A 57,671-nucleotide genomic window follows, 5' to 3' on the forward strand; every position below is an offset into this window, starting at 1 on the left:
ATGGCCAAAAAACCCGAGGACCGCTTCGCCAGCGCTGGTGATCTGGCCCTGGCTGCTCACGAGGCGCTGTCGGATCCCGACCAGGACCACGCCGCCAACATTTTGCGGCGCAGCCAAGAGGCCACCCTGCCGGTGGGTACGGCGGCCACCCCGACCGAGGCGCCCCCCAGCGCGCCGCCGTCGTCACCCACACCGGCACCGCCGTCGTCGCCGGCGGCGCCGACCGCGGCGGCCCAGCCGTCGGCCGGGCAAAGCGGCCAATCGTGGGGGCCGCCGAGCGGGCCCATCCCGGCAACCGGCCAACCCACCCCGGCCCCCGGGTATTACCAAGCCGCCGGCCCCAACTGGGGGGCCACCCCCTGGCAGCAACCACCCAAACCCAAACGCAACCCCTGGCCCCTCATCGCCGCCGCCATCGCCGCCGTCGTCATCCTCACCGCCGGCGGTGTGGGCATCTGGCTGATCGCCCGGCCCAAACCGGCGCCGCCGCCTCCCGACCCGATACCGGCGCAGCGTCTGAGCGCGCTCCTGTTGAGCCCGTCGGAGATCAACGCGATCATGGGTTCGTCGACCATGGAGCCCGGTAAACCCATCCAGTCGATGGACACCTCGTCGGTGACGCTGTCGTCGCCGGACTGCCAGGGCGCGCTCTACACCAGCCAGGACCCTGTGTACGCGGGGTCGGGCTATACCGGTGTGAGCGGGCTGGTTTCGTCCGAGCCGGGCGACAACTACGACCACTGGGTCAACCAGGCCGTGGTCCTGTTCCCGTCTGCCGAGAAGGCCAAGTCGTTCATGCAGACCGCGGCCGGCAAGTGGAAGGGCTGCGCCGGCAAGACGGTGACCGTGACGAACAAGGGCAAGACGTACAGGTGGACGTTCGCCCAAATCAACGGCGCCCCACCGAAAATGACGGTGCTGGACACCCAGGAAGCCGCCGACGGCTGGGAGTGCCAGCGCGCGATGAGTCAGGCGAACAACGTGATCGTCGACGTCAATGCGTGCGGCTATCACATCAGCGATCAGGGCGGCGAAATCACCGACAAGATCGTCGCGAAGATCGACAACGAGTAGCCGGATCGCCGGCCGGCCGGCACCGCGTCAATGCCGAAGCGGCACCGCGTCTTTCGTGAAGGCTAGTGAAGGTTAAAGGTCCGGCCCCTGGGCGCGCAGATCGTCCACCGCCGACATCGCGCTGCGCAGCTTGGCGAGCCACTCCTCGGTGTGCTCGCCGACCAGCTTGACCGCCCAGGCCAGCGCGTCGGCGCGGGACCGGGCGACACCGGCGTCGACCAGGGTGTCGAGCACTTGGCGCTCCGGCTGCTTCAGGCGCGTCATCACCGGTACCGCGATGTGCGTGAACAGGATTCGCTCCGTGCCGTCTTTGGTGCCGACCTCGACGCCCCAGGAAACCTTGCGCCGGTAGCGATCCTGAGCCTCGTCGGCGATGCGCATCCGCTCGGAGCGGGTCTCCTCGCGGAACCGGGACACCCGGCCTTCGACGCGGGCGTCGCTCTCCTCGCCGTCGGGCTCGGGCAGCTTGCCGATGACCGTGATCTCCTCGCGGTCGACGATGACCGTGGGATCGCCGTCGAACCACTTTTCGGGCAGGCGTCCGGCGAACCATTCCGCGGCGCCGCTGGCATCGGGTTGCTGGGCCTGCTGCCAGCCCCCGGGGCGGCCGTAACGCCGGCCGCCGGTGTGATGTGATTTCATCATTACATAATTACACCGTTGCATGATTAATGGAACCGCGTTCGCTCGCAGCGAACCGAGTCTCGGCTTCCGGGCGACCCGCGCCCGGCGGCGCGCATGCGAAAAACGCTGGCGCGGCGCCGTTATCCGCCGCGGAAAAGCGTTGATATGCATCGTCGGAGGGCGTATTTTTGGGAGCTGAAGCAGGCCCGGAAGCGACCGTGTCGAAGTGCCGGAACAAGGGGTTAGAAACCGGCCGCGTGGACAAAAGTCCAACGCCCCCCAGAGTCGCCCGGGCCTGCCCCTATTCGTGCTACGTAGTTGAGGTCGCGCGGTTGCGCGAGGCGTCGGGGTCACCGCCGCGACGAATCCGGAACAGCTTGACTTCGTTCTTGATGCCCTTGAGGCGGCGCGCCCCGGCGAACGACCCCTCGAAATCGCCGGCATCGCCGAGGGCCTCCCAGACCGAGTCGGCGACCAGCACGGTGCCCGGGCGCGCCACTCCGGTCACCCGGCTGGCGATGTTGACCGGACTGCCGAACCAGTCCCCGGCCCGGCTGACCGCCATCCCCGAGGCGACTCCCGCCCGCAACCGGGGAAAGTCGTTGTCGCTGTCGACGGTGTCGACGAGCTTCAGCACGACATCCAGCAGTGGGTCCGGTTCGGGACAGACGAACATCACCGCGTCGCCGATCGACTTGATGAATCGGACCGGCGGTGCGGTCACGTCACGGGCGAGGTGGCCCAGCCGGCTGGCGAGGTGACCCAGGTCTTCGGCCGGGATCGCCTCGCCGAGCCGGGTGAAACCGACGAGATCGGCGAAAGCGACGGTGACCTGGCGCGCGCCCGGCAGCGGCTTGCCGGCGGCCCGCTCCGCGGCGTTGACCGCCTCGGTTTCCATCGTGTGGCGCAGCTGCATGAACAGCATGTTCTCGACCAGCGGTCCGAGCAGCGGCGCGATCCGGCCGACCAGCGCCTTGGATCCCTTGGCGATTTCCAGCTCGGTGGCTCCGGGCCGCATGATCGCCGACAACGCGGTGAAACGCATGACCTCAGCGGTGCGCGACAGGCCTTCGGCGAGCACCCGGACCACGAGCACCAGCTTGTCGGGATCCAGCCCGAGTTCGAGGAATCGCTGGGTCAACGCGGCGGCCTCGCCGTCGGCGCGCATGTGCACGGCCGCATCGGGATCGTCGACGCGGGCCAGGCCGATGGCGCGCTGCACTCGCTGCAGCAGCTCCAGGTCGATGCCATAGGTTTCGCTGATCTCCCGCGTGGACACGTAGGTGCCGTCGTCGCCGATCAGGTGGCGGCTGGCCAGCAGCAGCGGGGGGTTGGTCGTCCGGATCTCGTCCGCGGTGATGCCCTGCTCGAGCAGCCACTCCACGAGTTCCGCACGCTCTGCGCGCGCTGTGCCCTCGAGCCCGTCGAGCAGATCCTCGTCCACGTGGCCAACGTACAGCGCCTGCGCGATGATGTGCAGCGATGAGCGCACCGCTGCTTCGGGGACTCCCGCCGGTCGTCGACGACCACGCCTCGGTGTTGATCCTGGGCTCGTTTCCGAGCGCCCGATCGCTGTCGGCCGGACAGTATTACGCGAACCCGCGAAATGCGTTCTGGCCGATCGTCGGTGAGCTTTTCGGGATCGACGCCAACGCGGCGTACGACTCGCGGCTGGCCGCGTTGCGATCCCACGGCATAGCCCTCTGGGACGTGCTGCGCGCGTGCCATCGGGTCGGCAGCGCGGACTCGGCGATCGACCCGAAAACCGTGGTAGCCAACGACTTTAGCGAGTTCTTCGCCGATCACCCGGCCATCGCGCGGGTCTACTTCAATGGCGCCAAGGCCGCGGACCTGTACCGCAGGCTGGCCCGACCCGTCGAGGGCGTCCACTATCAGCGGCTGCCGTCGACCAGCCCGGCCCACGCCGTGCGACCCGGCGCCAAGCTGGCCGTCTGGCGGGTGATTTCGGCGCGTTAGACAGCGTCCGGCACCGTCATGACACCGGCGGTCGGCGATGGGCCCACGGCCTCGCCGCCTCGATCTGCGCCGACAGCGACAGCAGCGTCGCCTCGTCGTAGGGCCGGCCGACCAGCTGCACCGCCAACGGCAGCCCGTCGCCGTCGAAGTCCCACGGCACGGCCGCGGCCGGCTGGCCGGTCAGGTTCCAGACCTGTTGATAGGGAACCCGCTGCGACACCGCCATCAACGTCCACACCGCGCCGTGGCGTTGGTAGGCGCCGATGCGCGACGGGCCCGCCGCGTTGCCGGGGGTCACGACGACGTCGGCGTCGTCGAAGATCGACTGGACGCGGTTGGCGAGCGATGCCTCCCGGGTGCGCAGCGCGGCCATCCGCCGGTCGGAGAAGAACGATCCCGCGCGGGCCATGTTTCGGGTTCGCGGCTCGAGCCGGTCCGGGTGGGGCTGAGCGTCCGCGTCGTCGCAAATGCCGCGCAGATAGCGGGGCAGGTAATTCGAGTAGAGCGCGGCCGGATATGCGGGGTCGCGCGTGACGACCTCGTGGCCCAGGTCGCGAAGCAGCGCGCCGGCCTCGTCGACCGCCGCACGCTGTCGCGTCCCCACCCGGGCGGGCAGCGGCGTTGGGACCTTGGTGCTCAACGCGATTCGCAGCCTGCCGGGATGACGCGCCGCGGCGGCCGCGAACTCTCCCTCGGGACCGGGCACCGTCGTCGTCGCGTCCAGGAACAGCGCGGCGTCCATGACCGACCGGGCGAGCGGGCCGTTGACGCTCAGCCCGTACCACGCGTCGTCGTGGGGCTCCAGCGAGATCCGATCGCGTTGCGGCTTCAGCCCGAACAGCCCGCACCACGTCGCGGGGATCCGGATCGAGCCGCCGCCGTCGGATCCCAGCGCCAGCGGAGCCAGCCCGGCGGCTACCGCGGCGGCGCTCCCCCCGCTGCTGCCGCCCGGGGTGCGCCTGGGGTTCCACGGGTTGCGGGTGGTCCCGAACGTCAGCGACTCGGTGTAGGGGAACATCATCAGCTCGGGCACATTGGTCTTGCCGAGGATGACCGCGCCCGCGGCGCGCAGCCGGCGAACCACCTCCGCATCGGAGGTCACGGCCGGACCGTGAGCGCCGGTGCCATACGTCGTCACCTCGCCGGCGACGTCCACGTCGTCCTTGATCGCGACCGGCACACCCAACAGGGGCAGCCGCTCACCAGCATCGAGGCGGTCCTGCGCCGCCGCGGCCTCGTGGCGGGCGGTGTCCGACAACACGACGCGGTAGCAGCGCAGCTGGCTGTCCAGGCGCGCGATGCGTTCCAGGTAAACCTCGAGCAGCTCCGGGGCGGTCAGTTCGCCGTCGGCCAGCATCCGGGCCTGCGCGGCCGCGCCGGCGAAGGCGAGATCGCGAGCGTCCACTGCGGCAGCCTATCCCGCCGTCCCCTGGCCCCGGCATTGACTGTGAAGCGTGGGCTTTGAAAGTGAAGCCTGGGCGCAAATCCGGCCGGAATTCGCCGTGGGCTCATTGCCAAAGCCGTGGGCTCACAGCCAACGCCCTGGACACACAGCCAACGCCTTGGGCACACGCCGCACGAGCGAACCAGTACCGTGGCGGCATGTCCTGCGTATTCTGTGCGATCGTCGCCGGGGAAGCACCGGCCATCCGGATCTACGAAGACGAGGACCATCTCGCGATCCTGGATATCCGCCCGTTCACTCGCGGCCACACCCTGGTGCTGCCCAAACGCCACACCGTCGACCTCACGGACACCCCGGCGCAGACGCTGGCCGAGATGATCGGCATCGGCCAGCGCATCGCCCGCGCGGCGCGCGCGACCGAGCTGGCCGACGCGACAAACATCGCGATCAACGACGGCCCGGCGGCCTTCCAGACGGTGCTGCACATTCATCTGCATGTGCTGCCGCGGCGCAACGGCGACAAGCTCTCGGTCGCCAAGGGGATGCTGCTGCGCCGCGACCCGGACCGGGACGCCACCGGCCGGATCCTGCGCGAGGCCCTGGCCCGGATCGACGCCAGTCAGTAAGACTGGGCGGATGACCAAACCGTTAGAGCAGTTCATGGGCGTGCCGTTATTGCGTCTGCACGACATGCTCTACCGAAAGACCAGCGGCCGGATCGGGCATCGCGTACCGGGCGCGCCACCCAGCCTGCTGCTGCACACGGTCGGCGCCAAAACCGGGCAGCCGCGCACCACCTCGCTGACGTATGCGCGCGTCGGCGACTCGTATCTGATCGTCGCGTCCAACGGCGGCGCCGAGCGCTTCCCGGGCTGGTACCACAACCTGCGCAAGCGCCCGGAGTGTGAAATCAACGTCGGCCCCAAGCGGTTCGGAGTGACCGCACGCCGGCTCACCCCGGACGATCCCGACTACCCACGGCTGTGGGAACTGGTCAACAAGAACAACTCGGATCGCTACGCCAGCTACCAACGCCGGACGTCGCGGGCGATTCCGATCTTCGCGTTGACCCCGCGTCAGTAGACCTGGTAGTGGCACCCCGAGTGCGCCCGGCGGTTTATTCTGCACTAGCGCAGTGACGCCTTTCCGGCGTCCACCGCAAAGCAAAGACAGGTTTGGGCGGCTATGAATCGCTGGACGGGAAGTCCGTGGCGGCGCCTCGGGCTGCCCGCGCGCGTCGGCTGGCTCGTCGTCGGGGGGTATGGCGCCGCGGCGGCGCTGGTCGCGGCCTCGTCGATGTCGGGGTGGAACGACGCGCGCATACCTCGGCCGGTCGACGAAGCGGTGTTGGTGGGGTGCCTCCTGGTCGCGGCGGCCGCAGCCGGCCACGCGGCTCGCGCAGCGGTCGAACGCCGCCGCAGGCTCGGCTGGCTGACGCTGATGACGGGCCTCCTGGGCTGGGCGGCGGGCACGGTTATCTGGGCGGTTTACGAGGTTCGCCCGGAAGTGGAGCACGCCATGCACCCGGCCACGGCCGAGGCCGCGTCGCTCCTCTATCCGATCGGCGCGCTGGCGTCCTTGGCGCTGTTGTCCCATCTCTCCCGCCACAGTCCGCGCCGGGTGGTGCTGGACGGTCTCATCCTGGCGACGTCGTTGTTCGTCATCTCGTGGGCATTCGTCCTCGACAAACAACTGCGGGTGGACACCGGCTCGCGGCTCGCGACGATCACGCAGGTTTTCGCCGACGTCGTTCTGATGACGACCGCGATCCTGATGCTGTCGAGGGCGCGTCCCGGCGACCGGCCGAGCCGAAGCCTGCTGGCCGGCGGAATCGGCACGATCGCCGTCGCCGACATCGCGATGGTGTTCGAGACCGGGATCGGCAGCTATCACGGCGGCACCCTCGCCGACCTGGGCAGGGTGGCCGGACTGGGCATGATGACGCTGGCCGGCCTGGCCAGCGTCACCGAGTCGCCCACGGCGGAACCGCGGAAAAAGACGTTGGCACCCGCGCTGCTGTGGTTGCCTTACCTGCCGCTGCTGCTGGCCGTCGGGGTCGGTTGGCGCTACACGGTGAACCAGGCGGGGCACGGACCGCTGCCCGTCCTGGCGGGAATCCTGGTCGCCGCGGTACTCGCCCGGCAGTTCGTGGTGCTCGTCGAAAACCAGAGTCTGCTTTCCGAAGTCGCGCGGGAGGCCTTTCGCGACAGCCTGACGGGCATCTCCAATCGCGCGCACTTCATCCAGCGAATGGAACAAGCCGTCGCCCGCCAACGACACGACGCGGCGCCGATCGCGGTGTTGTGCCTCGACCTCGACAACTTCAAGTTGGTCAACGACGCCCTGGGCCATCCGGCCGGTGACGAGCTGCTGATCCGGGTCGCCGGGCGGATCACCGCCGCGCTGGGCGAAACGGGCACCGTCGCGCGCCTCGGCGGTGACGAATTCGCGGTGCTGGTCGAGGGTTCCGTCGAGGAATCGCAGGCGGCGGCGCAGCGGGTCCTCGACGCGTTCGCCCCGGCGATCGTGATCGACGGCGTTCCGGTGGCCGTGCGTCCGAGCATCGGGTTCACGGCGGCCACCGCCGCATCCGGCTGCACCGTCGACCAGCTGCTCCGGCACGCCGACCTGGCCATGTACGCCGCGAAACGCGAAGGCGGCCAATGCATCCGGAGCTTTGTTCCCGATCTGCCCTTCCCCTACAGGTTCCCGCAGGTGACCGGCTCACCGGCGGCGGGCGGCGAGCAGGCGCCGTCGTCCACGTTGATCCCCGAAACCGCACCGGCAAAACCGGAGCAAACCACCGATGCGTCGAAAGGCATTCCGCGGAGCCCCACAGCGATCCGGATTGCCTTCGGAATCCTGGCGATCGGTGTGATCGCTTTCGCGACAACGAGCATTCTCAACCCGAGCGCGGGCCACAGCATCTTCTCCAAGTCCTCCTACGCGGCGTTGAACCTGTTGGCGGCAGCGCTGATTGCCGTTCGCGCGTACCGCATCAGGGCCGACCGCTTGGGTTGGGTTCTGATCGCGGCCGGTATGGCATGTTCGGCGATGGGCGACATCGTTTACGACCTCTGGGTGCCCGACGGTCAGTCACCATCGGTGGCCGATCCCGCGTACCTGACGTTTTACCCGCTGGTGTTCGCCGGGCTCATGCTGGTCCTGCGGGAACGCCTGACGCGGGTGCCGACTCCGATCCGGCTGGATGCGCTGGTGTGCGGGCTGACCACCGCCGCGGTGGCCGTGGCGCTGTGGGCGGGACCCATCCACGCGGCCGCGAAACGCGTGCCGGCGACCGTGCTGATCGGTTTGGTCTATCCGTGCGGTGATCTCGTGCTGTTGGCCGTGGCCGCCGGGATGCTGCCGATACTCGGCCGGCGCAACGGGTTTCGCTGCGGTCTGCTGATCGCGGGCTTCATCGGTTTTGCGATCGCGGATACGGCGTATCTCTTCCAGACCTCCGCGGGCTCGTACCGGGTCGGCAGCGCGCTCGACGCGCTGTGGCCCGCTTCGTCCTTACTGGTGGCGATGGCCAGTTGCCCACCCAAATCCGCGGCGGCACCGCTGCCGAGGCGCGGGCTGGGCTCCTACGCCACGCCGGTGGCATGCACGGTCGTGGCGCTGGGGGTCGTCGTCCTGAGTCACCGCTCAGGCCTGGCGGCGACGCTGGCGGCGTTGAGCCTGATCGCGGTCACCGCGCGATTTTCGGTGACCTTCCGGGACGTGAGCATGCTGGCCGAAAGCCACAAGCGCGCGATGACCGACGAGCTGACCGCGCTGCCCAATCGGCGATCACTGGCGACGGCGCTGACCGCGCTGTCCGGCGCCGAATCGGCGGCACCCGCGCCGACGCGGGCGTCGACCCGGGCGACGTCGGCACGTCAAGCGCTTCTGATCGTGAAGCTCTGCGAGTTTCACGAGATCAACGACTCGATCGGCCGCCACTTCGGTGACGAGCTGTTGTGCCACATCGCAAATCGCCTGTCGCGGTGCGTGCGTCGCGAGGACCTGCTCGCCCGCACCGGCGATGACGAGTTCGCAATCCTGATGAGCGAGGGGTCCGACCTCATTGCCGCACGCGCGCAGGCGGGTCGGCTGCTCGAGGCCCTGAGCGAACCGTTCGCACTGGATCCGATCACCATGCAAGTCGACGCCTGCATCGCCATCGCGCTCTGCCCGGACCACTGCGACCATCCACAGGAGCTGCTGAGCCGGGCCGAGACGGCCGTCCCGCAGGCCAAGACCGCCAAAGGCAATATCGCGGTGTATGACACGGCGTTCGAGCTGTACCGCGACAACGACCCCAACGTGATCGAGGAGCTGCGCGCGGCGCTGCTCGACGGCGACGAACTGACGTTGTATTACCAGCCGAAGATCAACGCGAGCGATGGCAGCGTGCACAGCGTCGAGGCGCTGCTGCGCTGGCACCATCCCACCCGCGGATTGCTGCTGCCGGAGGAATTTCTGCCCGCCGCCGAACGCGCCGGGCTGATGCGGAAGGTGGCCAAGCGCACCGTCGGCCGAGCCCTCGAACGGATTGATTCCTGGCGCGCGCAGGGCATGCCGCTGACCGTCGCGGTGAACCTTTCGACGACGAACCTGCTCGACCTCGAGTTGGTCGGCACCATCGAGGGGCTGTTGCGAGCCCACAACCTGCCCGCCGACGCCCTCATCGTCGAGATCACCGAGAGCGCGCTCGTCGACTCGGTGCGATCCCGAAATACGGTGGCCGAGCTGCAGCGCATCGGCGTTCGCATCTCGATCGACGACTACGGCACCGGGTGGTCGTCGCTGGCACGCCTGCAGGATGTCTCGGTCGACGAGCTGAAACTCGATCGGATATTCGTGGCGCGGCTGGCCGAGGACCCGCGGTCGGTGGCCATCGTGCGCTCCACGGTGGCGTTGGCCCGTAGCCTCGGCGCCGAACTCGTCGCCGAGGGGGTCGAAGACGAGATCACGTTGAGCGCGCTGCGGCGCTACGGCTGCACGATCACGCAGGGCTTCGTGCACAGCCCGCCGTTGCCCGCCGATGAGTTACAGCGGTGGATCATCAGCCACGTGCCCGGCTCGGATTCGAAATCCGAAGCGGGAGTGAGCGACTGATCGATCAGAAGAGCTCTTTGGCCAGCAGCTCCAGCGTGGCCACGCGGGCCGGCGCGGTGGCGGGCGCGGTGCCGCGGTGGGCCGAGGCGACCGGGTGCACCATCACCTCGTCGACGCCGAACCGTTCGGCAAGCGCCCGCATCTGCTCGGCGGCCTCCGCGGGCGTGCCCAGCACGGCGCGTTGCAGGCCGCTTTCCACGATGCGCTGCTGCTGCGGCGTCAGCTCCGCGGCCTGGGCCTCCTCGACCAGCGGCACCGGCCCGAGCGGTTCCCCGGTCCGCAGCCTGGCCATCATCTGCAGGTTGGGCAGCATCAAAGCCGTTGCCTCGTCGTGGGTTTCGGAAACCGCGGCATTGACCGTCAAGAATGTCACCGGCTCGGCCGCCAGCTTGCTGGGCACGAAGCGGGATCGGTAGAGCTCGAGCGCCTCCTCGGTGCCCTTGCCGGAGAAGTGGTGGGCGAACACGTACGGCAGCCCCTTGGCCGCGGCCAGGTGCGCCGAGTACATCGACGATCCCAGCAGCCACAGGCGCGGTTCGGTCGCGGCGGCCGGGGTCGCCTTGAGGATGTAATCCCCGGAACGCAGCGGCACCCGCACCCCGCGCGGGCTCATCAGCGCGGCCACGTCGTCGAGGTATTCGGGGAAGTTCTCGATGTCGCGATCGTCCCGCCCGCCGCGCAGCGCATACGACGTCACCGGGTCGGAGCCCGGCGCCCGGCCGATGCCCAGGTCGATCCGGCCCGGGGCGGCGGCTTCCAGCAGCGCGAACTGCTCGGCCACCGCGAGCGGCGCGTGGTTGGGCAGCATCACGCCGCCCGACCCGAGCCGCACCCGCGAGGTCTGCGCGGCGAGATAGGCGATCAGCACCGGCGGGCTGGTGGCCCCCACGGACGGCATGTTGTGGTGTTCGGCGACCCAGTAGCGGGTGAAACCCAGCCGGTCGGCGGCCTGCGCGAGCGCCACGGTGGCCGCCAGCGCGTCGGAGGTCGTCTGGTCGGTGCGCACCGGGACGAGGTCGAGGACGGAGAGTCGCACGATGACGTCAACGCCCGCGGCCGTGGGAACGTTCCCGCGGGCGCCCGGCACCTGCGGCTTTGACTCTGCGGTCAGGGCGGACCCCACCCGCAAAACTCCTCCCTGAGCGCAGAGTCAACGCCGTGGATAGCGGTCAGTAGTCCTTGAGCGTGATCGAGCCGACGACGGCGTCGAACTGCTGCTGCGAGATGGGCGCGCCGCCCGGAACGTTGTCGGTGGCCAGCCACTGGGTGCGTTTGACGTAGCCGTTGAATTCCCTGAAATAGCTGGCGAAGCCGAGGCCGTGGTCGTCGCCGGCGGCCGCGAGCTCGCCGGCCAGGATGTAGGCGCCCAGCAGCGCGACGCTGGTCCCCTGGCCCGACAACGGTGAGCAGCAGTAGGCGGCGTCTCCCACCAGGGCCACCCTGCCGATCGACCAGTGGTCCAGCACGATCTGCGACATCTCGTCGAAGTAGAAATCCGGTGCCGAACGCATGTACTCGAGCAGTTGCGGGCGCACCCAGCCGTCGCCGGCCATCCGTCGTTCCAACTCGGCGAACTGGGCCTCGGTGTCGCGGTAGTCGATGGTCAGCTCGGGGTCCATGAAGCCCAACATGGCCCGCGCCTCGGTGTTGTCGCGAGCGCTGTACACCCCGGCCATCGAGGCGTCCCCGTAATGCCAGACCTGCCAGTGGTCCAGGTTCAGGAAGTTGGGCACCGTGAAGATCGCCGCGAATGTCCCCAGCCGCTTGATGAACCGCTCCTCCGGACCGAAGACCAGCCCGCGCACGTTGGAATGCAGGCCGTCGGCGCCGATGACCAGGTCGAAGCTGCGGTCGGGCGCGCGTTCGAACGTCACGTCGACCGATGCGCCCCGGTTGTCCAAATCCACGATGCTGTCGTCGAACACGTACTCGGTCCCCGATTGGCTTGCCCCGTACAGCAATTCGACCAGGTCGTCGTGCAGCAGCTCGATGTCGGGGTTGTCGATGGGACCACCCGTCGGGGTCGACTTGGTGTCCCGGGACAGCTCGTTGCCGTCCCGGTCGACGACGGAGGCACCCCGGATTCGGGTCTTGCGCTCCTCGGCGGCGGCCAGCAGGCCCATGCGGTCCAGCACGGTCAGCGCCGGGCCGCGCACGTCGATCGCCTGACCGCCCGGGCGCAGGCCCGGATGGCGCTCCACGACGGTGACCGAATGGCCATGGCGGGCAAGCCAATACGCCAACGTCGTGCCGGCGACGCTGGCTCCCGAAACCAGCACCTCAGACATGGGGGATCACTTGATTCCTGCCAGCCTCTTGGCGTCGATGAAGATGTCGTCGAGCATTGAGGGAGTCAGCCTACCGGTGAACATGTTTTGCTGGCTCGGGTGGTAGCAGCCGAGCAGGCGCACGCCCGACGGCAGCTCCGCGACGGCGCCGTGGCCGAATTTCGGCCTGGGCCGCGCGGACGCACCCGACATGCGCAGGGCGACCTGCCAGCCGAATCCGCCCAGGGCGACGATGGCGCGGACGTCGTCGGACACCAGGCCCCATTCGGCGTCGAGCCAGGGCGAGCAGGTGATGCGCTCATCCGGCGTCGGGGCGTTGTCCGGTGGCGCGCACCGCACCGGCGCGGTGATGCGGATCCGGTTGGCGCGCAAGCCATCCGCGGCGTCGACACTGGTCGGTTGGTTGACCAGCCCGGCCCGGTGCAGCGCCGCATAGAGCTGATCGCCGGACCGGTCGCCGGTGAACATCCGTCCGGTCCGGTTGGCGCCGTGCGCGGCGGGCGCCAGGCCGACGATCAGCAGCCGCGGGTGCTCCGATCCCCAGCCCGGCACCGGCCGCCCCCAATACGGCTGGTCGGCGAAGGCCCGCCGCTTGACGATGGCGACCTCCTCGCGCCAACGGACCAGCCGAGGGCAGGCCCGGCACACGCTGATCACGGCGTCGAGCTCCGGTATGGAGCCGGCCCGGGCCGCCAGCGTGACGACCTGGGCGGGATCGGCCGCCACCGGGGTCCGCGGAGTGGCCGGGTCGCCCGGCCAACCGCTGCCGGGCGCGACGGGAGAGCCGAACCGCTGGCCGGTGTTCGGATGGGCGAGCACATGAACATCCTGCATTCACGCGGGGACGGCGGTGAAATTCGGTGGTAGCTGGTATCGGTTTGGCGCTACATTCAGCCGCGATATCCCATGAAAAGCAGCGGCCCGGCGTTACTGATCCTGTTCGCCACGCTGATGGCGACGGCGGGTACCGGCATCTCGATCGTCGCGTTCCCCTGGCTGGCGTTGCAGCACCAGCACAGCGCGCGCGACGCGTCGGTCGTCGCCGCCGCGATGACGCTGCCGCTGGTGGTCTCCACACTGGTCGCCGGCGCGGCGGTCGACTTTTTCGGCCGCCGCCGGGTTTCGCTCGTCTCCGACTCGCTGTCGGGCACCGCGGTGGCCGCCGTCCCGCTGATCGCCTGGTTGTTCGGTGCCGACGCGATCAATCTGGTGATGCTGGCCGTATTGGCCTTTTGCGCGGCCGCTTTCGACCCGGCCGGGACGACCGCGCGCCAGTCGATGCTGCCCGAGGCCGCCGCCCGCGCGGGCTGGTCGCTCGACCGGATCAACAGCGGCTACGAGGCGATTCTCAACCTGGGCTTCATGGTGGGCCCCGGCATCGGCGGCCTGATGATCGCCACGGTCGGCGGCGTCAACACGATGTGGGTCACGGCGGGCTTCTTCGGGTTGTCGATCCTGGCGATCGGGGCGCTGCGGCTCGAGGGCGCCGGCAGGCCGCACCACGCGACCCGGCCCGACGGGTTGGTGTCCGGCATCGCCGAGGGGATGCGATTCGTCTGGAACCTGCGGGTGCTGCGCACCCTCGGGTTGATCGACCTGACCGTCACCGCGCTCTACCTGCCGATGGAAAGCGTGCTGTTCCCAAAGTATTTCGCCGACCGGCACCAGCCCGCGCAGCTGGGCTGGGCGCTGATGGCGCTGGCGATCGGCGGCGTGGCGGGCGCGCTGGGCTACGCCGTGCTGTCGAGGCACACGCGGCGACGCACCGCCCTGCTGACCGCGACCCTCACCTTCGGCGCCGCGACGGCCGGCATCGCGTTCCTGCCGCCGCTGCCGGTGATCCTGGCGCTGTGCGCGCTGACCGGCCTGGTCTACGGTCCGATCCAGCCGATCTACAACTACATGATCCAGACGCGGGCCCCGCATCGCCTGCGCGGCCGCGTGGTCGGGGTGATGACGGGACTGACCTACGCCGCCGGACCGGTGGGCTTGCTGGTGGCGGGTCCGCTGGCCGACGCCGCCGGGCTGCGTGCCACGTTCTTGACGCTGGCGGTGCCCATCCTGGTGCTCGGGCTCGTCGCGTGCGGGCTGCCGTCGCTGCGCGAGCTGGACCGCTCACCGGAGGTCGCAGCGGATTCGCAGCGGTGATTTTCAGTCGCCGAGGATCCTGCGCTTCTGCTGCTCGAATTCCTCATCGGTGAGCAGCCCGCGGTCTTTCAGCGCGGCCAGTCGCTCAAGCCGATCGACCGGATCAGCGGCCGGTTGGGCCTGCGCCGCCTGCATCGCGCCGAACGCCTGCTGTTGCATCTCGGCGCCGCGCCGCATCATCTCTTCGCGGAACGCGGTGGGGTCGGCGATGGCCCGGCGGATGACATCGGTCATCGGCATGCCCATAACCTGACCACCCGCCAGGTCGGGGCGGGCCGAGGTCACGGCGTCAATGGCCGCATCGGCCGCGGCGCCCGGCCGGCGATCGAGTTGCACGCGGCTGTGGTCATTCGGGTCGTAGAGCACCGGCAGCCTCAGGCCCGGGCGCGGCGGGCTCAGCTGTGGTAGCAGCGCCGTGACGGTGGCCTCGAACGGCGCGTCAGCCTCGGGGGTGACCCGCAGCAGCAGCTTCCAGCGAACCTCGGTGTTGCCGACCAGGTTCGGGTTGCCGACGGTGACCGAGACCGCCGACTGCTCGGCGGCCAGGACCTCCGCGAACGCGCGGGTGCCGACTTTGCTGAGATCTCTGCGTCCGAACACCGTTGACCCGACCTTTCGGAGAATCGCTCAACTGTACAGCGCCGACAGGCCCGTAGGATCGGGTCGTGACTGCTGACGTCCTGGCCGAGCTGATCGCAGGGCTGCCCGACGGGACCGTCGTCACCGATCCCGCCATCACCGAGGGCTACCGCCAGGACCGCGCCTTCGACCCGTCGGCTGGCAAGCCGCTGGCCGTCGTCCGGCCGCGGAGCACCGAGGAGGTGCAGACGGTGCTGCGCTGGGCCACCGCCAACCGGGTGCCGGTGGTGCCCCGGGGCGCCGGCAGCGGCCTGTCGGGCGGGGCGACCGCGCTGGACAACGGGATCGTGCTGTCGACGGAGAAGATGCGCGACATCACCGTCGACCCGGTCACCCGCACCGCGGTGTGTCAGCCCGGGCTGTTCAACGCCGAGGTGAAGAAGGCCGCCGCCGAGCACGGCCTGTGGTATCCGCCCGATCCGTCGTCGTTCGAGATCTGCAGCATCGGCGGCAACATCGCCACCAACGCGGGCGGGTTGTGCTGCGTGAAGTACGGCGTCACCACGGACTATGTGCTGGGCGTGCAGGTGGTGCTGGCCGACGGCACCGCGGTCCGGCTGGGCGGCCCGCGGCTGAAGGACGTGGCGGGGCTCAGCCTGACCAAGCTGTTCGTGGGCAGCGAGGGCACGCTGGGCGTCATCACGGAGGTGACGCTGCGGCTGCTGCCCGCGCAGAACACCTCGAGCGTCGTGGTGGCCACCTTCGCCTCCGTCGAGTCGGCGGTCGACGCGGTGCTCGGGGTCGCCGCGCGGATGCGGCCGGCAATGCTGGAGTTCATGGACTCGGTGGCGATCAACGCCGTCGAGGACACGATGCGCATGGACCTGGACCGTGGCGCGGCCGCCATGCTGGTGGCCGGCTCCGACGAAAGGGGGCGCGCGGCGTTCCAGGACGCCGAGCTGATGGCCGCGATATTCGCCGAAAACCATGCGACGGAAGTGTTTTCGACCGACGACCCCGACGAGGGCGAGGCCTTCGTCGCCGCCCGCCGGTTCTGCATCCCGGCGGTGGAGGCCAAGGGGTCGCTGCTGCTCGAAGACGTCGGCGTGCCGCTGCCGGCGCTGGGCAAGCTGGTCACCGGGATCGCCCGCATCGCCGCCGAGCGCGACCTGATGATCTCGGTCATCGCCCATGCCGGTGACGGCAACACCCACCCGCTGATCGTGTACGACCCCGCCGACGCCGCGATGACGGAGCGCGCTCATGTCGCGTTCGGCGAGATCATGGACCTGGCCGTCGGCCTCGGCGGCACCATCACCGGTGAGCACGGCGTCGGCCGCTTGAAGCGGCCCTGGCTGGACGGGTACCTGGGACCCGAGGCGATGGACCTGAACCGGCGCATAAAGCAGGCGCTGGACCCGTTGGGCATCCTCAACCCCGGCGCGGCGATCTAGCTCGCGCACAACGATTGTCCTACTTAAAGTAGGATATGTGGTATGGCGAAAGACAAGATTTCAGTCACGATCGATCAGGCCGTACTGGCGGCGGCCGATGCGGACGCCCAGGCGGCCGGGCTGAATCGCTCAGAGATGATCGAACGAGCCCTGCACAATGAGCATCTCCGAATCTCGCTGGAGAACTACACCGTACACACTGTGCCAGCCCTCGATATCGACGCCTACGCGGAGAAGGTTTATCGGGCGAATCGGGGCGCCGGGCTGTGATCACGCCCGGAGACATCACGCCACGTCGCGACACCGACCAGGAGCTGTATGTGATCGTCCTCTCCAACGCGATTCACCTTGCAGCCGCTACCGGGCGAGTCATCACCTGCCCCTTTGTTCCCGGTGAAATCCCCAGCGGCACAATGGCTATGATCGTCACGGTGCAGCAACCCAAAGGGGTTGTCCTACCGGAGCTCATCCAGTGGCTTCCTGTCGCCGCCCTCGATGAACCCATCGGTAATATCGGCGCCCCGGCGCTCGCTGAAACGACTACGACCGTCACAGCACTCGTTACCTGACAACCCAGCGCAATCGGAAATCGGCGGCATTGTCGCCACAACCATGGGACCCTGCACTCGCATAACCGGCCTTCGACGCCGCGGCAACGGCCGGACCCCAGCTTTGCTGCTAACCGCGGGCAGTTAGACCATCGGGCCGGCGGATTTGGGCAATGGGGCTCGCAGGGTTGACATATCTATCGGGATGCCTTACAGATGAGACATGTCTGCCGTGATGTCTCACAGCGCACCGGTCCGGTTCCAGCTGCCCACCGCCGACACCTGGCCGAACCCGTGGCCGATGTACCGCGCGCTGCGCGACCACGACCCGGTGCACCACGTCGTTCCCCCGAAGCACCCCGAGGACGACTATTACGTGCTGTCCCGGCACGCCGACGTGTGGGCGGCGGCCCGGGACCACGAGACGTTCTCGTCGGCGCAGGGGCTGACGGTCAGCTATGGCGACCTGGAAATGATTGGGCTGCAGGACAATCCGCCGTTCGTCATGCAGGATCCGCCGGTGCACACCGAGTTTCGCAAGCTGGTGTCGCGCGGATTCACGCCGCGTCAGGTGGAGGCGGTGGAGCCCAAGGTGCGCGAGTTCGTCGTCGAGCACATCGAGAGGCTGCGCACCGACGGCGGCGGCGACATCGTCACCGAGCTGTTCAAGCCGCTGCCGTCGATGGTCGTCGCGCACTATCTTGGTGTGCCCGAGGAGGATCGGTCGCAATTCGACGGCTGGACCCAGGCCATCGTCGCCGCCAACACCGCCGAGGGCGGCGTCGCCGGGGCGCTGGACACCCTCGGCGATGCCGTCGGGTCGATGATGGCGTACTTCACCCGGCTGATCGAGCGGCGCCGGACGGAACCCGAGGACGACACCGTCTCGCACCTGGTCGCCGCCGGGGTCGGCGCCGACGGCGACATCTCCGGCACCCTGTCGATCCTGGCGTTCACGTTCACGATGGTCACCGGCGGCAACGACACCGTGACGGGGATGCTGGGCGGGTCGATGCCGTTGCTGCACCGGCGTCCCGACCAGCGAAAGCTGTTGGTGGACAACCCCGAACTGATCCCCGACGCCGTCGAGGAGCTGCTCCGGATGACCTCGCCGGTGCAGGGGCTGGCGCGCGCGGCCACCCGCGACGTCGCGATCGGCGACACGACGATCCCGGCCGGCCGCAAGGTGCTGCTGCTCTACGCGTCGGCCAATCACGACGAACGCCAATACGGTTCGGAAGCCGGCGAGTTGGACGTGACCCGTTGCCCGCGCAACATCCTGACGTTCAGCCACGGGGCGCACCACTGCCTCGGCGCGGCGGCGGCGCGGATGCAGTCCCGGGTGGCGCTGACCGAATTGCTGGCCCGCTGCCCGGATTTCGAGGTGGACGAGTCCGCGATCGTATGGGCCGGAGGCAGCTACGTGCGGCGTCCGCTGTCGGTGCCGTTCACGCTGAAATCCCGATGACCGACTGGCTGGCCTCGCACCGCGGCGAAGCGGCCGTGGACCGGATCCTCGACGCCGCCGAGGAGCTCTACACGCTGCGCGACCAGGCATCGATCGGAATGAACGAAATCGCCAGGGCCGCAGGCTGTTCCCGCGCGACGCTGTACCGCTACTTCGAGAACCGCGAGGCGCTGCGCACCGCGTACGTGCATCGCGAGGCGCGCCGCCTAAGCCGCGCGATCAAGGAGAAGATCGACGGCATCGAAGACCCGCGCGACCGATTGGTCGCGAGCATCACCGGGGCGTTGCGGATGGTCCGCGAGAGCGCGGCGCTGGCGTCCTGGTTCGCCACCACCCGCCCCCCGATCGGCGGCGAGGTGGCCGAAAAGTCGGAGGTGATCACCGCCCTGGCCGCCGCGTTCCTCAGCTCGCTCGGTCCCGAAGATCCCGCGACCGTCGAACGCCGGGCTCGGTGGGTGGTGCGGGTGATCACCTCGCTGCTGATGTACCCGGGCCGGGATGACGCCGACGAGCGGGCGATGATCGAGGAGTTCGTCGTCCCGATCGTCACGCCGGCCGCCGCCCGTCGTCGCTAGCGCGGCATCTCAAATTGGGCGATTCCGCCAAACCGCCCAACTGGGCGGCGGGGCCGCGCTATGTTGACCAATTGACCGTCGCAGAACGGTCGGTGGGGACAAGACCTGGAAGTTGCAGTGGTCTCTTGCGCGCGCCACTGAGGAAGGACGGGCAGTGACTTATCCCTGTTTGCCGCCCGAGGTGAATTCGGCACTCATACAAACCGGTGCGGGTTCGGCACCCATGCTCGCTGCCTCGTCGGCCTGGAGTGGCCTGGCCGCCGAACTGCGGGCGGCGGCGAACGCCTTCGGGTCGGTGACGTCGAACCTGTCGGGACAGACATGGCAGGGACCCGCCGCGGCGGCGATGGCGGCCGTGGCCGCGCCCTACACCGCATGGCTGATCGCGGCGGCCGGCCACACCGAGCGGGCGGCCGCCCAGGCCGCGGCGGTGGCGGCCTCGTTCGAGGCGGCGCAGGCCGACACCGTGCCCACGCAGGCGGTCGCGGCCAACCGGACCCTGCTGGCGACGCTGGCGAGCACGAACTTCTTGGGGCTCAACACTCCGGCGATCGCGGCCACCGAGTCCCACTACGAGGAGATGTGGGCCCAGGACGTGACGGCGATGACCAACTATCACGCCGGGGCATCGTCCGCCTGGGCCGGCCTGGCCCCGCTGGAGCCGCTGCGGGAGAACCTCCCCACATTGGTGGCCGTGTAGCCGACCGCGCTCAGTCCCGCACGCGGGTGAACCGGTGCAGCAGCCAGGCCAGTGGGATGGTCACGACCAGCGTCGCGACGAACAGGTACAGCATCGAGCCGGTGTAAACGCGGGCGCGCACCACGTAGTCCATGGCGAATTCCATGGTCACCAGGTGGATCAGGAAGATCTCGTAGGAGATCTCGCCCAGCCACACCATCGGCCGGCTGGCCAGCAGCCGCGAATACAGCCCCTGGTTGCCCAGGGCCAGGGGCGCCACCGCCAACACGGCGATCACCGCGTAGAAGCACGTCTTGTACAGCGCCTCCCCCAGCGTCGCCGGCGACGTGGTGGGCGCCCCCGCGATCGGGGTGGAGACGATGAAGTAACAGATGATTGCCAGCGGTATCGCCATGAACGCGTAGCACCGCACGCCCATCCGCTGCAGCACCGTCAGCAGCATGCCGCCGAGGAACCAGGCCAGGTAGGTCGGCAGCCACAGCCGGGCACCGTCGGGGAACCAGTGGTCGGTGTGCACCAGGACCAGCCAGGCCGGGCTGATCAACGCCATCGCGGCCAGGGCGCCGATCACCAGCCTCGGCTGCCAGCGCCGCCGGGAGACCAGCACCAGCAGCACGTATGCCAGCGCGGGCAGCACGAGGTAGAACGCCGCCTCCACGGCCAGGCTCCACATCTGGGTCAGGCCCTGATGCAGGTATTTGCCGAGGTAGCCGTCGGTGTAGATCTGCGTCAGGGTGAGGTTGCGCAGCAGCCCCATCCACGAATGTCCGGGGTTGGGTCCGGCCTCGCGGAAGTGGTACAGGACGTAGGCAATCAGCACGGTGATGACGTAGGCGGGCATGATGCGCCGAACCCGGTGGCGCGCATAGCGACTCAGCGAAGGTGGCGGTCCATCCGTCGCCGCCGATTTCACCCACGGACCAAACAGCAGGAAGCCGGACAGCACGAAAAAGATCGGCACGCCGATCTCCATCCGGGAACCGACCAGGCCCCAATATCCGTGGGTGTACTTGCCGGTGGTGTAGGCGGCGTGAGTGCCGACGACCAGGATGGCGGCGACCGCGCGGATGCCGGTCAGCGACGCGACCCGGTCCACGTGGGCGACCTGTTCGAGGCCGCCCTGGGCGTCTCTTTCCTCGGACAGGGTCATCCGGCACGTTTTCCGCGTTGTTTGGTCTTGCCGGGCGACCGGTCGGGCCGAAGGTCGATGAGAACGCCCGAGATGCGGGTGCGTTCAAGCTTTTTCAGCGTCGCCTTCGGCAGTTTCGCCGGCAGCTCCACCAGCGAGAAATCCGGCCCGATGGCGATGTGGCCGAAATCGCTGCGGTGCAGGCCGCCCTCGTTGGCAATGGCGCCGACGATCGCGCCCGGCCCGATCTTGTGGCGCTTGCCCACCGAAATGCGGTAGGTGCTGAATGGCCGTGTCTGCCTTGGCTTCTCGCGGCGATCCCGATGTTCGCGGCGCCGCTCGGGCGGCGGGTCGGGCGCCATCAGGAACTCCTCGCCGTCGCGGGACTGCAGCGCCAGCGCCGCGGCGATGTCGGCCATCGGGACGTCGTGCTCACGTCCGTAGTCCTCGACCAGCTTGCGGAACAGTTCGATTCCCGGGGCGCCGAGCGCGTCGGTGATGGAATCGGCGAATCTCGCCACCCGCTGCGCATTGACGTCCTCGACGGTGGGCAGCGCGGCCTCGGTCAGCGTTTGCCGCGTTGCCTTTTCGATCGCCTTGAGCAGGTGGCGTTCCCGCGGGGCGACGAACAACAGCGCCGTCCCCGAACGCCCGGCCCTGCCGGTGCGCCCGATGCGGTGCACATAGGACTCGGTGTCGTGCGGGATGTCGTAGTTGACGACATGCGATATCCGCTCCACGTCCAGCCCGCGGGCGGCCACGTCGGTGGCGACCAGGATGTCGATGCCGCCGTCTCTCAGCGCGGCTATGGTCCGCTCGCGCTGCGCCTGCGGGATGTCGCCGTTGATGGCGGCCGCGGAAAACCCTCGGGCACGTAGCTTTTCGGCGACCTCCTCCGTCGCCTGCTTGGTGCGCACGAACACGATCATCGCCTCGAACGGCTCCACCTCGAGGACGCGGGTGAGCGCGTCCATCTTGCGCGGCCCGGCGACCTGGATGTAGCGCTGCGAAATGTTCTCGGCGGTGGCGGTTTTCGCCTTTGTGCTGACTTCCAGCGGATCGTGCAGATACTTGGCGGTGAGCTTGCGGATCGGTGCCGGCATGGTCGCGGAGAACAGTGCGACCTGCTTGTATTCCGGCGTTTCGGACAGGATGCGCTCGACGTCGTCGGCGAAACCCATCGCGAGCATCTCGTCGGCCTCGTCAAGCACCAGGTAGTCCACCCGCGACAGGTCGAGCGTGCCGCGTTCCAGGTGGTCGATGACCCGTCCCGGGGTGCCCACCACCACCTGGGCCCCGCGCCGGAGCCCGGCCAGCTGCACGCCGTACGACGACCCGCCGTAGATCGACAGCACGTTGACCTTGGGCAGGTGGGCCCCGTAGCGGCTGAACGCCTCGGCGACCTGCAGCGCCAGCTCCCGGGTCGGCGCCAGCACCAGGGCCTGGGTCGCGTTGCTGGTGGCGTCGATCCTGGACAGGATCGGGATCGCGAAGGCCGCCGTCTTGCCAGTGCCGGTCTGGGCCAGCCCCACTACGTCGGAACCCGCCATCAGCGCCGGGATCGTCGCGGCCTGGATGGCCGTCGGAGACTCGTAGCCGACGTCGGCGACCGCCCGCAAGACGGAGGGATGGATCTGCAGGTCGGCAAACGTCGTAGAAACAGCCTCGGCCGGGCTGTCGGGGAAGGTCATCGTCCATGAAGTCTAGTGGGGATCGCGAGCTCAGCGGACCGAACGCGGCTGAGCGCGGCCGGGCGCGGCATGCCTGCCACACCCGCGAGCCCGATGACGGTACGGTGCGCGATTGTGTGGTCGCTGCGTTGCCCCGTCGAGCCGCTGTCCGCCCTGTCAGTTGCGGCCGTGATCGGCGCGACGTTGACCGGCTGCGGTTCGGGGGACTCGACGGTAGCGAAGACCCCGCAGGCGACGACCCCGACCACCTCGGCCGCGCCCAGCGGCGCGCCCGGCCAGCCGTCGGGTGCGGCCGCCACGCCCGGCGGCGGCGCCCCGGCGGACCCGTGCGCGGTCAACCTGAGCTCGCCCACCATCGCCAAGGTCGTCTCGGATCTGCCCCGCGACCCGCGCAGCCAGCAGCCCTGGAACCCGGAGCCGCTGGCCGGCAACTACAACCAGTGCGCCCAGCTGTCGGCGGTGATCGTCAAGGCCAACACCAACGCCGTCAATCCGACCACCAGGGCGGTGCTGTTCCACCTGGGCCAGTTCATCCCGCAGGGGGTGCCCGACACCTACGGTTTCAACGGCATCGACGCGTCGCAGACCACCGGCGACACGGTGGCGCTGACCTACCCCGGCGGCATCAACGGGCTGAACACCGTCGTGCGATTCCATTGGAATGGCAGCATGGTCGAGCTCATCGGTAACACCCCCGCCGGCCGCTGAGCGCGGCGTCGCTGTCACCCGCCTCACCTACAGTTGCTGCTGTGTTCGTCACCGGCGACAGCATCGTGTACAGCGCCTCGGATCTCGCCGCCGCGGCGCGCTGCGAGTACGCCCTGCTGCGCAATTTCGACGCGAAGCTGGGCCGGGGTCCCGCCGTCGCCGTGGCGGACGACCTGCTCGAACGCACGGCCGCGCTGGGGCGCGAACACGAGCGGCGCGAGCTCGACCGGCTTCGCGGGGAGTTCGGCGACGACGTCGCGGTCATCGGCCGACCGGCCCACACGCTCGCCGGGCTGACCGCCGCCACCGAGGCGACCCGGCGCGCCATCGCCCACCGCGCTCCCGTGGTGTATCAGGCCGCGATGTTCGATGGCCGCTTCGTGGGATTCGCCGACTTCCTGATCCGCGACGGCGAGCGCTATCGGCTCGTCGACACCAAGCTGGCCCGCTCCCCCAAGGTCACCGCGCTGCTGCAGCTCGCCGCGTACGCCGACGCGCTGGAGGGCATGGGCGTCCCGGTCGCGCCCGACGCCGAGCTGCGGCTGGGCGACGGGTCGGTGCTGCGGTACCGCGTCTGCGATCTGATCCCCGTCTACCGATCCCAGCGCGCGCTGTTGCAGCGCCTGCTCGACGAGCACTACGCCGCGGGCACCGCGGTGCGCTGGGAAGACGAGGGCGTGCGGGCCTGTTTTCGCTGCCCGTCGTGCGAGGAACAGGTGCGCGCCACCGACGACCTGCTGCTGGTCGCCGGCATGCGGGTGAGCCAGCGGGACAAGCTCATCGACGCCGGCATCACCACGGTCGCCGACCTGGCCGTCCACCGCGGGCCGATGCCCGACCTGGCGCCGAGCGCGCTGGCCAAGCTGACCGCGCAGGCCAAACTGCAAGTCCTGCAACGCGAAACCGGCGAGCCGGTGTTCGAGATCGCCGACCCGCAGCCGCTGGCCCTGTTGCCCGAGCCCGACCCGGGTGACTTGTTCTTCGACTTCGAGGGCGATCCGTTGTGGACCGCCGACGGCCGCGAGTGGGGCCTGGAATATCTCTTCGGTGTCCTGGAAGCCGGGCCGCAGGGGTGCTTTCGACCGTTGTGGGCTCACAACCGGGCCGACGAGCGCAAGGCGCTGACCGATTTTCTTGCGATGGTGGCCAAGCGCCGCAGGCGCCACCCCAACATGCACATCTACCACTACGCGCCCTACGAGAAGACGGCCCTGCTGCGCCTTTCCGGGCGGTACGGGGTGGGCGAGGACGAAGTCGACGAGTTGCTGCGCAGCGGGACCCTGGTCGACCTGTATCCGTTGGTGCGCAAGAGCATTCGGGTGGGCGCCGAGTCGTTCGGCCTGAAGGCGCTGGAGCCGCTCTACATGGGAGCGCAGCTGCGCTCTGGTGACGTCACCACCGCCGCCGATTCGATCAGCTCCTACGCCCGGTACTGCGAGCTGCACGACGACGGCCGCGCCGACGAGGCCGCCACCGTGCTCAAGGAGATCGAGGACTACAACCACTACGACTGCCGGTCGACGCAGGAACTGCGCAACTGGCTGCTGGTGCGCGCGTGGGAATCCGGTGTCACACCCGTTGGCGCCCAACCGGTTCCCGACAGCGGCCCCGCCGAAGAACACGACCGGGTGGCGGCGGCCCTGGCGGCGTTCGCGGGCGACGCCGCCGTCGGCGAACGCACCGCCGAGCAGACGGCGGTCGCGCTGGTGGCCGCGGCGCGCGGCTACCACCGGCGCGAGGACAAGCCGTTCTGGTGGGCGCACTTCGACCGGCTGAACTTCCCGGTCGAGGAGTGGGCGGACAACACCGACGTCTTCGTCGCCAATCACGCGTCGGTCGACACCGACTGGCAGCTGCCCCCTCGCGCGCGAAAACAGCAGCGGCGGGTGCGGCTGCGCGGCGAGCTGGCCCGCGGCGACCTGCTGACGAACGTGTTCGCCCTCTACGACGCCCCGGCCCCGCCGGGCATGACCGACAGCCCCGACCGCCGAGCGGCCGGGCGGGCCGTGGTCGTCGAGGCCGACGATCCCGCCGTGCCCACAGAGGTGGTCATCCTGGAGCGAGTCGGCGCCGACGGCAACACATTTCACCAGCTGCCCTTCGCGCTCACCCCGGGACCGCCCGTCCCCACCGCGGCACTGCGGGACTCGATCGAATCGACCGCCGCCGCGGTGGCCGCCGGGCTGCCGCAACTGCCGCGCACCGCGATGACCGACATCCTGCTGCGCCGCCCGCCCCGAACCCGCAGCGGCGCCCCGCTTCCGCGCGGCACCGACACGATCGCCGACATCACCGCCGCGGCGCTGGACCTGGACTCGTCATATCTGGCGGTGCACGGCCCGCCCGGGACCGGCAAGACGTACACCGCCGCCCAGGTGATCCAGCGCCTGATCGCGCAACGCTCCTGGCGCATCGGCGTGGTGGCACAATCGCACGCCGCGGTGGAGAACCTGCTGGACGCCGTGATCGATGCCGGGCTGGACGCCGCCCGGGTCGCCAAGAAGCCGCATGACCACCAGGCCCCGCGCTGGCAGGAGATCGACAGCGGCGACTATGCCGCCTTCATCGCCGACACCGCCGGATGCGTGATCGGCGGTACCGCATGGGATTTCGCGAACCCCACCCGGGTGCCGACCGGCGGCCTGGACCTGCTGGTGATCGACGAGGCGGGCCAGTTCTGTTTGGCCAACACGATCGCCGTGGCACCGGCGGCCGCGAATTTGTTGCTGCTCGGCGACCCGCAACAGCTACCGCAGGTCAGTCAGGGCACCCATCCGGAGCCGGTGGACACGTCGGCGCTGGATTGGCTGGTCGACGGTCGGCGCACGCTGCCCGACGAGCGCGGCTACTTCCTGGACCGCTCGTACCGGATGCACCCGGCGGTCTGCGCCACGGTCTCGGCGCTGTCCTACGAGGGCAGGCTGCGGCCCCACGCCGAGCGCACCGCCGCGCGCCGCCTCGACGGACACGAGCCCGGTGTGCGCGTGCTTTCCGTTCGGCACCAAGGGAACTCGACCGAGAGCCGGGAGGAGGCCGATGCGATCGTCGTCGAGATCGGGCGGTTGGTCGGCGCCCGTTGGACCGATGAGTTTGGAACCCGGCCGCTGGCCGCCTCCGACGTGCTGGTGCTGGCGCCGTACAACGCGCAGGTGGCGCTGGTACGCCGCCGGTTGGCATCCGCCGGCATGGGCTCGGTCCGGGTCGGAACGGTCGACAAGTTCCAGGGCGGGCAGGCACCGGTGGTCTTCATCTCGATGACGGCCTCGTCCGTCGACGAAGTGCCACGCGGAATCTCGTTCCTGCTCAACCGGAATCGGCTTAACGTCGCCGTCAGCCGCGCGCAGTACGCGGCGGCGATCGTTCGTTCCGAGCAGCTGACCGAGTACCTGCCCGGCACCCCCGCGGGCCTGATCGACCTGGGCGCCTTCCTGGCGCTGACGGAGCGGCCTTAGCGACCGGACGAATGCCGGCCGTAGCCGGTGGGGTCGTCGTCCGGATCGGCACGGTAGTGCTGCCCTCCCGGCGCCTCGCCCGCAGACTCGAATGCACGCCGCGCGACCTCGGCGATGGGACGGAACCGCCGCTCGTGGTCGACATGAGAGCCGTTGTGCGCGAAGCCAATCGGTTGCGCCCGCGGCGACAGGTCGGCGAACGCTTTGCGCGGTGCATCGACAGGGTCGTCGTCGCTTTCCTGTTGGTACCCGAGGCTCACCGGCGCTACCCGCGGGGGCGCGACATCGGGCTCGCGACGCAGGATGAACTCGACGTAGTCCTCGTAGTCGTCCTCGTCGTAACCGTCGTAGTCGTCGTCATACCCGTCGTGGTAGCCGTCGTGGCCGAGGCGAGCGTCGGACGATGGCGACGGCGCAAAACCGACCAGGAACAGCGCGGCAACGATCCCGAACAACGCGACGAACGCGGGCAGCAACATCGATTGCGACATCGCGGCGGAGAACGGCTCGCGGAAGAATTCGGGCAGCTGCAGGCCGACGGCGCCGTCGGCGGCGCCGCCGACGACTCCCGGCATCTGGGCACTGATCCGCCATGTCATGAACGCGGCCATGGCGGCGCTGCCCAGCACGGCGCCGAGCTGGCGCACCGAGTTGTACACGGCCGAACCCGCGCCGGCCAGGTGTGGCGGCAGGTTGCGCGTCGCGGTGGCGGTCAATGGCGACCACACGAACGCGCTCCCGGCGCCGATGACGCCGAACGGCAACAACAACCGCCAGATCGGCGTGTCCGGGGCCATCTCGAAGACGAGCCACGTCAGCCCGATCGCCAGCAGCGAAAAGCCGAAGCCCAGCACGGGCCGCGGGTGGTATCGGTCGACGAGCACGCCGACGAACGGCGCGAGCACGCCGTTGGCGACCGCCATCGGCGCGATCACCAGGGCCGAACGCATCGGCGACAGGCCGCACACCGCCTGTGTGTAGAACATCAGCGGCAGCATCGTGGCCGTCGTCGCGAACGCGATGACGCCCACTCCGGCGTTGCAGAGGCTGAAGTCGCGGTCGCCGAAGATGTCCAGCGGGATCAGCGGCTCGCGGGTGTTGACCGCCTGCCAGTAGACGAACACCGACATGCAGCCGACGCCGGCGACGATCGTCGCCCAGATCCACGGTTCCCAGTGCGCGGCCTGGCCCTGCTGCAGGCCGAACACGATCAGGAACATGCCCACCCCGGACAGCGCCACCCCGACCAGATCGAAGCGGTGCGCCTGGGTCGGCAACACCGGCACCAGCCAGTGCGCCATCCCCAGGCCGACGACGCCGATGGGGACGTTGACGAAGAAGATCCACTGCCAACCCAGCCCGTCGACCAGCGCGCCGCCGGCCAGCGGCCCGACCAGGGTGGCGACCCCGGCGGTGGCGCCCCACAGGCTGACCGCGACGCCGCGCCGCTCCGGCGGGAAGATCCGGGTGATCGTCGACAGGGTCTGCGGGGTGAGCACCCCGGCGCCGACGCCCTGCACCACGCGCGCGGCGATCAGCATGGCGGCGCTGCCGGACAGCCCGCACCACAGCGAGGCGGCCGTGAACACCGCGAGGCCGGCCAGGTAGAGGTTCTTGGTGCCGAACCGGTCACCGAGCCGCCCGGCGACCAGCAACACCACCGCGTACCCCAGCAGATAGGCGCTGGTCACCCAGACCACGGTGTCGTACCCGGTGTGCAGGTCGGCCATGATGGTCGGGTTGGCGACCGCGACGATGGTCGAGTCGACCATGATCATGAAGAAGCCGATCATCATCGCCCATAGCGCGTTCCACGGGTTCGCGGAATGCGACGGGCTCGACGGGACGGTGAGTTTCCAGCGCCCGGCGAGGCCGGCACGGCTCTGCCCCGGCCGCCGGGTTCCCCCGGCCCACCTGGGCGTCGCCGTGGTCATGCACTCACCTCGCTTCAGCTCCGGGACGATGCTCTCCGGCGTACGTGGCTGAATCCCTATCGGGTCGACAAACGGGCCGCCGCCGACTGCATCCAGCCTGCATTATCCCGGCCGGCGCAATCGGCTGCCCGGCCGCTGACCGAATGCGCGGCCGAAACGTCCCACTCGGCCGGTGTTCAGCAAAACGCGCGTTAGCCTGAAAGGGACGCCAAACGGGAGAGGCAGGCGGGAGAGGCAAGAGGTCAGGGAGTTGATCTTGAAAAGATCAGGGAAACGATCCGAGCAAAGGTCCCCGAACGCGCCCGCGCGCAGGTCCGCGCCGGACCCGCTGGCGGCCCCGGCGGACGGGCGGCCCAAGGCGTCCGCGCGGGCGTTGGCGCAGGTCATCGAGCGCAGCTCGCGGCTGCAGGGCCCGGCCGCGGAGGCCTACGTGGCCCGGCTGCGGCGGGCCCACCCCGGCGCCGGCCCGGCCGAGATCGTCGCCAAGCTGGAAAAGCGCTACCTGGCCGCGCTGACGGCCAGCGGCGCCGCGGTGGGTTCGGCGGCGACCTTCCCCGGGATCGGGACGCTGACGGCGGTGTCCGCGGGCGCCGGGGAGACGGTGTTCTTCCTGGAGGCCACCGCGGTCTTCGTGCTGGCGCGCGCCGCGGTCCACGGCATCCCGGCCGACCACCGCGAACGGCGCCGCGCGCTGGTGCTGTCCGTGCTGGTCGGCGACGACAGCAGGCGAGCCGTCGGCGAGCTGATCGGACCCGGGCGCACCAACGGCGGCTGGCTGGCCGAGGGCATGGCCTCGCTGCCGCTGCCGACGCTGTCGCGGTTGAACACGCGGATGCTCAAGTACTTCGTCAAGCGGTACACGGTGCGACGCGGCGCGCTGATGTTCGGCAAAATGCTGCCGGTCGGCATCGGCGCCGCCGTCGGCGGGGCCGGCAACCGCATCGTGGGCAAGAAGATCGTCCGCAACGCCCGTCAGGCATTCGGCACCCCGCCGGCGCGCTGGCCGGGCACCCTGTACGTGTTGCCCCCCATCCACGAGGCCGGCTAGCCGTTCGCCCCGGTTGGGCGGTCCGTCTGGCGAATTGCCGGGGAAGCGATAGCCTTTATGGGGCGAAAACGTCGAGGAGCGCCACGGGTGTGAAGTGTCCCCTCAACCGAGGTGCAAGAAGTCGCAGGCGCCGCGCAATGCGCTTGCAAAACAAAGGAATTGAGGCGAACAGCGGCCGTGAGCAATATTAGTTCACCATTCGGGCAAAACGAATGGCTGGTCGAGGAGATGTACCGCAAGTTCCGCGACGACCCCTCGTCGGTGGATCCGAGCTGGCACGAGTTCCTGGTTGACTACAACCCCGAACCCACCGCCCAATCGACCCAGGAGGCCGCGAGCCCCGGCGACGGCCAGGCCGCCGCGACCGCCCCACAACCACAGCCGACCGCCCCCGTTGAGCCACAGCCAAAGCCCGCCGAGTCGCCCGCCCAAACTTCCGCACCCGCCAAGGCTCCCACTCCCCCGCCGGCCGAGGGCGACGAGCTACAGGTACTGCGGGGCGCCGCCGCGGCCGTCGTCAAGAACATGTCCGCATCCCTCGACGTGCCGACCGCGACCAGCGTGCGGGCCATTCCGGCCAAGCTGCTGATCGACAACCGGATCGTCATCAACAACCAGCTCAAGCGAAATCGCGGCGGCAAGATCTCCTTCACGCATCTGCTGGGCTACGCGCTGGTGCAGGCGGTCAAGAAGTTCCCGAACATGAACCGGCACTACGCCGAGGTCGACGGCAAGCCCACCGCGGTCACCCCGGCCCACACAAACCTGGGCCTGGCGATCGACCTGCAGGGCAAGAACGGCAAGCGCTCGCTGGTGGTGGCCGGCATCAAGAACTGCGAGAACATGCGCTTCGCGGAGTTCGTCTCCGCCTACGAGGACATCGTGCGCCGCGCCCGCGACGGCAAGCTGACCGCCGAAGACTTTGCGGGCGTGACGATTTCGCTGACCAACCCCGGGACCATCGGCACCGTGCACTCGGTGCCGCGGCTGATGGCCGGCCAGGGTGCCATCATCGGCGTCGGAGCGATGGAATACCCCGCCGAGTTTCAGGGCGCCAGCGAGGAGCGCATCGCCGAACTGGGCATCGGCAAGCTGATCACCCTGACGTCGACCTACGACCACCGCATCATCCAGGGCGCGGAATCCGGCGACTTCCTGCGCACCATCCACGAGATGCTGCTCTCGGATGCGTTCTGGGACGAGATCTTCCGCGAGCTGGGCAACCCATACCTGCCGGTGCGCTGGAGCACCGACAACCCGGACTCGATCGTCGACAAGAACGCCCGCGTCATGGAGTTGATCGCGGCCTACCGCAACCGCGGGCACCTGATGGCCGACATCGATCCGCTTCGCTTGGACGGCACCAGGTTCCGCAGCCACCCGGACCTCGAGGTGCTGACCCACGGCCTGACGTTGTGGGATTTGGATCGGGTGTTCAAGGTCAACGGCTTTGCCGGCTGTGAGTACAAGAAGCTGCGCGACGTGCTGGGCCTGTTGCGCGACGCCTACTGCCGCCACATCGGCGTCGAGTACACCCACATCCTCGAACCCGAACAACAGCAGTGGCTGGAAGAGCGGATCGAGACCAAACACGTCAAACCGACTGTGGCCGAACAGAAATACATCCTGAGCAAGCTCAACGCCGCCGAGGCCTTCGAAACGTTCCTGCAGACCAAGTACGTCGGGCAGAAGCGGTTCTCGCTGGAGGGCGCCGAAAGCGTGATCCCGATGATGGACGCCGCGATCGACCAGTGCGCCGAGCACGGCCTGGACGAAGTCGTGATCGGGATGCCGCACCGTGGGCGGCTCAACGTGCTGGCCAACATCGTCGGCAAACCATACTCGCAGATCTTCACCGAGTTCGAGGGCAACCTGAACCCGTCGCAGGCGCACGGTTCGGGTGACGTCAAGTACCACCTCGGCGCCACCGGCGTGTACCTACAGATGTTCGGGGACAACGACATTCAGGTGTCGCTGACCGCCAACCCGTCGCACCTCGAGGCCGTCGACCCGGTGCTGGAGGGTCTGGTGCGGGCCAAGGAGGACCTGCTGGACAAGGGCGACAGCGAGGACGGCTTCTCGGTGGTGCCGATGATGCTGCACGGGGATGCCGCGTTCGCGGGCCAGGGCGTGGTCGCCGAGACGCTGAACATGGCCCTGCTGCCGGGGTATCGCGTCGGCGGCACGATCCACATCATCGTCAACAACCAGATCGGGTTCACCACCGCGCCGGAGTACTCCCGGTCCAGCGAGTACTGCACCGACGTCGCGAAGATGATCGGCGCGCCGATCTTCCACGTCAACGGCGACGACCCGGAGGCCTGCGCGTGGGTGGCGCGGCTGGCCGTGGACTTCCGGCAGAGGTTCAAGAAGGACGTCGTCATCGACATGCTGTGCTACCGGCGGCGCGGGCACAACGAGGGCGACGACCCGTCGATGACCAACCCGGCCATGTACGACGTCGTCGACACCAGGCGCGGCGCCCGCAAGACCTACACCGAGGCCCTGATCGGCCGCGGCGACATCTCGATGAAGGAGGCCGAGGACGCGCTGCGCGACTACCAGGGCCAGCTGGAGCGGGTGTTCAACGAGGTCCGCGAGCTGGAGAAGCACGGCGTGCAGCCGAGCGAATCGATCGAGTCCGACCAGATGGTCCCCGCGGGGCTGTCCACCGCGGTGGACAAGGCGCTGCTGGCCCGCATCGGCGACGCGTTCCTGGCGGTGCCGGAGGGCTTCACCGTGCACCCGCGGGTGCAGCCGGTGCTGGAGAAGCGCCGGGAGATGGCCTACGAGGGCAAGATCGACTGGGCCTTCGCCGAGATGCTGGCGCTGGGGTCGCTGGTGGCCGAGGGCAAGCTGGTGCGGCTGTCCGGCCAGGACACCCGGCGCGGCACCTTCTCGCAGCGGCACTCGGTGATCATCGACCGCCACACCGGCAAGGAGTTCACACCGCTGCAGCTGCTGGCGACCAACCTCGACGGCACCCCGACGGGCGGCAAGTTCCTGGTGTACGACTCGCCGCTGTCCGAGTACGCCGCCGTCGGCTTCGAATACGGCTACACCGTGGGCAACCCGGACGCGGTGGTGTTGTGGGAGGCGCAGTTCGGCGACTTCGTCAACGGCGCGCAGTCGATCATCGACGAGTTCATCAGCTCCGGCGAGGCCAAGTGGGGGCAGCTGTCCAACGTGGTGCTGCTGCTGCCGCACGGCCACGAGGGGCAGGGGCCCGACCACACGTCGGCGCGGATCGAACGTTTCCTGCAGCTGTGGGCGGAGGGTTCGATGACCATCGCGATGCCCTCGACGCCGTCGAACTACTTCCACCTGTTGCGCCGGCACGCGCTCGACGGCATCCAGCGCCCGCTGATCGTGTTCACGCCGAAGTCGATGCTGCGCAACAAGGCGGCGGTCAGCGACATCAAGGACTTCACCGAGATCAAGTTCCGGTCGGTGCTGGAGGAACCCACCTACGAGGACGGCATCGGCGATCGCGGCAAGGTCCGGCGGATCCTGTTGACCAGCGGCAAGCTCTACTACGAGCTGGCGGCCCGCAAGGCCAAGGACGGCCGCGACGACGTCGCGATCGTGCGCATCGAGCAGCTGGCGCCGCTGCCGAAACGCCGGCTGGGCGAGACGCTGGACCGCTACCCGAACGTCGGCGAGTTCTTCTGGGTGCAGGAGGAGCCGGCCAACCAGGGCGCCTGGCCGCGGTTCGGCCTGGAGCTGCCCGAGCTGCTGCCGGACAAGCTGACCGGCCTCAAGCGCATATCGCGCCGGGCGATGTCGGCGCCCTCGTCGGGCTCGTCCAAGGTGCACGCCGTCGAGCAGCAGGAGATCATCGACACCGCGTTCGCCTGATCGGCGCGGCCGCGGCGGGCGTCGCGAGCGTGCGTAGAGTGTCAGCGATATCGGCGTGCCGCTGGACAAACACGCACGCTCGCGAGGGGAAAGGGAGGCGCTCATGCGGGGATTCGCCGGCAAGGTCGCGGCGGTGACGGGCGCGGGTTCGGGTATCGGGCAGGCGCTGGCCGTCGAACTGGCCCGCTCGGGCGCCAAGGTGGCGATCAGCGACGTCAACCTCGAGGGCCTCGCCGACACCGAGCAGCAGCTCAAGGCGATCGGCGCGCAGGTCAAGACGGACCGGCTCGACGTCACCGAGCGCGAGGCGTTCCTGCTCTACGCCGACGCCGTCAAGGAGCACTTCGGCAAGGTGAACCAGATCTACAACAACGCCGGCATCGCCTACACCGGCGACGTCGAGGTCACCCCCTTCAAGGACATCGAGCGGGTGATGGACGTCGACTACTGGGGCGTCGTCAACGGCACCAAGGCCTTCCTGCCGCACCTGATCGCCTCCGGGGACGGCCACGTCGTCAACGTCTCCAGCGTCTTCGGGTTGTTCTCGGTGCCGGGCCAGGCGGCCTACAACTCGGCCAAGTTCGCCGTCCGCGGCTTCACCGAGGCGCTGCGCCAGGAGATGATCCTGGCCCGCCACCCGGTGGCGGTGACCACGGTGCACCCCGGCGGCATCAAGACCGCGATCGCCCGCAACGCCACCGCCGCCGAGGGCCTCGACCGCGACGAGCTGGCCAAGCTGTTCGACAAGCGGCTCGCCACCACCAGCCCGCAAAAGGCCGCCCAGGTCATCCTGGACGCCGTCCGGAAAAAGAAGGCGCGGGTGCTGGTCGGCAACGACGCCAAGGTCTTGGACGTGATGGTGCGGGTGGCCGGCCCGTACTACCAGCAGCTGTTCGGGCCGGTGATGGGCCGGCTGATGCCGAGGGTCTAGCGACCCAGCGGGTGCTCGGCCAGCCACCCGCCCGCCACGGCCTGCGGGTCGGCGCCGCCGGCCACCTGCCGGCGCATGTCGGCCAGGGCCGCGGTGTCCAGCACGCCCGCCACCTCGTTGATCGCCAGCAGTTGCCGGTCGGTCAGCGCGTTGCGGCGATACAGCGGCACCACGTTCTCGGCCTGGATCAGCGCGGGTTTTCCGTCGGCCAGCGATACCAGGTCGGCGGGAATGGCGGGGTCGGCGGTGGTGGTCCAGCCCGCGGTCAGTTGTCCGGCCCGCACTGCGGCGAACATCGTTGTGTCGTCGCCGAATTCGCGCGGCGCGGGAAGCCGGCAGGAGCCGACCGACGCGGGCGCTTGGTGGCCGGCGACGATCCCGACGATCAGCCCGTCGCAGTGTTTGGGCAGCGCGCCCAGGTCGGCGCTGAGGCCGGTGCCGGCCCAGGCCTTGGCGGTGTGCTGGCTCACCAGCAGCACGGGTTTGTCCTCGGCGGCGGTGGTGTAGTCGCCCGCCAGGATGCCCTCGGGCAGCGCCGCGATCATGGCGCGGTAGACGGCGGGGTCGGTGAGGGCCGACGCGCCGGGCTGCAGGGCGCGCAGCACCTGACCGGTCAGCGCGGGGACGATGGTGACCGCGCCCGAGTCCAGCCGCGCCATCGGGTCGTCGGCGGCCTCGGTTTTCGCCCCGAAGCCGTAGGAATGCAGGGCGGCGGCGTAGATCGCGGACAGCAGCACCGACTGGGAGTCGCGCCCGGACCCGACCACCAATTCAGCGGTGGGCCGGTGATTCTCGGTCGCGCAGCCGGCCACCCCGAGGACGAGTGCGGCGGCGACCAGCGGCGCAACCAGCCGGCCGGCTCTCACCCCGGGCTGTCGGCGGCGCCGGCCACCGCGGCGGCCACCGCCTCCCCGACGCGCAGGTCCAGCGGGCTGGGCACGATCCGGTCGGGCGCCAGGTCGTCGCCGGCCACCGAGAAGATCGCCTCCGCCGCGGCCACCATCATCTTCTCGGTGATCCGCCGCGCCCCGGCGTCCAGCGCGCCGCGGAACAGCCCCGGGAAGGCCAGCACGTTGTTGATCTGGTTGGGGAAGTCGCTGCGGCCGGTGGCCACCACCGCCGCGTACTTGGCCGCGACGTCGGGGTGTATCTCCGGGTCCGGGTTCGACAACGCGAACACGATCCCGCCGGGCGCCATCGTGGCGATCAGCTCTTCGGGAACCACGCCCGCCGACAGCCCGAGGAACATGTCGGCCCCGTCGAGCGCTTCCACCATGCCGCCGGTGCGGCCGTCGGGGTTGGTGCTGCGCGCCAGGTCCGCCTTGACGGTGTTCATGTCGTCCCGGCCGGCATGCAATATGCCGCGCGAGTCCAGTACCGTGATGTCCGAAACTCCCATTGCGAGAAGGAGTTTCGAGCATGCGACGCCCGCCGCCCCGGCGCCCGAGACCACCACCCGCAGCGAGGACATGTCACGGCCCAGCACCTTGGCGGCGCCCATCAGCGCCGCCAGCACGACGATCGCCGTGCCGTGCTGGTCGTCGTGCATCACGGGGCAGTCCAGCGCCTCGACGGCGCGGCGTTCGATCTCGAAGCAGCGCGGCGCGGAGATGTCCTCGAGGTTGACCGCGCCGAAGGTCGGGCGCAGCCGCACCAGCGTCTCGATGATCTCGTCGGGGTCCTTGGTGTCCAGCACGATCGGGATCGCGTCCAGGCCGGCGAACTCCTTGAACAGCCCGCACTTGCCCTCCATCACCGGCAGCGACGCGGCGGGTCCGATGTCGCCGAGGCCGAGCACCGCGCTGCCGTCGCTGACCACCGCCACCAGCCGGCTCGCCCAGGTGTAGCGCGAGGCCAGGGTGTGGTCGGCGGCGATCGCTCGACTGACCTGCGCCACGCCCGGGGTGTAGGCGATCGACAGCGCGCGCTGCGTGTCCAGCGGGGCCGTCGGACCTACGGAAAGCTTGCCGCCGACGTGTGCCTCGAAGATGTCGGCGTCGGTGATGACGCCCTCCTCGCCCTCCTCGGTGGGAGTCTGTATCGATTCAAGCAATTCGGACACGCGCCTCAGAGTACTGACTACTCGTTTAGTGGGCCTAATCGACGGGGATCTCAGATCAGGCCGAGCTCGGTGACCGCCTTGCGCTCGTCGGCCAACTCCGCGGTCGACTTGTCGATCCGGCCGCGGGAGAAGTCGTCGATCTCGAGGCCGGTGACGATCTTCCAGTTGCCGTCCTTCGTGGTCACCGGGAACGAGGAGATCAGGCCCTCGGGCACGCCGTACGAGCCGTCGGAGATGACCGCCATCGAAACCCAGTCGCCGTCCGGGCTGCCCAGCAGCCAGTCCCGGGCCGCGTCGATGGTGGCCGACGCGGCCGAGGCGGCCGACGAGGCGCCGCGCGCGTCGATGATCGCCGCGCCGCGCTTGGCGACCGTCGGGATGAAGTCGTTCTCGATCCAGTTCTGGTCGCCCACGACCTCGGCCGCGTTCTTGCCCTTGACCTCGGCGTGGAAGATGTCGGGGTACTGGGTGGCCGAGTGGTTGCCCCAGATGGTCATCTTCTTGACGTCGGTGACGGCCGCCCCGGTCTTGCGGGCCAGCTGCGAGATCGCCCGGTTGTGGTCGAGGCGGGTGAGCGCCGAGAACCGCTCGCGCGGGATGTCCGGTGCGTTGGACATCGCGATCAGCGCGTTGGTGTTGGCGGGGTTGCCGGTGACGCCGATGCGGATGTCGTCGGCGGCAACCGAGTTGAGCGCCTTGCCCTGCGCGGTGAAGATCGCGCCGTTGGCCTCCAGCAGGTCGCTGCGCTCCATGCCCGGTCCGCGCGGCCGGGCGCCGACGAGCAGCGCCAGGTTCACGCCGTCGAAGATCTTGTTGGGATCCGCGCCGATCTCGACGCCCGCCAGCAGGGGAAATGCGCAGTCGTCGAGTTCCATCACCACGCCCTCGAGCGCCTTGAGCGCGGGCTCGATCTCCAGCAGACGCAGCTCGATCGGGCGCCCGGGCCCCAGCAGCGAACCGCTGGCCAGGCGGAACAACAGGCTGTAGCCGATCTGGCCGGCGGCGCCGGTGACGGCGACCTTCAGGGGACTTGCACTCACTTCTGCTACTCCTAGGGAGTCGGGATGTAGGAATTCGATCCGGGTCGAAACTAGCGCACCCCCACCCGGCGGCAGTCATGCACCCGCGGCTGCCAGGCACTTTCCCTGCCGTGCCGGGCCCGGACGCGTAGCATTGACCAGCGCTCGACCAGGCCTGCGCTGTGATGGGAGGTTGCGGTGTTCCAGGGATTCGACGCGTTGCCGGAAGCGCTGCGACCGATCGCGAAGCCGCGGCCGGCCCCGCACCACGAACACCCCGACCCCCCACCCGCCGAGCCCCTGGTCGACTGCGGCGTCTACGTCGATGGCCACCGGATCACGGGCAAGTACGGCTACTTCTCCGCACTGGCCAAGGTCCGCGAGATCGAGGCCGGCGGGCAGGCGGCGTTCGTCTGGGTCGGGCTCTACGAGCCCGACCAAACCCACATGCAGGACATCGCCAACGTTTTCGGCCTGCACCCGTTGGCGGTCGAGGACGCGGTGGTGGCCCAGCAGCGCCCCAAGCTGGAGCGCTACGACGACCTGCTGTTTCTCGTCTTGAAGACGGTCAATTACGTCCCGCACGAGTCGGTGGTGCTGGCCCACGAGATCGTCGAAACCGGCGAGGTGATGATCTTCGTCGGCAAGAACTTCGTCATCACCGTCCGGCACGGCGAGCACGGCGGCCTGTCGGACGTGCGCAGGCGGCTGGACGCCGACCCGGAGCATCTGCAGCTGGGTCCCTACGCGGTGATGCACGCCATCGCCGACCATGTCGTGGATCACTACCTCGAGGTGACCGCGCTGATGGAGACCGACATCGACGGCGTCGAGGTGGTGGCGTTCGCGCCCGGCCGCAAGATCGATGTCGAACCGATCTACCTGCTCAAGCGGGAGGTCGTCGAGCTACGCCGGTGCGTGAACCCGTTGTCGGCCGCGTTCCAGCGGTTGCAGACCGAGGGCAAAGACCTGATCTCGAAGGAAGTTCGGCGCTACATGCGCGACGTGATCGACCACCAGACGTCGGCCGCCGACCAGATCGCCAGCTACGACGACATGCTCAACTCGCTGGTGCAGGCCGCGCTGGCCCGCGTCGGCATGCAGCAGAACAACGACATGCGCAAGATGGCGGCGTGGGCCGGCATCTTGGCGGTGCCCACCATGATCGCTGCCATCTACGGCATGAACTTCCATTTCATGCCCGAGCTGAACTGGACGTGGGGCTACCCGGGCATCATGGCGTTGATGATCCTGTCCTGCCTGGCCCTGTACTTCCAATTCCGCAGGAACAACTGGCTTTAGCGCGCTCTCGCGCGCTTCGCCCCCCTCGCCGAGCGTGAAGCTGTTGCGAAATCTCGGCGGCGGACTCGCAACAGCTTCACACTCGGCGAAGGGCCGGGCGATTCGGGTCCAGCACGTCGACGCCGTCGCTCCGCCACGCCCGCCGCATCGCCTCGGCGCCCTTGAGCCGCACCCAGGCCGCCTCGGTCGCGGTGATGGGCGTGACCGACAAGAAGCTCACCGGGTCACGCGGCGGCTCCAGCGGAAGATCCGGAATGTCGCTGCGGCCCAACAGCATCGCGGTGAACGACGCCCGCCCCGACGGCCGCGCCCACAGCGGCGTGCCGAGGTCGATCAGCGCGTCGGCGGTCAGCACCACGCCGTCGACCGCCGGCGTGGCCGCCAGCACGGCCAGGCTGCGGGCGATCCCGGTGACCGGACCGGGATCTCGCAGCCGCAGCACGACCTCGGCGCGCGGGCCGCGCAGCGGGTCGACGAGGATCTCGGTCGGATCGCCCATCGGGTGACGCGAGCAGCCCAGCGACACGTAATGCGTCAACCCGTCGCAACGGAATCGCAGCACCTCGATGGTTTCGGTGCCCAGAAACGTCACGCTCGCCGAATCGGGCTCGGCACCCGCGAAGTGCCCACGCACATGCGCGCGCACGAGGTCGGTGATCACTCGTCGGGCGGAATCGTCAGATTAGCCCCGGAGTCCCCGTCGAACACGGCGAGCTTGGTGGTGTCGAGCGCCAACTCGACCGACTGGCCCATGGCCGCTCTCGATTCGGTGGGAACCCTTGCCACGAAATGGCTTTCGTGCGCCTCGCCCTCCGCCTCCAGCTCGTCCAGCTGCGCGGCGTGCACGGCCGGACCGGGGCTGGTGAAGTACAGGTACTTGTCGGCGCCCAGCGATTCGACCAGGTCCACCTTGACCTCGAAGGTCAGCGCCCGGATGCGTTGGTAGCCGTCGATCAGCGCGGCGTCGGACAGGTGCTCGGGCCGCACACCGACGACGACGTTCTCCGGTTCGGGATGCTGTGCGATCGTCTCCTGGACGTCCGGTGTCAGCGTCACCTCCCCGAGCGGCAGCGTCAGGCCGGTCGGCGTCAGGGTGGCGGGGAAGAAGTTCATCGCGGGCGAGCCGATGAATCCCGCGACGAACAGGTTGGCCGGGCGCTCGTAGAGCTCGTCGGGCGTGCCGATCTGCTGGGCGACGCCGCCGTGCATCACCACCACACGATCGCCCAGCGTCATCGCCTCGGTCTGGTCGTGGGTGACGTAAACGGTGGTCGCGCCCAGCTTGCGCTGCAGCCGGGCGATCTCGCCGCGCATCTGCACCCGCAGCTTGGCGTCCAGGTTGGACAGCGGCTCGTCCATCAGGAAGGCCTTGGGATGCCGCACGATCGCCCGCCCCATCGCGACGCGCTGTCGTTGCCCGCCGGACAACTGGGAGGGCTTGCGGTCCAGGAGTTCGGTCAGGTCAAGGATTTTCGCGGTCTCTTCGACCTTGCGCGCGATGTCGGGCTTCTTCATCTTCGCCAGGGTCAGCGGGAAGGCGATGTTCTGCCGCACCGTCATGTGCGGGTACAGCGCGTAGGACTGGAACACCATGGCGATGTCGCGGTCCTTGGGCGCCTTCTCGTTCACCCGCCGGCCGTCGATGCGCAACTCGCCCGACGAGATATCCTCAAGCCCGGCAATCATGTTCAGCGTCGTGGTCTTGCCGCAGCCGGAAGGCCCGACCAGGATCAGGAATTCGCCGTCGGCGATGGTGACGTTCAGGTCGCGCACCGCGGCCGACCCGTCGGGGTAGGTCTTGGTGACGTGCTCCAGCACAATCTCGGCCATCGCGCTATCCCTTCACCGCGCCAGAGGTCAGCCCGGCGACGATCCGTCGTTGGAAGATTAGAACAAACACGATGATCGGGATCGTAATCACGACGGCGCCGGCCGCGATCGATCCGGTCGGCTCCTCGAACTGCGAACTCCCGCTGAAGTTCACGATCGCCACCGGCGCGGTGATCGCGGCCTTGGTGGCGGTCAGCGACAGCGCCAGCAGCAGGTCGTTCCAGGCGAAGATGAACACCAGGATCGCCGCGGTCACCAGCCCCGGCGCCGCCAGCGGGACGATCACCTTGCGAAAGGCCTGACCGGGCGTGGCGCCGTCCATCTTGGCTGCCTTCTCCAGATCCCACGGAACCTCGCGGAAGAACGCCGTCAGCGTGTAGATGGCAAGGGGCAACGCGAAAGTGATGTAGGGCAGGATCAGCCCGGGCCAGGTGTCGAACAGGCCGAGGAACCGTTCGATGTTGAACAGCGGGGTGACCAGAGAGATCGCCGGGAACATCGTGATCAACAGCGCCACGCCGATGAGCGCCCGCTTACCGGGAAAGGTCAGCCGGGCGATCGCGTAGGCCGCCATCGCGCCCAGCACGACGGCGATCGCGGTGGTGATCAATCCGATCCCGATGGAGTTGATCAGCGCCGAGCTGAAGACGTCACCGCGGAAGATGCCGCGATAGTTGGCCAGGGTCACCGACGACGGAATCAGCTTGCCGTCCTTGATCGTTGACGTCGGTTTGAGCGACAGGCCGAGGATCCACAGCACCGGAAGCAGCGCGTACACCACCACCGCCGCGTCGATGACGGCCCACGCGGCGGCGCGCCGCCTGTCCAGCTCAGCGGCCATCGACGTCACCACCCGGCGCCGCGGCGCCGAAGACCTTGATGTAGATCAGCGCGATGATGCCCACGCAGATGAAGATCAGCACGCTGATCGCCGAGCCGACCCCGACATTGAAGCCCTTGAACAGGTTGTCGTAGCCCAGGATCGACACCGACGCGGTGTTGTTGGCGCCGTAGGTCAGCACGTAGATGTTGTCGAAGATGCGGAACGCGTCCAGCGTGCGGAACAGCAGCGCGACCACGACGGCGGGCTTGATGATCGGCAGGGTCACCCGCGTCAGCCGCCGCCACGCGCTCGCGCCGTCGACCTGGGCCGCCTTGAGCAGATCCTCGGGAACCAGCGCCAGGCCGGCCAGCAACAGCAGCGACATGAACGGCGTGGTCTTCCAGACCTCGGCGAGGACGACGATGGCCAGCGACGGGATCTGCGCGGTCAGCGGCGCTTGAAAATGGGGGCCCTGGGGCAGCAGGTTGGCCAGGTACCCGGTGCCCGGCGTCCAGGCGTAGTACCAGCTGTACGACGCGACCACCGTGACGATGCCGTACGGGATGAGCACCGCGGTGCGCACCACGCCCCTGCCCACCAGCGTGCGGTGCATCACCAGCGCCAGCGCCAGGCCCACCACGAACTCGATGGACACCGACACCACGGTGATCGCCAGCGTCACGGCCAGCGCCGTCCACCAGTACCGGTCGGTCAAGATCGTCTGGTAGTTGCCCAGGCCGATGAACGCGGTGTCGTTGGGCGTGGCCAGGTTGTTGCGCTGCAGGCTGAGCCAGACCGCATAGCCGATCGGGTAGGCCGTCACCGCCAGCATGAGCGTCGCCGCGGGGGCGACGAGCATGAACGCCAGGCGCCGTTCCGGCGGCCCGGTCCGGGTGCGCGCGACGAGGGCGGTCACGGCAACAGCCCCTTGCCGTCGATGGCCTTTCGCACCTGGGCGGTCAGCTCGTCGGCCGTCCGGTCCGGGTCGATCGCCGTGATCGGGCTCAGCACCGACGCGAGCCGGATGGCCACCGCCTGATACACCGGCGTCGCCGGGCGCATCGCCGCGTCGGTGAGCTGCTGGCGGATGACCGTGTACATCGGGTACTTGGCCTGGAACTGCGGGTCGGAATACAGCGAGGTGCGCACGGCGGGCAGGCCGCCCGCTATCGAAACGTATTTCTGGCTTTCCAGGCTGCGCAGGCAGCGGACGGCCTCGAACGCCTCGGCGCGGTGCCGGGTGGTGGCGGCCACCGCCAGGTTCAGCCCGCCGAGCGTCACCTTGGCCGGCCGGCCGGGCGCCACGCCGGGATAGCGCGCGAAACCGAACACCTTCTGGCTGGCGTTGTAGGCGATGCGGAACTGCTCGTCGTTGGGCACGAACGCGCCGGCGCCGTCGATGGTGCCGGCCAGCTCGGGATTGCGGTTGAGGGGAAGGAAGTCCACGCCGCCCTTCACCGCGTTCTCCAGCATGGACGCCAGCACGAACGGCCAGTTCACCTCGAGCGCGGCCCTACCCTGTTCGACCGCCAGCCGCGCGGTGCCCTCGTCGGTGCGGGTGATCGACGGGTCGGCGCCGGGGGCGGTGGCCACCGACTTGAGGATGCGCAGCGCGTTGACGGTGGCGGCGCGGTGGGCGGGTGTGTCGGTCAGGGTGACCTGCCGGCCGTCCTCCGAGAGCACCTGTCCGCCCCCGCTCACCAGCAGCGTGTTGAACCACACCACCAGCCCCTCACCCTCGTTGGCCTGCACGGCGATCCAGCCGGGCTTGCCCGCGGCGTGCAACCGCGTCGCCTCGGCCACCATGTCGTTCCAGTCGCGCGGCGGAGAAGCGACCAAATCCGGCCTATACCAAAGTAATTGGGTGTTCGTGGTGACGGGCGCGGCGTAGAGGGTGTGCTTCCAGCGCGCCGTCGCCAGCGGCCCGGGCAGGGTGTCGACGGTCGCATCGTCCTCGGCCTGCCCGGCCGGGTCGTCGGACAGCGGCAGCGCCCACCCGGCCTCGGCGAACTCCGCGGTCCAGATGACGTCCAGCGCCATCACGTCCAGGCTGCGGTCGTGGGCGGTCAGCCGGCGGGCCAGCTGCAAGCGTTCCTCGCCCGGCGCCCTGGCCAGGCTCGTCTGCGCGATCGCGAACCGGCCGCCGAATTCCTCGGTACACCGGCGAGCCACCCGGGTCCAGGTCCCGCCGTCGGTGGCCGGCGTGTAGAAGCTGATGACCAGCTGATGGCCGCCCGAGCCGCAGCCCGACACCGCTGCGATGGTCAGCGTCGCGAGCGCGAGCGCGCCCAATCGGCTTGCGCGCCGGCGACGACTCACCACTGGACCAGCCTCCGCGCGTCAGATTGCCAGGCGCGCCAACAGATCCCGCGCTTTCTCCGCGTTCTGGGGATCGCAGAGCACGTCGTAGCGGCCCGCCACCAATTGCATCGTCGAGCTGAAATCCCTTGTGCCACGTGCCATTGCGTACGGAACCGCCGAGGTGATCAGCCCGAAGAACACCCCGGCCACCAGGCCGGTCGCCAGCGCGGCCCACGGGTTCGGGCTGAAGAAGCCGAGCACCAACCCGATGAACAGCCCGAGCCACGCGCCGCTGAGCACCCCGCCGCCGAGCACCTTGGGCCAGGTCAGCCGGCCGGTGACCCGCTCGACCTGCATCAGGTCGACGCCGACGATGGTCACCTGCTGGACCGGGAATTGCTGTTCGGACAGGTAGTCGACGGCGCGCTGCGCCTCGGCGTAGGTGGGATACGACCCGACCGGCCAGCCCTTCGGGGGAGTCGGCAATCCGGGCACACCGCGCCGTCCCGCGCCGGCGCCGGTCGGCGTCGAGCCGGGAACCTGCCCGGGCTGGAAAGGACTAGTCATCGACGCTCATTCTCCTCCGCCTGCAACGGCTTTGTCCCCCACCCTATCGAGGCGGCCATCGAGGTGGCCGCCGAGCGGCCGCGCCCGCTACCAGCGCGGAGGCTAGATTTAACACCATGACGGCTCCCGGCGGCCCCGGCGACGAGAGCGCCCACGACGGCGAGCAGCCGCCCTGGCAACCGCCCTGGGGTGCGCCGGCACCGCCGCCCTCCCATCCGGGTTATCCGGGCTATCCGGGCGGCTACTATCCGCCGCTGGACTACCCGGGGGGCTACGGGCCGCAGGTGCAGCCGGGCATGAACGGGCTGGCGATCGGCTCGCTGATCTCGTCGTTCACCGGAGTGTTCTGCTGCATCGGCGGGATCCTGGCTATCGTGCTGGGCGCGCTGGCGATCGGCCAGATCAAGCGGACTCACCAGGAGGGCTACGCGTTGGCCGTCGCCGGCATCGTGATCGGGGTCGCGACCATGATCGTCAACCTGGTCGTCGCGATCTTCGCGCTGCAGCGGTAGCGGCGCCGCTCGGGGCCGATACCTTCGGCTGCCATGCGGCCCCCGGCTGCCTAGGCTCTCTTTCATGGGATCGGTCAACAGGGTGTACATCGCGCGGCTCGCGCGAATGTTGGTGCTGGGTCCGCTCGGTGAGAACTTCGGCCGCGTCCGCGACGCCGTGATCAGCATCAGCATCGTCCGTCAGCAACCGCGGGTGCTGGGCCTGCTGGTCGACCTGGCCACCCGCCGCAGCATCTTCATCCCGATCCTGAGGGTCGCCGCGATCGAGCCCGACGCGGTGACCCTCAACACCGGCAACGTGTCCCTGCGGCACTTCGAGCAACGGCCGGGCGAGGTGCTGGCGATCGGCCAGGTGCTCGACACCCCGGTGAAGGTCAACGACCCGGAACTGCCGGAGCTGGCCGGCCTCGACGTGGTGATCACCGACCTCGGGATCGAGCAGACCCGAACCCGCGACTGGATGGTGAGCCGGGTGGCCGTGCGCGCCCAGCGGCGGCTGGGACGCCGCGGCCCGGTGCACGTCGTCGACTGGCGAAGCGTGCAGGGGCTGACCCCGTCGGCGCTGGCCCTGCCGGGCCAGGGGGTGGCCCAGCTGCTGGAGCAGTTCAACGGGCGAAAACCGGTCGACGTGGCCGACGCCATCCGCGCGCTGCCGCCCAAGCGGCGCTACGAGGTGCTCAAGGCGCTCAACGACGACCGGCTGGCCGACATCCTGCAGGAGCTGCCCGAGCTGGATCAGGCCGACGCGCTGTCCCAGCTGGGCACCGAACGGGCGGCCGACGTGCTGGAGGAGATGGATCCCGACGACGCCGCCGACCTGCTCGGGGTGCTGAATCCGACCGACGCCGAGATCCTGCTGACCCGGATGGACCCCGGCGAATCCGACTCGGTGCGACGGCTGTTGACGCACTCGCCCGACACCGCCGGCGGCCTGATGACCTCCGACCCGGTGGTGCTGACCCCCGACACCGCCGTCGCCGAGGCGCTGGCCCGGGTCCGCGACCCCGACCTGACCCCCGCTCTGTCGTCCATGGTGTTCGTGGCCCGCCCGCCGACGGCCACCCCGACCGGTCGCTACCTGGGCTGCGTGCAACTGCAGCGGCTGCTGCGCGAGCCGCCGGGCGCGCTGGTCGGCGGGATCGTCGACACCGACCTGCTCACCCTGACGCCGGAGACCCCGCTGGGCGGCGTGACCCGCTACTTCGCGGCCTACAACCTGGTGTGCGGGCCGGTGGTGGACGACCAGAACCACCTGCTGGGCGCCGTGACCGTGGACGACCTGCTCGACCACCTGCTGCCCCACGACTGGCGGGTGGACATGCAGACGCCGGACCCCGCCGCCCGCCTGGAAGCACTTGGAGGATCCGCGTGAGCAAATCCACGGCGCCGCGGCGGCTGTACACCCCGCGGACATCGCGCAGGTACTCGCCGCGCATGGACCCCGAGACCGTCGGGCAGATCACCGAGTCCATCGCGCGTTTCTTCGGCACCGGCCGCTACCTGCTGCTGCAGACGATCGTGGTGCTGGCCTGGATCGCGGTGAACCTGGTCGCGGCCAGCGTGCGCTGGGACCCGTACCCCTTCATCCTGCTGAATCTGGCCTTCTCCACGCAGGCCGCGTACGCGGCGCCGCTGATCCTGCTGGCCCAGAACCGTCAGGAGAACCGGGACCGGGTGGCGCTCGAAGAGGACCGTCGTCGCGCCGCACAGACCAAGGCCGACACCGAGTTCCTGGCCCGCGAGCTGGCCGCGCTGCGGCTGGCCGTCGGCGAGGTGGCCACCCGCGAATACCTGCGTCACGAGCTCGAGGACCTGCGCGCCTTGCTGGTCCAGCTGCAGCCGGAGATGCCGGACGCCGACGCCGCGCGGGCGGCCGATGACCTGGAGCGGACGGCCAAGAAATCCCGGTGAATGCCAAATCAACCATTGCGCCACTCCCGTCACGGGAGTTATGTATGGTGAGCGAGTTCACGAAGCTGAGATGAGGTTTCCGGCAGCTCACGTACAACCGGTAGCTCACATAAGGACGGTCGAGTGCGCATTGGGGGACGCTGGGGTGCACGCCCGGCCGCTGCGGCGGTCCGGAAGCGGGCCGTCGGCGTAACGCGGACACCGGCATTCGGGGTAGCGGTGATCACGCCGCTGGTGCTGGCCGGAGCGGTTGGCGGGGCGCCTTCCCCGTCGCACGGAAAGAACCCGATCCCGTCGGTGCACGCCGTGGTCAGCCCGGTGGCCGCCGTGTCGCCCACCGTCCCCGACCTTTCCGGCCCGTCGGTCATCGCCATCGAGCACGCGCCGACGGCCTTCCACGTCGCCGCGGGCTCCGCTTCGGCGCCGCCGCCGCCGATGATCGTGAATGCGCCGGGCGCGCTGGGCATCCCGATGATCGCGCTGTCGGCCTACCGCAGCGCCGAACAGAAGATGGCCGTCGAGGCCCCGGGCTGCGGTGTCAGCTGGAACCTGCTGGCCGGCATCGGGCGCATCGAGTCCGGCCACGCGGGCGGCGGCGCGGTCGATGCGCGCGGCACCGCGGTCGTCCCGATCTACGGCCCGGCGCTGGACGGCACGCTGCCCGGCAACGAGGTCATCCTGCAGAGCAGCGTCGGCAACCGGGTCACCTACGCCCGCGCGATGGGCCCGATGCAGTTCCTGCCCGGCACCTGGGCGCGGTACGCCTCGGACGGCAAGGGCGACGGCACGGCCGATCCGCAGAACCTGTTCGACGCCACGCTCGCGGCCGCCCGGTACCTGTGCGCCGGCGGGCTCAACCTGCGCGACCCGGCGCAGGTGATGGCCGCGATCCTGCGCTACAACAACTCGATGCCGTATGCCCAGAACGTGCTGGGCTGGGCGGCGGCGTATGCGACCGGCGTCGTCCCGGTCGACCTGCCGCCGATCACCGGGCCGCCGCCTCCGCTGGGCGACGCCCACGACGAGCACCCGGAGGGGCTGGGTCCCGGCCTGCCGATGAACATCAACGGCCTGTCGGTCGACGATCCGATGGCGCGGATGCCGCTGATCGACTTCGGCCCGCCGCAGCCGCTCGGCCAGCCGCCGATGTTCCCGTGGATGCCGGCCAACACCCCGGTGCCCGGGCAGACGCGACAGCCCGGCTGCACGCTGATCTGCATCGGCCCGCAAAGCCAGCCGCAGCCGGGGCAGTTCCCGCCGCCGGCCCCGCCACCCCCGCTGGCGCCGCCACCGCCTGAGCCCGCCCCGCCGGCCGCGCCGCCGCCCGCCGCGCCGAACCCGGCCGGCCCGACGCCGAACGCGGCCGCCGGTTCCCAGGCGCACCACCAGCCCGCGCCCGCCCCGGCGGCCTGACCCGTCGGCCGACCGGCCGCCTACACTCGGCGGTGATGTCCAGTCATGACGCCGCCGATCCGCAAACCGACCTGAGCGCGGCCATCCGCACCGCCCTGGGCAAGGTGATCGACCCCGAATTGCGGCGTCCCATCACCGAACTCGGCATGGTCAAGACCATCGACATCGCCCCCGACGGCGGGGTGCACGTGACGATTTACCTGACCATCGCCGGCTGCCCGAAAAAGAGCGAAATCACCGAGCGGGTGACCAGCGCGGTCGCCGACGTTCCCGGCACCGGCGCGGTGAAGGTCAGCCTGGACGTGATGAGCGACGAGCAGCGCACCGAGCTGCGCAAGCGGCTGCGCGGGGACGCCGGCGAGCCGGTCATCCCGTTCGCCCAGCCGAGCTCGCTTACCCGCGTGTACGCCGTCGCGTCGGGCAAGGGCGGGGTCGGCAAGTCGACCGTCACGGTCAACATCGCCGCGGCGATGGCCGCGCGCGGCCTGGCGGTGGGTGTGCTCGACGCCGACATCCACGGCCATTCCATCCCGCGGATGATGGGCACCACCGACCGGCCCACCCAGGTGGAGTCGATGATCCTGCCGCCGATCGCCCACGAGGTGAAGGTCATCTCGATCGCGCAGTTCACCCAGGGCAACACGCCGGTGGTGTGGCGGGGGCCGATGCTGCACCGGGCGTTGCAGCAGTTCCTGGCCGACGTGTACTGGGGCGACCTGGACGTGCTCCTGCTCGACCTGCCGCCGGGGACCGGTGACATCGCCATCTCGGTGGCCCAGCTGATCCCGAACGCGGAGATCCTCGTGGTGACGACGCCGCAGCTGGCCGCCGCCGAGGTCGCCGAGCGGGCCGGCAGCATCGCGCTGCAGACCCGGCAGCGCATCGTCGGCGTCGTGGAGAACATGTCGGGGCTGCAGCTGCCGGACGGCTCGACGCTGCAGGTCTTCGGCGAGGGCGGCGGCCGGCAGGTCGCCGAGCGGCTGTCGCGGGCGACCGGCGCGGACGTGCCGCTGCTGGGCCAGATCCCGCTGGACCCCGCGCTGGTCGCCGCGGGCGACGCCGGCACACCGATCGTGCTGAGCGCGCCCGACTCGCCGGTGGGCAAGGCGCTGGCCGGCGTCGCCGACGGACTGTCGACGCGGCGGCGCGGGCTGGCCGGGGTGTCGCTGGGCCTCGACCCGACCAAGCGCTGAGCGCCCGGTTCAGGTCGCGTCGGTGTCGAACGGCGCCGGACCGTGCTGCGGCGTCGGCTCCGGGGTTGACGGCTTCGGCGGCGCGCCGTTGACCGGCCGGTCGAAATTCCCGGTGAAAAAGGAGTCGTCGCCGTCCAGCAGGTGCTTGGTCAGCGCCGCGCGCGGCGTCATCCCGCGCAGCCTCTGCAGCTCACTCAGCGGGGCGCGCAGCTCGTCGAACTCGGGCCCGAGGTCCTGGCGCAGCTGGCTCGTCATGCCGCTGAGATAGTCGCGGGCCTGCCGCAGCGCGTTCGACGTCCACCGGATGGCGCCCGGCAACCGCTCCGGGCCGAGGATCACCAGCCCGACCACCACGAGGACGGCGATGTGCTCCCAGCTCAGGTTCCCCAGCACCCAGCCCCCTAGCCGTTGTCCCCGTCCGGCTTCACCGTCAGCGTGACGTGCCGGCCGTCGCGGACCACCTCCACCGGGGCGTCCTGCCCGATGTTGAGCTGCCGGACCGCGACGACGAACTCGTCGGAGTCGGCGACCTTGCGGTTGCCGATCTTGACGATCACGTCGTTCTCCAGGATCCCGCCCTTCTGCGCGGGGCTGCCGGCCTTCACGTTGGCGACCTGGGCGCCGGAGGCGATCGCGTTGCTCACCGAGCGGGTGCTGACGCCCAGCGTCGGGTGCACGATCTTGCCGTCCTTGATCAGGGTCTGCGCGACCTCTTTGACCTCGTTGATGGGGATCGCGAAGCCCAGCCCACTTGCGCTGTCCGACAACGACTTTCCGGCGGTATCGATGCCGATCACGTCGGAGTTCATGTTGATCAACGGGCCGCCGGAGTTGCCGTGGTTGATCGAGGCGTCGGTCTGCAGCGCGTCGATGACGGTGTCGGTGTCGGAGCCCTCCCCCGACAGCGGGACCGGGCGGTGCAGCGCGCTGATGATGCCGTGGGTCACGGTGCTGCGCAGGCCCAGCGGCGCGCCGGCGGCCAGGACCTCGTCGCCGACCCGCATCTTGTCCGAGTCACCGAGGCGGGCCACGCTCAGGTTGTCGACGTTGTCGACCTTGAGCACGGCCAGGTCGGTCTTGGGGTCGCGCCCGACGAGGTTGGCGGGCACCTCCTTGCCGTCGTTGAACACCACCGTGGTCTTGAACTGGCTGGGGTTGTTGGCCGCCTCGGAGATCACGTGGTTGTTGGTGACGATGTAGCCGCGGCCGTCGATGACGACGCCGGAGCCCTGCATGCCCTCCTGGTCGCTCTTCGACTCGATGGTCACCACGGAGTCGGCCGTCGCGGCGGCGACCTTGGCGAACCGGCCCGCCGGCCCCTCGCCGTTGCCGGTGGTCGACAGCGTCACCTTCGAGGTGGTGAACGCCTCGACGACCTCGGCCGTCTTGCGGCCGATCACCCCGCCGAGCAGCCCGATCACCAGCGCGATCAGCATCAGCACGGCCAGCGCGAGGTAGGAAACCTTGCCGCCGAACAGCACGTCGCGCACGCCCAGCTTGCCGCCGTGGCCCAGCGCGGAGCGCGGCGGCGCCGGGGTGACGGCCGGGGATCCCAGCCCGGCCGGGGCCCCGGGGTCTCGCCACGGGTCGTCGAGCTCGTCCGGCCCGGCCCCGTCCCTCTCCGCGGTCAGCGCGCCGGCGTCGACCGGGTGGCGCTGCAGCGATTCGCCCACTCCGACGGGCCGGCTGAACGCCTCCTCCAGGACGGGGTCGGCCGGTTCGTCGTGCGGCCTGAACTCGCCCTGCTCCCGGTACTTCTGCGGGCGCACGCGCTCCGCCACGAAGGACCCCCGCAGCCCGGCGGGGCGGCCGAAGGTCTGCCGCGACGCGGGGTCGACGGGTGGCCGGGAGATGGGGCGCGGCGCCAGGCGGTTGCCGCCGTTGTTGCCGCTGTCGTCTTGGTCGGAGGTCACGTGATCCTCTTTTAAATCCTCGTCCGAGCGCTCGGGACGCGCCTGATACAGGCCACCCTAGTATCCACGGTTTTGTGGTCGCGGGATCTCAAGCTACCGGCGCTTACGCCGGTCGCGCACGTCGCGGTCGAGCAGGCCGTCGGGCATCCGGGACGTGTCGTCGGGCGAACTGTGCGGAATGTCGGCGAGCATCCCCAGCAACGCGGTGGGGATGCGGATCGGCTGCGAGTCGCGCAACGCGGTGCGCGCCCGGCTCTGGTCCTCCACTTCGGCCGCGCACTCCGGGCACAGCGAGAGGTGATGAGCGGCGCGCAGGTGTGCGTTCATCCGCAGCTCGCCGTCCACGAAGGCCGCGATCGCCTCGACGGACAAGTGCTCGGTGGAACCGAACTGGCGCGGCGCGCCGACGGGTGCATCACTTTGGGAGGCGAATTGGGCGGGCAGCCAGGAGAACGCGCGGCGGAACACATGTCCTCGGTCGGCCATCGCCGGCTCCTTTCGCTGCCACGTACACCTCGAATGTAGCGCGGCGAGCCGCCCGACACCCGTCGCGAGCGCGTAAAACCGCCCGATTGTTGCCTGGGGACCGGGGGGCTACGCCGACTTGCTGTGCAACGTTTCGGGCCGGCCGCCGCGTTCCGGGTGCGCGGCGAGGTAGTCGCGCAGCGCCTGGCGCCCGCGGTGGATGCGGCTGCGCACGGTGCCCAGCTTCACGCCCAGGGTGGCGCCGATCTCCTCGTAGGACAGGCCCTCGATGTCGCACAGCACCACCGCGGCACGAAATTCCGGCGGCAGCGAATCCAGGGCGGCCTGCAGGTCGGGCCCGAGCCGCGCGTCGTGGTAGATCTGCTCGGGGTTGGGTTCGTCGGCGGGCACCCGGTCGTAGTCCTCGGGCAGCGCTTCCATCCGGATGCGCGCCCGCCGGCGCACCATGTCCAGGAACAGGTTGGTGGTGATGCGGTGCAGCCAGCCCTCGAAGGTCCCGGGCTGATAGTTCTGCACCGACCGGAACACCCGGATGAACGTCTCCTGCGTCAGGTCCTCGGCGTCGTGCTGGTTGCCCGACAGCCGGTAGGCCAGTCGGTAGACCCGGTCGGCATGCTGGCGGACCAGCTCGTCCCACGACGGCATGGTCGACTTGTCTCCCGTCGCGTCGAACACCGCGGTTCCCTGCAACGCGTCGGGAACCTCCACCCACTCGTCGTCTCGGCACTCCTGGGCATGAGACATGCTGGTCGGGCTCAAAAGCGTGGTGATGATCGGATCCTCCGGGTTTTCCCTGACGTTGTCCCTGGCGTTTACCGTGGCGTTTTCCGTGGCGTCAGGGCCTGACAATTCGTCGCCAGCGGCAACGCGAAGCGGCCGCTGCCTATTCCCGGACCAGTACCCGCCGCGTTCCATACGGAAACCGTCGCGCATCGGCGTATGCGCGACATAGGAGCAGACTGAAGTTTGCCTGAGAAACAATATCGTTACCTGTGTTAAGCAGGGCGAATTCGCCTCGGAGTGAGCTTCGTCGCGTTGCGCCGCCCGGGCGTGTCGCGGCGGCCCGGCTCAGGCGCGCCTGACGTATCGCGCCGCGAATCCGGCATACGCTGCGGGACATGGACGGTACCGACAACGGTTCGATGACACTGGACCAGGCGGCCCCCGGCGCCGAGGCGCTGTGCGCGCACGCCGAGGGATCGATTTCGGAGGACGCGATCCTGGCGGATGCCCGCGAGCGCGCCGTGGACATCGGCGCCGGCGCGGTGACGCCCGCGGTCGGCGCGCTGTTGAGCCTGCTGGCCAAGCTCAGCGGCGGCAAGGCCGTCGCCGAGGTGGGGACCGGCGCGGGGGTCAGCGGGCTCTGGTTGCTGTCGGGTATGAGCGACGACGGCGTCCTGACGACGATCGACATCGAGCCCGAGTATCTGCGGCTGGCCAAGCAGGCGTTCACCGAGGCCGGCATCGGACCGTCCCGCACCAGGCTGATCAGCGGCCGCGCCCAGGAGGTGCTCACCCGGCTCGCCGACGAGTCGTACGACCTGGTGTTCGTCGACGCCGACCCGGTCGACCAGCCCGATTACGTCGTCGAGGGGGTGCGGCTGCTGCGCCCCGGCGGGGTCATCGTCGTGCACCGGGCCGGGCTGGGCGGGCGGGCCGGCGATCCCGCGGCGCGCGACGCCGAGGTGGTCGCGGTTCGCGAGGCGGCCCGGCTGATCGCCGAGGACGAGCGGCTCACCCCCGCGCTGGTGCCGCTCGGCGACGGCGTGCTGGCCGCGGTCAGGGACTGACTCCGTCTAGCTCCCGAACCTTTACGGATCCTTAGCGGCGTGTCCCATTGACCTTCGGCTGAACGCACGTTTAATGTACTGAACATGCGTTCAGCCGACCTGACCGCCGCCGCCCGGATCCGCGACGCGGCCATCGAGCAGTTCGGCCGGCACGGCTTCGACATCGGGCTGCGCGCGATCGCCGAGGCCGCCGGGGTGAGCGCCGCGCTGGTCATCCACCACTTCGGCTCCAAGGACGGCCTGCGCAAGGCGTGCGACGACTTCATCGCCGAGGAGGTCCGCAGCGGCAAGACCGAGGCGATGCGATCGACCGACCCCGCCACGTGGTTCGGGCAGCTGGCCGAGATCGAGTCCTACGCCCCGTTGATGGCCTACCTGGTGCGCAGCATGCAGACCGGTGGCGACCTGGCGAAGACGTTGTGGCAGAAGATGATCGACGACGCCGAGCAGTACCTCGACGACGGCGTGCGAACCGGATTGCTCAAGCCGAGCCGCGACCCGCACGCCAGGGCGAAGTACCTGTCGATCACCGGCGGCGGCGGCTTCCTGCTCTATCTCCAAATGCACGAGAACCCAACGGATCTGCGGGCGGTCCTGCGCGACTACGCCCGCGATATGGTGCTGCCCGCCCTCGAGATCTACACGGACGGGTTGATGGTCGACAGCACCATGTACGACGCATTCCTGGCCGCAGACGATCAAGGAGAATCACATGCCAGCTGAACACTCCGCGAATTCCGCACCGATCGAGATCCGGAACCTCACCAAGAGTTTCGGAGCCGTGCGGGCGCTGGACGGCCTCGACCTGACGGTGCGCGCCGGGGAGGTGCACGGGTTCCTCGGGCCCAACGGGGCCGGCAAGTCCACCACCATCCGCATCCTGCTGGGCCTGGTGAAGGCCGACGGCGGCAGCGTGCGGTTGCTGGGCGGCGACCCGTGGACCGACGCGGTCGAGCTGCACCGCCAGATCGCTTACGTGCCAGGCGATGTCACGCTGTGGCCCTCGCTCACCGGCGGCGAGACCATCGACCTGCTGGCCCGGATGCGGGGCGGCATCGACGTCAAGCGCCGCGACGAGCTGATCGAGCGCTTCGACCTCGACCCGCACAAGAAGGCGCGCACCTACTCGAAGGGCAACCGCCAGAAGGTCTCCCTGATCTCGGCCTTCTCGTCGCGGGCCGGGTTGCTGCTGCTGGACGAGCCGAGCAGCGGCCTGGACCCGTTGATGGAGAACGTGTTTCAGCAGTGTGTCGCCGAGGCACGAGACCGCGGGGCGACGGTCCTGCTGTCCAGCCACATCCTGGCCGAAACGGAGGCGCTGTGCGAGCGGGTCACCATCATCCGCGCCGGCCGGACCATCGAGAGCGGTTCGCTGGACTCGATGCGCCACCTCAGCCGCACCTCGATCAAGGCCGAAATGACCGGCGACCCCGGCGATCTCAGCAGGATCAAAGGGGTCGAGGACGTCAGCGTCGACGGCAACACGCTGCGCGCCCAGGTCGACAGCGAAAGCCTCGGGGAGCTCATCCGGGTGCTCGGCGACGCCGGCGTGCGCAGCCTCGTCAGTCAGCCGCCGACCCTCGAGGAGCTGTTCCTGCGCCACTACGACACCACCGAGACCGCCAACGGCCAGCGTGAGCACAGCACCGGGAAGGTCTCCGCGCGATGAGCACCACGATCCTGGAACGGCCACGGCGGTCCGCGCGGCCCGGGCCGCAACGCGGTTCGAATTTCTCCGGAACGCTTGGGATGCTGCGGCTTTACCTGCGCCGCGATCGCATCTCGTTGCCGCTGTGGGTGCTGCTGCTGTCGCTCCCGCTGGCGTCCGTTTACGTCGGCAGCATCGAAAAGGTCTACCCCACCCAGGCCGGGCGCGCCGGATTCGCGGCCTCCATCATGGCCAGCCCGGCCCAGCGCGCGCTCTACGGGCAGATCTACAACGACAGCCTTGGCGCCGTTGGCATTTGGAAGGCGGGCATGTTTCATACGCTGATCGCGGTGGCCGTCATCCTCACCGTGATCCGGCACACCCGCGCCGACGAGGAGACCGGCCGGACCGAGCTGCTCGACTCGACCGCGGTCGGCCGGTACGCCAGCCTCACCGCGGCGCTGACGCTTTCGTTCGGGGCGTCCATCGCGACCGGCGCCATCGGCGCGGCGGGGTTGCTGCGCACCGACATCCCGCCAAGCGGGTCGGTGGCGTTCGGGGCGGCGCTGGCCGGCTCCGGCGTGGTGTTCACCGCCGTCGCCGCGGTGGCCGCGCAGCTGTCACCGAGCGCGCGGGTCGCCCGCGGCACCGCGTTCGCCGTGCTGGCCGCCGCGTTCACGTTGCGCGCCATCGGTGACGCCGGTTCGGGCACGCTGTCGTGGCTCTCACCGCTGGGCTGGTCGCTGCAGGTCCGGCCCTACGCGGGCGAGCGCTGGTGGGTGCTGCTGCTGCACCTGGCGACCGCGGCCGTGCTCACCGCGCTGGCCTATCGGCTGCTCGCCGGCCGCGACGTCGGCGCCGGACTCATCGCCGAACGCGCCGGCCCGGCCACCGCCGCACCGGCGCTGGACAACGTCTTCGGGTTGGCGTGGCGGCTGGACCGCGGGGCCCTGGTGCTGTGGACCGTGGGCCTGTGCCTGTATGGCCTGGTGATGGGCAGCGTGGTGCACGGCATCGGCGACGAGATCGGCGACAGCACCGCGGTGCGCGACATCGTCACGCGGATGGGCGGCACCAGCGCCCTGGAGGAGGCGTTCATCGCGGTGGCCTTCGCGATGATGGGCATGGTGGCCGCCGCGTTCGCCGTCTCGCTCACGGTGCGGCTACACCAGGAGGAATCCGGTCAGCGGGCCGAGACCACCCTGGCGGGTGCGGTGTCGCGCACGCGTTGGCTGGCAAGCCATTTGATCGCCGCGCTGGCCGGGTCCGCGTTCGCGATGATGGCGTGCGGCGTGGTGGGCGGGCTCGTGTACGGCGCCGCGGCCGGCGACGTCGGCGGTAAGTTGGCCACCGTGGTGGCGACCGCGGCCGTGCAACTGCCGGCGGTCTGGCTACTGTCGGCCGTGACGGTCGCATTGTTCGGTGTGGCGCCGCGGTTCACGCCGGTGGCGTGGGGCGTGCTGGTGGGATTCGTCGCGCTGTACCTGATCGGTTCGTTGGCCGGCTTCCCGCAGTGGGTGCTCGACCTGGAGCCGTTCGCCCACGTTCCGCGGGTCGGCGGCGACTTCACCGCCGTGCCGCTGCTGTGGCTGCTGGTGATCAATGCCGCGTTGATTGCGCTGGGGGCCATGGCATTTCGACGGAGGAACCTGCGATCGTGAAGACCGGGGTTCGAGCGGCCACCGCCTCGGTGTACGGACTGGCCGTACTGGGTCTGATCCTGTTCCTGCCGGCCGGCACGGTGAAGTACTGGCAGGGCTGGGCTTTCGCGGCCACCTTCGTCGCGGTGACGATGTTTCCGACCGTTTACCTCGCGCGGAAGAACCCGGCGGCACTGGAGCGCCGCATGCACGGGGGCCCGCTGGCGGAGGCCAGGACGCTGGAGAAGGTGTTGATCATCGGCGCGTTTCTGGCGCTGTTCGCGATGGTGGTGCTCAGCGCCTACGACTACCGGATGGGCTGGTCGTCGGTGCCCGCCTGGGTGTCGGTGCTCGGTGACGTCCTGGTGGCGACCGGACTCGGTCTCGCGATGGTGGTGGTCTTGCAGAACTCCTATGCGGCAGCGACTATCACGGTCGAGACCGGTCAGACGCTGGCCTCGGGCGGTGTCTACAAATTGGTGCGGCACCCGATGTATGCCGGCAACCTGATCATGATGATCGGCATTCCGCTGGCGCTGGGCTCGTACTGGGGGCTGCTGTTCG

50 protein-coding genes and 1 pseudogene (1 of these 51 only partly in view) are annotated in these 57,671 nt (G+C 69.5%); 28 read left to right on the forward strand and 23 right to left on the reverse strand.

The features are described 5' to 3' along the window. Positions 1-1,074, forward strand: a 1,074-nt coding sequence (locus tag OQ968_RS07885) for a sensor domain-containing protein (RefSeq protein WP_324676381.1), incomplete at its 5' end; no start/stop codon positions are given. 72 nt (positions 1,075-1,146) lie between these two features. On the opposite strand, the gene OQ968_RS07890 is transcribed toward OQ968_RS07885, so the two are convergent. Then, the gene (locus OQ968_RS07890; RefSeq protein WP_324676384.1) at positions 1,147-1,716 is read right to left on the reverse strand and encodes a hypothetical protein; all 570 of its coding nucleotides are present in this window, start codon (positions 1,714-1,716) and stop codon (positions 1,147-1,149) included. 292 nt (positions 1,717-2,008) lie between these two features. After that, positions 2,009-3,172 carry an adenylate/guanylate cyclase domain-containing protein gene (locus OQ968_RS07895; protein WP_324676675.1) on the reverse strand — a complete coding sequence of 388 codons (1,164 nt, stop codon included), beginning with the start codon at positions 3,170-3,172 and terminating at the stop codon, positions 2,009-2,011. Between the two features lie 8 nt (positions 3,173-3,180). Between OQ968_RS07895 and OQ968_RS07900 the strand changes: the two genes are divergently transcribed. After that, a complete protein-coding gene (locus OQ968_RS07900) occupies positions 3,181-3,675 on the forward strand; it encodes a DNA-deoxyinosine glycosylase (protein ID WP_324676386.1) in 495 nt (164 codons plus the stop codon). A 16-nt stretch (positions 3,676-3,691) separates the two neighbouring features. Here OQ968_RS07900 and OQ968_RS07905 read toward each other — a convergent pair whose 3' ends face one another. Next, positions 3,692-5,080, reverse strand: coding sequence for an amidase (locus OQ968_RS07905; protein WP_324676388.1), 1,389 nt, complete (start codon positions 5,078-5,080; stop codon positions 3,692-3,694). Positions 5,081-5,277: 197 nt separating this feature from the next. On the opposite strand from OQ968_RS07905, the gene OQ968_RS07910 reads away from it, so the two are divergent. The 3 genes from OQ968_RS07910 (at position 5,278) to OQ968_RS07920 (ending at position 10,186) form a co-directional block, all read left to right on the forward strand. Next, on the forward strand, positions 5,278-5,706 hold the full coding sequence (locus OQ968_RS07910; RefSeq protein WP_324676390.1) for an HIT family protein: 429 nt from the start codon (positions 5,278-5,280) through the stop codon (positions 5,704-5,706). A 10-nt stretch (positions 5,707-5,716) separates the two neighbouring features. Further along, entirely contained in the window at positions 5,717-6,163 is a 447-nt protein-coding gene (locus OQ968_RS07915) for a nitroreductase family deazaflavin-dependent oxidoreductase (protein WP_324676392.1), read from the forward strand. A 102-nt stretch (positions 6,164-6,265) separates the two neighbouring features. Continuing rightward, on the forward strand, positions 6,266-10,186 hold the full coding sequence (locus OQ968_RS07920) for a bifunctional diguanylate cyclase/phosphodiesterase (protein ID WP_324676394.1): 3,921 nt from the start codon (positions 6,266-6,268) through the stop codon (positions 10,184-10,186). Between the two features lie 4 nt (positions 10,187-10,190). Here the strand turns inward: OQ968_RS07920 and OQ968_RS07925 are convergent, their stop codons facing one another. The 3 genes from OQ968_RS07925 to OQ968_RS07935 all read right to left on the reverse strand — a co-directional run bounded on the left by OQ968_RS07925 (position 10,191) and on the right by OQ968_RS07935 (position 13,308). Further along, positions 10,191-11,222 carry an LLM class flavin-dependent oxidoreductase gene (locus OQ968_RS07925; RefSeq protein WP_324676677.1) on the reverse strand — a complete coding sequence of 344 codons (1,032 nt, stop codon included), beginning with the start codon at positions 11,220-11,222 and terminating at the stop codon, positions 10,191-10,193. A 133-nt stretch (positions 11,223-11,355) separates the two neighbouring features. Then, positions 11,356-12,474 carry an FAD-binding protein gene (locus tag OQ968_RS07930; RefSeq protein WP_324676396.1) on the reverse strand — a complete coding sequence of 373 codons (1,119 nt, stop codon included), beginning with the start codon at positions 12,472-12,474 and terminating at the stop codon, positions 11,356-11,358. Positions 12,475-12,480: 6 nt separating this feature from the next. Next, positions 12,481-13,308: a uracil-DNA glycosylase gene (locus OQ968_RS07935; RefSeq protein ID WP_324676398.1), complete on the reverse strand. Its 828-nt coding sequence runs from the start codon at positions 13,306-13,308 to the stop codon at positions 12,481-12,483. A 72-nt stretch (positions 13,309-13,380) separates the two neighbouring features. On the opposite strand from OQ968_RS07935, the gene OQ968_RS07940 reads away from it, so the two are divergent. Next, entirely contained in the window at positions 13,381-14,622 is a 1,242-nt protein-coding gene (locus OQ968_RS07940; RefSeq protein WP_324676400.1) for an MFS transporter, read from the forward strand. Positions 14,623-14,625: 3 nt separating this feature from the next. Here OQ968_RS07940 and OQ968_RS07945 read toward each other — a convergent pair whose 3' ends face one another. Beyond that, the gene (locus OQ968_RS07945; protein ID WP_324676402.1) at positions 14,626-15,222 is read right to left on the reverse strand and encodes an SHOCT domain-containing protein; all 597 of its coding nucleotides are present in this window, start codon (positions 15,220-15,222) and stop codon (positions 14,626-14,628) included. A gap of 65 nt (positions 15,223-15,287) precedes the next feature. On the opposite strand from OQ968_RS07945, the gene OQ968_RS07950 reads away from it, so the two are divergent. The 6 genes and pseudogenes from OQ968_RS07950 to OQ968_RS07975 all read left to right on the forward strand — a co-directional run. Then, positions 15,288-16,655 carry an FAD-binding oxidoreductase gene (locus tag OQ968_RS07950; protein ID WP_324676404.1) on the forward strand — a complete coding sequence of 456 codons (1,368 nt, stop codon included), beginning with the start codon at positions 15,288-15,290 and terminating at the stop codon, positions 16,653-16,655. Between the two features lie 42 nt (positions 16,656-16,697). Further along, positions 16,698-16,925 carry a ribbon-helix-helix protein, CopG family gene (locus OQ968_RS07955; RefSeq protein ID WP_324676406.1) on the forward strand — a complete coding sequence of 76 codons (228 nt, stop codon included), beginning with the start codon at positions 16,698-16,700 and terminating at the stop codon, positions 16,923-16,925. Beyond that, the gene (locus tag OQ968_RS07960) at positions 16,922-17,224 is read left to right on the forward strand and encodes a toxin (protein WP_324676408.1); all 303 of its coding nucleotides are present in this window, start codon (positions 16,922-16,924) and stop codon (positions 17,222-17,224) included. Before OQ968_RS07955 ends, OQ968_RS07960 begins: the two co-directional genes overlap by 4 nt. A 202-nt stretch (positions 17,225-17,426) precedes the next feature. After that, positions 17,427-18,671, forward strand: a complete 1,245-nt coding sequence (locus OQ968_RS07965; RefSeq protein WP_324676411.1) for a cytochrome P450 — start codon at positions 17,427-17,429, stop codon at positions 18,669-18,671. Continuing rightward, positions 18,662-19,246, forward strand: a complete 585-nt coding sequence (locus tag OQ968_RS07970; protein WP_324676679.1) for a TetR/AcrR family transcriptional regulator — start codon at positions 18,662-18,664, stop codon at positions 19,244-19,246. The genes OQ968_RS07965 and OQ968_RS07970 overlap by 10 nt, the downstream gene beginning before the upstream one ends. A 154-nt stretch (positions 19,247-19,400) precedes the next feature. Continuing rightward, positions 19,401-19,934 (forward strand): annotated as a pseudogene (locus OQ968_RS07975) (PPE family protein); the annotation flags it as partial. 22 nt (positions 19,935-19,956) lie between these two features. On the opposite strand, the gene OQ968_RS07980 reads toward OQ968_RS07975, so the two are convergent. Next, positions 19,957-21,096 carry an acyltransferase gene (locus OQ968_RS07980; RefSeq protein WP_324676415.1) on the reverse strand — a complete coding sequence of 380 codons (1,140 nt, stop codon included), beginning with the start codon at positions 21,094-21,096 and terminating at the stop codon, positions 19,957-19,959. Then, positions 21,093-22,766, reverse strand: coding sequence for a DEAD/DEAH box helicase (locus OQ968_RS07985; protein WP_324676417.1), 1,674 nt, complete (start codon positions 22,764-22,766; stop codon positions 21,093-21,095). Before OQ968_RS07985 ends, OQ968_RS07980 begins: the two co-directional genes overlap by 4 nt. Positions 22,767-22,859: 93 nt before the next feature. On the opposite strand from OQ968_RS07985, the gene OQ968_RS07990 reads away from it, so the two are divergent. Both OQ968_RS07990 and OQ968_RS07995 read left to right on the forward strand, forming a co-directional pair. Beyond that, entirely contained in the window at positions 22,860-23,474 is a 615-nt protein-coding gene (locus OQ968_RS07990; protein WP_324676419.1) for an LppP/LprE family lipoprotein, read from the forward strand. A gap of 41 nt (positions 23,475-23,515) precedes the next feature. Continuing rightward, positions 23,516-26,926 carry a TM0106 family RecB-like putative nuclease gene (locus tag OQ968_RS07995; protein WP_324676421.1) on the forward strand — a complete coding sequence of 1,137 codons (3,411 nt, stop codon included), beginning with the start codon at positions 23,516-23,518 and terminating at the stop codon, positions 26,924-26,926. On the opposite strand, the gene OQ968_RS08000 is transcribed toward OQ968_RS07995, so the two are convergent. After that, a complete protein-coding gene (locus OQ968_RS08000) occupies positions 26,923-28,860 on the reverse strand; it encodes an MFS transporter (RefSeq protein WP_324676423.1) in 1,938 nt (645 codons plus the stop codon). The two genes, OQ968_RS07995 and OQ968_RS08000, sit on opposite strands and share 4 nt — an antisense overlap. Before the next feature lie 256 nt (positions 28,861-29,116). Between OQ968_RS08000 and OQ968_RS08005 the strand changes: the two genes are divergently transcribed. The 3 genes from OQ968_RS08005 (at position 29,117) to OQ968_RS08015 (ending at position 34,697) form a co-directional block, all read left to right on the forward strand. Further along, positions 29,117-29,908 (forward strand): hypothetical protein, encoded by a 792-nt coding sequence (locus OQ968_RS08005; protein ID WP_420715857.1) that lies wholly within the window; start codon positions 29,117-29,119, stop codon positions 29,906-29,908. Positions 29,909-30,085: 177 nt separating this feature from the next. Continuing rightward, a complete protein-coding gene (locus OQ968_RS08010) occupies positions 30,086-33,766 on the forward strand; it encodes a multifunctional oxoglutarate decarboxylase/oxoglutarate dehydrogenase thiamine pyrophosphate-binding subunit/dihydrolipoyllysine-residue succinyltransferase subunit (RefSeq protein WP_324676426.1) in 3,681 nt (1,226 codons plus the stop codon). Between the two features lie 103 nt (positions 33,767-33,869). After that, positions 33,870-34,697 carry an SDR family oxidoreductase gene (locus OQ968_RS08015; RefSeq protein ID WP_324676428.1) on the forward strand — a complete coding sequence of 276 codons (828 nt, stop codon included), beginning with the start codon at positions 33,870-33,872 and terminating at the stop codon, positions 34,695-34,697. Here OQ968_RS08015 and OQ968_RS08020 read toward each other — a convergent pair. From OQ968_RS08020 to OQ968_RS08030, 3 genes are read right to left on the reverse strand one after another with little or no spacing between them, the layout of a single operon-like run. After that, on the reverse strand, positions 34,694-35,563 hold the full coding sequence (locus OQ968_RS08020; protein WP_324676430.1) for a glycine betaine ABC transporter substrate-binding protein: 870 nt from the start codon (positions 35,561-35,563) through the stop codon (positions 34,694-34,696). The genes OQ968_RS08015 and OQ968_RS08020 overlap by 4 nt on opposite strands. Then, positions 35,560-36,759, reverse strand: coding sequence for an NADP-dependent malic enzyme (locus OQ968_RS08025; protein WP_324676432.1), 1,200 nt, complete (start codon positions 36,757-36,759; stop codon positions 35,560-35,562). Before OQ968_RS08025 ends, OQ968_RS08020 begins: the two co-directional genes overlap by 4 nt. 50 nt (positions 36,760-36,809) lie before the next feature. Continuing rightward, on the reverse strand, positions 36,810-37,799 hold the full coding sequence (locus tag OQ968_RS08030) for a malate dehydrogenase (RefSeq protein WP_324676434.1): 990 nt from the start codon (positions 37,797-37,799) through the stop codon (positions 36,810-36,812). Between the two features lie 177 nt (positions 37,800-37,976). Here OQ968_RS08030 and corA point away from each other — a divergent pair, with 177 nt between their 5' ends. Further along, positions 37,977-39,080 carry a magnesium/cobalt transporter CorA gene (corA, locus tag OQ968_RS08035; RefSeq protein ID WP_324676436.1) on the forward strand — a complete coding sequence of 368 codons (1,104 nt, stop codon included), beginning with the start codon at positions 37,977-37,979 and terminating at the stop codon, positions 39,078-39,080. Positions 39,081-39,156: 76 nt separating this feature from the next. Here corA and OQ968_RS08040 read toward each other — a convergent pair whose 3' ends face one another. From OQ968_RS08040 to OQ968_RS08065, 6 genes are read right to left on the reverse strand one after another with little or no spacing between them, the layout of a single operon-like run. After that, entirely contained in the window at positions 39,157-39,741 is a 585-nt protein-coding gene (locus tag OQ968_RS08040; RefSeq protein ID WP_324676438.1) for a suppressor of fused domain protein, read from the reverse strand. Further along, positions 39,738-40,910: a sn-glycerol-3-phosphate ABC transporter ATP-binding protein UgpC gene (locus tag OQ968_RS08045; protein ID WP_324676440.1), complete on the reverse strand. Its 1,173-nt coding sequence runs from the start codon at positions 40,908-40,910 to the stop codon at positions 39,738-39,740. Before OQ968_RS08045 ends, OQ968_RS08040 begins: the two co-directional genes overlap by 4 nt. Before the next feature lie 4 nt (positions 40,911-40,914). Continuing rightward, a complete protein-coding gene (locus OQ968_RS08050; protein ID WP_324676682.1) occupies positions 40,915-41,739 on the reverse strand; it encodes a carbohydrate ABC transporter permease in 825 nt (274 codons plus the stop codon). A gap of 1 nt (position 41,740) precedes the next feature. Continuing rightward, a complete protein-coding gene (locus OQ968_RS08055) occupies positions 41,741-42,592 on the reverse strand; it encodes a sugar ABC transporter permease (RefSeq protein ID WP_324676684.1) in 852 nt (283 codons plus the stop codon). A 53-nt stretch (positions 42,593-42,645) separates the two neighbouring features. Next, complete coding sequence (locus OQ968_RS08060) at positions 42,646-44,055, reverse strand: extracellular solute-binding protein (protein ID WP_324676441.1); 1,410 nt, start codon at positions 44,053-44,055, stop codon at positions 42,646-42,648. A gap of 18 nt (positions 44,056-44,073) precedes the next feature. Then, positions 44,074-44,601 (reverse strand): general stress protein, encoded by a 528-nt coding sequence (locus OQ968_RS08065; RefSeq protein ID WP_324676443.1) that lies wholly within the window; start codon positions 44,599-44,601, stop codon positions 44,074-44,076. A gap of 8 nt (positions 44,602-44,609) precedes the next feature. On the opposite strand from OQ968_RS08065, the gene OQ968_RS08070 reads away from it, so the two are divergent. The 5 genes from OQ968_RS08070 to OQ968_RS08090 all read left to right on the forward strand — a co-directional run bounded on the left by OQ968_RS08070 (position 44,610) and on the right by OQ968_RS08090 (position 49,630). After that, positions 44,610-45,113 (forward strand): DUF4190 domain-containing protein, encoded by a 504-nt coding sequence (locus OQ968_RS08070; RefSeq protein WP_420715861.1) that lies wholly within the window; start codon positions 44,610-44,612, stop codon positions 45,111-45,113. A 64-nt stretch (positions 45,114-45,177) separates the two neighbouring features. Continuing rightward, positions 45,178-46,485 carry a magnesium transporter MgtE N-terminal domain-containing protein gene (locus OQ968_RS08075; RefSeq protein WP_324676447.1) on the forward strand — a complete coding sequence of 436 codons (1,308 nt, stop codon included), beginning with the start codon at positions 45,178-45,180 and terminating at the stop codon, positions 46,483-46,485. After that, positions 46,482-47,024, forward strand: coding sequence for a DUF1003 domain-containing protein (locus OQ968_RS08080; protein ID WP_324676449.1), 543 nt, complete (start codon positions 46,482-46,484; stop codon positions 47,022-47,024). The genes OQ968_RS08075 and OQ968_RS08080 overlap by 4 nt, the downstream gene beginning before the upstream one ends. 123 nt (positions 47,025-47,147) lie before the next feature. Next, a complete protein-coding gene (locus OQ968_RS08085; RefSeq protein ID WP_324676451.1) occupies positions 47,148-48,437 on the forward strand; it encodes a lytic transglycosylase domain-containing protein in 1,290 nt (429 codons plus the stop codon). A gap of 35 nt (positions 48,438-48,472) precedes the next feature. Beyond that, positions 48,473-49,630, forward strand: a complete 1,158-nt coding sequence (locus OQ968_RS08090; protein ID WP_324676453.1) for an Mrp/NBP35 family ATP-binding protein — start codon at positions 48,473-48,475, stop codon at positions 49,628-49,630. Between the two features lie 9 nt (positions 49,631-49,639). On the opposite strand, the gene tatB is transcribed toward OQ968_RS08090, so the two are convergent. The 4 genes from tatB to sigE form a co-directional block, all read right to left on the reverse strand. Further along, complete coding sequence (gene tatB / locus OQ968_RS08095; protein WP_324676454.1) at positions 49,640-50,023, reverse strand: Sec-independent protein translocase protein TatB; 384 nt, start codon at positions 50,021-50,023, stop codon at positions 49,640-49,642. A gap of 8 nt (positions 50,024-50,031) precedes the next feature. Then, positions 50,032-51,543 carry a S1C family serine protease gene (locus OQ968_RS08100; RefSeq protein WP_324676456.1) on the reverse strand — a complete coding sequence of 504 codons (1,512 nt, stop codon included), beginning with the start codon at positions 51,541-51,543 and terminating at the stop codon, positions 50,032-50,034. Between the two features lie 93 nt (positions 51,544-51,636). Further along, positions 51,637-52,029 (reverse strand): anti-sigma E factor RseA, encoded by a 393-nt coding sequence (rseA, locus tag OQ968_RS08105; protein WP_324676458.1) that lies wholly within the window; start codon positions 52,027-52,029, stop codon positions 51,637-51,639. A 108-nt stretch (positions 52,030-52,137) separates the two neighbouring features. Further along, a complete protein-coding gene (gene sigE / locus OQ968_RS08110; protein ID WP_324676460.1) occupies positions 52,138-52,944 on the reverse strand; it encodes an RNA polymerase sigma factor SigE in 807 nt (268 codons plus the stop codon). Positions 52,945-53,147: 203 nt separating this feature from the next. Between sigE and OQ968_RS08115 the strand changes: the two genes are divergently transcribed. The 5 genes from OQ968_RS08115 to OQ968_RS08135 form a co-directional block, all read left to right on the forward strand. Next, positions 53,148-53,819, forward strand: a complete 672-nt coding sequence (locus OQ968_RS08115) for an O-methyltransferase (protein ID WP_324676462.1) — start codon at positions 53,148-53,150, stop codon at positions 53,817-53,819. A gap of 84 nt (positions 53,820-53,903) precedes the next feature. Further along, positions 53,904-54,542, forward strand: coding sequence for a TetR/AcrR family transcriptional regulator (locus OQ968_RS08120; RefSeq protein WP_324676464.1), 639 nt, complete (start codon positions 53,904-53,906; stop codon positions 54,540-54,542). Next, a complete protein-coding gene (locus OQ968_RS08125; protein WP_324676466.1) occupies positions 54,532-55,488 on the forward strand; it encodes an ABC transporter ATP-binding protein in 957 nt (318 codons plus the stop codon). The genes OQ968_RS08120 and OQ968_RS08125 overlap by 11 nt, the downstream gene beginning before the upstream one ends. Beyond that, positions 55,485-57,128, forward strand: a complete 1,644-nt coding sequence (locus OQ968_RS08130; protein WP_324676468.1) for an ABC transporter permease — start codon at positions 55,485-55,487, stop codon at positions 57,126-57,128. Before OQ968_RS08125 ends, OQ968_RS08130 begins: the two co-directional genes overlap by 4 nt. Then, positions 57,125-57,671: the 5' portion of an isoprenylcysteine carboxylmethyltransferase family protein gene (locus OQ968_RS08135; RefSeq protein ID WP_324676470.1), read on the forward strand. 128 nt of this gene lie beyond the right edge of the window; only the first 547 of its 675 coding nucleotides appear in the window; it begins with the start codon at positions 57,125-57,127; the stop codon falls past the right edge of the window. The genes OQ968_RS08130 and OQ968_RS08135 overlap by 4 nt, the downstream gene beginning before the upstream one ends.

The sequence above is a fragment of the Mycobacterium sp. 663a-19 genome (assembly GCF_035616495.1).
Classification (GTDB): Bacteria; Actinomycetota; Actinomycetes; order Mycobacteriales; family Mycobacteriaceae; genus Mycobacterium.

What these genes read in the sequence shown, in the direction of transcription:
- OQ968_RS07890 (WP_324676384.1), bottom strand. Translation starts at nt 1,716, where the DNA reads ATGAAATCACATCACACCGGCGGCCGGCGTTACGGCCGCCCCGGGGGC.
- OQ968_RS07900 (WP_324676386.1), top strand. Translation starts at nt 3,181, where the DNA reads ATGAGCGCACCGCTGCTTCGGGGACTCCCGCCGGTCGTCGACGACCAC.
- OQ968_RS07910 (WP_324676390.1), top strand. Translation starts at nt 5,278, where the DNA reads ATGTCCTGCGTATTCTGTGCGATCGTCGCCGGGGAAGCACCGGCCATC.
- OQ968_RS07915 (WP_324676392.1), top strand. Translation starts at nt 5,717, where the DNA reads ATGACCAAACCGTTAGAGCAGTTCATGGGCGTGCCGTTATTGCGTCTG.
- OQ968_RS07920 (WP_324676394.1), top strand. Translation starts at nt 6,266, where the DNA reads ATGAATCGCTGGACGGGAAGTCCGTGGCGGCGCCTCGGGCTGCCCGCG.
- OQ968_RS07930 (WP_324676396.1), bottom strand. Translation starts at nt 12,474, where the DNA reads ATGTCTGAGGTGCTGGTTTCGGGAGCCAGCGTCGCCGGCACGACGTTG.
- OQ968_RS07935 (WP_324676398.1), bottom strand. Translation starts at nt 13,308, where the DNA reads ATGCAGGATGTTCATGTGCTCGCCCATCCGAACACCGGCCAGCGGTTC.
- OQ968_RS07940 (WP_324676400.1), top strand. Translation starts at nt 13,381, where the DNA reads ATGAAAAGCAGCGGCCCGGCGTTACTGATCCTGTTCGCCACGCTGATG.
- OQ968_RS07955 (WP_324676406.1), top strand. Translation starts at nt 16,698, where the DNA reads ATGGCGAAAGACAAGATTTCAGTCACGATCGATCAGGCCGTACTGGCG.
- OQ968_RS07965 (WP_324676411.1), top strand. Translation starts at nt 17,427, where the DNA reads ATGTCTGCCGTGATGTCTCACAGCGCACCGGTCCGGTTCCAGCTGCCC.
- OQ968_RS07980 (WP_324676415.1), bottom strand. Translation starts at nt 21,096, where the DNA reads ATGACCCTGTCCGAGGAAAGAGACGCCCAGGGCGGCCTCGAACAGGTC.
- OQ968_RS07985 (WP_324676417.1), bottom strand. Translation starts at nt 22,766, where the DNA reads ATGACCTTCCCCGACAGCCCGGCCGAGGCTGTTTCTACGACGTTTGCC.
- OQ968_RS07990 (WP_324676419.1), top strand. Translation starts at nt 22,860, where the DNA reads ATGACGGTACGGTGCGCGATTGTGTGGTCGCTGCGTTGCCCCGTCGAG.
- OQ968_RS08000 (WP_324676423.1), bottom strand. Translation starts at nt 28,860, where the DNA reads ATGACCACGGCGACGCCCAGGTGGGCCGGGGGAACCCGGCGGCCGGGG.
- OQ968_RS08015 (WP_324676428.1), top strand. Translation starts at nt 33,870, where the DNA reads ATGCGGGGATTCGCCGGCAAGGTCGCGGCGGTGACGGGCGCGGGTTCG.
- OQ968_RS08045 (WP_324676440.1), bottom strand. Translation starts at nt 40,910, where the DNA reads ATGGCCGAGATTGTGCTGGAGCACGTCACCAAGACCTACCCCGACGGG.
- OQ968_RS08055 (WP_324676684.1), bottom strand. Translation starts at nt 42,592, where the DNA reads ATGCTCGTCGCCCCCGCGGCGACGCTCATGCTGGCGGTGACGGCCTAC.
- OQ968_RS08065 (WP_324676443.1), bottom strand. Translation starts at nt 44,601, where the DNA reads ATGACTAGTCCTTTCCAGCCCGGGCAGGTTCCCGGCTCGACGCCGACC.
- OQ968_RS08075 (WP_324676447.1), top strand. Translation starts at nt 45,178, where the DNA reads ATGGGATCGGTCAACAGGGTGTACATCGCGCGGCTCGCGCGAATGTTG.
- OQ968_RS08090 (WP_324676453.1), top strand. Translation starts at nt 48,473, where the DNA reads ATGTCCAGTCATGACGCCGCCGATCCGCAAACCGACCTGAGCGCGGCC.
- rseA (WP_324676458.1), bottom strand. Translation starts at nt 52,029, where the DNA reads ATGGCCGACCGAGGACATGTGTTCCGCCGCGCGTTCTCCTGGCTGCCC.
- sigE (WP_324676460.1), bottom strand. Translation starts at nt 52,944, where the DNA reads ATGGAACGCGGCGGGTACTGGTCCGGGAATAGGCAGCGGCCGCTTCGC.
- OQ968_RS08115 (WP_324676462.1), top strand. Translation starts at nt 53,148, where the DNA reads ATGGACGGTACCGACAACGGTTCGATGACACTGGACCAGGCGGCCCCC.
- OQ968_RS08120 (WP_324676464.1), top strand. Translation starts at nt 53,904, where the DNA reads ATGCGTTCAGCCGACCTGACCGCCGCCGCCCGGATCCGCGACGCGGCC.
- OQ968_RS08125 (WP_324676466.1), top strand. Translation starts at nt 54,532, where the DNA reads ATGCCAGCTGAACACTCCGCGAATTCCGCACCGATCGAGATCCGGAAC.
- OQ968_RS08130 (WP_324676468.1), top strand. Translation starts at nt 55,485, where the DNA reads ATGAGCACCACGATCCTGGAACGGCCACGGCGGTCCGCGCGGCCCGGG.